The sequence below is a fragment of the Trinickia sp. genome, assembly GCF_036503415.1.
GTDB lineage: Bacteria > Pseudomonadota > Gammaproteobacteria > Burkholderiales > Burkholderiaceae > Trinickia.
Window position 1 is genome coordinate 1 of the sequence record NZ_DASXWY010000145.1, and the last position, 55,168, is coordinate 55,168.

Below are 55,168 nucleotides of genomic sequence, written 5' to 3' on the forward strand. Positions count from 1 at the left end.
AAATCGAGCGCCTTTGCAGGGAATGGAGAAATATACATGGCTAACATCACTGCTGCCGAAATTGCCGCCGCACGCAAGCGCGGTGCAGATGAACCGACTATCGTATCGGTCCGCTTCATACGCTCCACGCGCACGCTGGAGGTCATATTCGTACATGGTGTGAAACTCGGGGTTCCGATCACGCTGATTCAAGACTTCGGCACCCTGGGGCGGGAGCCGACATTGGCCGAACTCGCTGAGGTAGAGGTATCGGGCGCGGGTACCTCGCTGTACTGGCCGCGCCTTGATCTCGGTCTGTGGGGCCCGGGCCTGTTGCATGGCATTTTTGGAACCAAGGCGTGGATGCGCGAACTCGCGCGCGGGATGGGCGCGATCAAGTCCCCAGCCAAGGCTGCGGCATCCCGCCAGAACGGACGCAAGGGTGGCCGCCCGCGCAAACATCCGGCCCCGCCCGCACACGCGTAACGAAATGGACTCGGACTACGGCAGCGGCTTCTAAACATGCCTCTCCCCCGAAGCGGTGGCTCGCCGATCATCCTAGCGGTGCCAGCGCTTCACGATCGAGCCATGCCAGTTTTGCCATCACTGGCCAATCTCCTGTGCTTGCCGTCCCCACGGTAACCCCTGTGCAATCACCGGCTCCGCGGGCGTCGTATAATGGTTATTACCCTAGCTTCCCAAGCCCCTGCGCGTTTATCAAAACCACTATTCACGCGCGTTCTCACGTCACTTTTTCTCTCAACTCCTCGTAGAACCGCTATTCATGCGGGTTTCGCGGCGATGTCAGTTTTCGCCCCGCTCCAAAGCATGGAAAGCTGCCGCAGTACCGGGAAATAGCATCGCCTTTTAGCTCTGCTCAAGCAGATCCTCGACGGATGCACCTTGAATAGCTAATGCCCGTAACCTCACCGCCTGCTTCACGGTGTAGGAAATATGATGGTTTTGATCAACCAAGACCCAGGTGCCCGGGTTGCCAGTTCCGGCATGACCTGCGGCACAGTCGTACACGTATCGATCACCGTAACTGAACGTACGATCTTGGTAGTAGCTGCTACCAACCACCGCAGCCGCGAGACGCCGGTACTGCTCGTACTTCTCCCCGTGGCGAAGGCTATATCCGCGATGGATGTGTAGCTTGTTTCCGTGTGTATAGCGGACTTTCCCGTTGATGTGAGTGCTCGGCGTCAGGTCACTGAAGTCAGGGTGGATCACCCCATAATCCCCGAAGACGAGGTTCGCGGGCAGCCGCTGCGTCGCTACGTTAGCCCACAACGTTAGCTCCTGCCGAGTTACTTCGCCGTGAGAATTCCGTTCTATCTCGGCAACGGTCTTCGGAGAACTTGATCCGGAAACTATGATGGTCCGTGTTCGAACAAAACGCGAAAGCGCATCGACGAAGTCACAAGTGCTCGCGGCGCCAGACAGAGCATCCGCATCCGTACTGATATAGCGATGATCTATCAGCAAGTCGAGCAACCGAAGATCGAGCCCCATGGCGTTCAAGTCGAAAATTCGCTCGACGGTTTCATCGGGAAAATCCAAGTCGTCGCGATCTAGCCGGAGCAGCAGGCCACCTTGAAGCTGCGCCCATTGAACAACGGTGGAAAGCTCCGCCTCGTCCCGGTCGAACCCGTACACCGGCTCGAAATTAACCCCAGCATGCTTTAGCAGACAGAAGCCAGCCACGAGCGCGGACTCCCCTGTTTCAACCCTTGCCCCCGGTTTCAACATAGGGAAATCCACGTAGCAAGGCCGAGGGCCGGACATCTTCGCTAACCGCTGAGCAAATCGAGCTAACTCATCTTCCGGTTTTTTGGCGGGCAGAAACGGGGGCAACTCATAGAGCGCCTTAGTCTGGCCTGCCAAGCTGTGCTCGACGTACGCCATAGCCCTGATGTCGTTAAGTTTTCCCTTGATGATCGGGCTATACACGAATCCTTGATTCATTCTCAACTCCAATCAACGACACCAGGCTTGGACGTTTACCGGTTGCAGAACAGCGGCTTAACAGCCCCGTGGCCAATCATATCCTTGAAAATTGCGTAGTTCTCAGTTTCTCGCTGCAAACGGCCCGCAACGATGGCTGGATGAATCCCTTGCTCTCTTGCGAAGCTCACAATTCCAGCCTTCGTTGGCATCTGACGAACAGACGCACTGCGCCAGTGCGCGCGCGGAATAAGGATATCTCTCGCAATACGATTTGCCTCTTTCTCAATGGCTTCCGTGCTTTCGGCATCTACCAAACGATCTAGAATCACGTCTCCCGGCCGACTGAGGTGCTTCCACACGTGGGCACACTCGTGCATAAGGGTGAACCAGAAATTGTCCAACCGATCGAAGCGGAGTGTTAGACCGATGACTGGAACGCCAGATGCCGACAGCATGGCAGCACCATCCAGCTTCGTCTTAGCCAAATGCTCTTCCACCACCACGGCAATTCCTACGTCACGTAGGGAATCAACCGCACGCAAAGGCCCGTCTTCTAGGGGGCTGAATGCAGCCAGCTCCTTAAAAAAAGACTCGCTGAGCTTGTCGATGCGGAACGGCCCACGTGGGCAATAGGAAGGCTCCGTAGCTTTTTGCAGCACTCGAGCCTGCCATGCCGTCAAAGCGCAAATTGCCTCTGGGGCGAACGCATCCCCCTTCACAGTGCGTCGCGCCAATACCCCCATACGCGCGCCTCCCATGGCCTTTTCGACGAACGCCCGAGCAAGTTCAGCAGCCTTAGCAGAATCAATACGACGCTTGTCCACGTGGATCCAGCCACGCTTGATCATTTCCTTCACAGGGAATAAAGACCAATCAATATCATCACCTTTCCCCTCCTCGTTCGACACAACGGCGGGTGACTCTTGCACCAGCACCTCAGCGGAGATGCCCAGCCCAGCGGAGAGCAGTCGAATCATGCCGACAGTGAGAGGCCGTTGCCTTGACAGGAACTCCGAAACCCGACTACGCGAGCCAAAGTAGGGCACCAAATCAGCCTGCCGAAGTCCCTGCTCGGCCATACGGAACTTCACAGCCTCCACAGGATCAGGCTTGTCAAAGTGATAATTCTTGCGCTCGTAGTCCTCGACGAGAAGAGACAACAATTCCAACTCAGCCCCTTCCGGCGAATCAGGAGCTGGATCAAGTGTTACGAGACCTTCAATACGAGTCATGTATTCCCGGTATTGGGCCTCAGACTTAACGATTGCTAGCTTCATTTTGCCTGACTTCCCAATTGATCTTGCTGTATTCAGCGTGCGTTCCAATCCACGTTACAACCACGATTCCCATTCGATACGCAACATTACTTACCATCCGATAGTCTTTTCCTTTCACATTGAAAATGACTCGGTTCCCGCCCAAGAAGCTGGCAGCCGGATACCTGAACTTAATGTCGTGCGAGGACAGCCACGTCGCATCGCGAGCGTCCGCCAACCACGCGCTGATCCACGCCCGAGCCGGAGGGTGCTTAGATGCGAATTCATCCAGCTTGTCTAGTCCATGTACCTTCATCGTCAGCCGAGACCTTATGCACTGCATGCACTGTAGCACACCTTGTTCCCAATTTGGGAACAAGGTGTGCTAAACTCAAGTCACATGTTCGGCGCGCTTTTAGGGACGTATCAAGGCCGCGACCACCGTAGTGACATGGCGACACGCACAATCTCATACGCGGACGAGAAGATGACGACGACGATCAAATGCATTGGACGGCAGATGGCGGGCGGGCAAGGACACGAGCACATTGCATCCCTTTGGTGGGTCCAAGTCGATGCGGATGGGAGAGAAACTGGCCAAAACGGATGTTCGTCTCGGGCAGAAATGGTGGCGTTCATTGAAGCTAACGGGCACAACAGCGTCTGGTGCCCGGACCGAAACCCCACCCTCCCTGGCGCTTGGGTGCATGTCCAAAGTAACGGTTATACGAAATACGTCCAGACGGTCGCGGACGGCCGCAAGACCGACAACCTCTTGGCCCTGCCTGAACGACAATCGTAGCTGATCTCTTCGCGGCAACGTGAATTCGGATCAACAATGAAAGAAACGACACCTCTTTCACACCTGGAGACCAACTGAATGGCTGGAAAAAAAAGCTTCCCGAACCCGGCAGACTTTGCGCCCAACGCGGGCCCTACGATTTGCGATCGAGACAGAGTGCTGAGCCTATACAATCAAGCTCATCCTGATGCGCCGATGGAAAGGGTCACGCCGAAAGTGGAAAAGTGGTTTATTCCTGAGGCACATAATCGCGGATGGATGTATGCCGCGTTCGTCACCCAAACCACAAAGCATAGCGGGGGATGCATCCTGATCAGCAAACACGGATTTGAGTACCAGCAGGAACAACGAGACGGAAGCTTCCCGACTTCCGCGAGCCCCGCTCGCCGCCTAGAGCGTAGCCGCCCTGCAAACGACGTAACAGACGTCGATGTAGTCGAAGAAGAGTGATCGGCAAAGAAGGCCCGCGGTAAGGGCCTTCTGCCAATCATGCCGACTCACCTTTTGCTCATCGGCTCGTGCTTGTCCTTGATCAACTGGTAGTACGTGCTCGCGCCCGCCTTCGTCAGCTTCACCTCGGCAATGAACTTTTCGATGATGTCTTTCCGGGTCACGTCCTTGACAGCCTTGAGGTAACGGGGTTTTCCGAGCCAGGTCATCAGCTTATCTAGATTCTGCCGTAGGGCCAGCGCGCAGGTCGCCGCCGCCTACCTCCGCGGCAATCCCCCGTTGTGGGGACGAGTTTTTCTTCACATCCAACAGAAGGGAATGGCTCTTTAAACGATTAAACAATTTCCCTTGTTTTAGAAAAGTTTTTTATAGAGGATGAGAGAGTGAAAGGATTTTCCAAAAATTGGTGAAATCGTTGAATTGTTTAATGATGCGGTGGCATTGACTACGTCAGCATGGGCCGAGTACACCGATCGTGACCCGTGAGTCACCTAACTAGGACAAACCGTGATTGGGACAAGAGCGCGGCTCGTCCGACTCGTTCACCAGCAACAGGGAGAATTGTGCGTCTCAATCCAAGCATCATGACCGGCTTTGGAATAACCGACGAGGACATCAAGTCGTTCACTACATCGAACGCAGGGCTCTGCGGCATCGACACGTCGCGACTGAGCAGATTCTTGCTTGCCCAGTTGACCAGCGCGTGGAAGCATCGAACCATCAACACATTTGCTGTCACGGACGTAATCCAGCAGCTTGAAGGTCGCAGCCCGCTTCCTTCTATGACAGCGAAGCCTCGTCAGTTCAAAGGCGACGCCTTGCGCGGGCTGTGGAAGGTCCATTTTTTTGATGCACGATTCCTGGGCCGCAATATCCTCAATGAATGGAGCATGTTCAGTTCGAAGAGCAATAAATTCGAAAAATTGTGTGCCCGTATTGCAGCTGAAGAAGAGGAAGCTCCCTCGCGCGTTGGCTGGCAAGGTCGGCTGGCTCACGCGTTCGTGATGGAGGGCTACAGGCAGCGCGCAGCAAAGCAAAAACTTACCGGGGAGTGGCTGATCTTCGGCGTGCATGAACAAATAAACATCTACCTTTCGATCTGCACCCACTCCAACGGCCCAGAGCAAGATCGCGAAATCTATGACGCACTTTTTGCGCTATGTGGCGATGAATTCCCGGACGTTTTTGCCCAGCAGACCGGATAGACTGCTGGCTCGGTAGCCCCAGCAGCTTTTCGCAAACTCACTTCGGATCGCACATTATTTCGCTCTGGAAAACGCCCGCTCGAGGCGGGCGGTAGGACACAACAGGTTCGGTTACGCAGCAAGTTCGGCAGTCAATTCAGGATGCCTGGTAATCAAGCGCAGCAGGCACAGGACAGCTCCCGAGGGAGCAAAGCGACCTTGCTCCCAATCGCGCAGCGTGGCCACGGGCGTACCAATCCGCTCGGCGAAAGCAGGTTGAGTCATCCCCGCCGCCTCGCGCGCCTGACGCACAAGCATCTGCTCGGGAGTGGTTACGCGACCGACGCGCGCCTTGGCTTCCTCAAGCGCGTGACGCAGATCCGGCAGCGACTCACCGGCGTCGGCCTCAATGGCCTTGGCGATTTTCTCGATGTCCATCACAGCACCTTTCGGATGTCCTTGGGGAGCATGTTCTCGCGCTCGGCCTTGGCATAAACCGCCACGAGCAACACAATCTCCTCATCGGTCAGATTGAAGTAGATTACGCGCGCACCGCCCGACTTGCCGGTACCTGCGCGCTTCCAGCGAACCTTACGAGCGCCATCGGCGCCAGGGACCACATCCCCTGCATCCGGATTGGCGGCGATCCAGCCGATGAAGTCCAAACGTTCGGCATCTGACCAAATGCGCTCGGCTTGCTTCTGGAAGGTCGGGGTTTCGATCACGGTCCGCATAGATGCGTATTATACGGGATTCCCGTACAACATCAAGCTCTGGGACCTCTCGCCGTTTACTAGGCCGCCGGATCGACACTCTCGGCTCGAACCGTACAGTGTTAGCTCACCGTAAGTGGTATGAGCAATCTCAAAATGTATCCATTATTCACAACAAACGAACCGGCCCGCCCTTCGGCGTCGATCCGATCCACCGAACGGACAATGCCAGCAAGAACTTCCCAAGTGGCGCCACTTTTCACGCCAGCTTCCAAACGACGCCCTCCCCCAACCCGCCAAAAACCCTGTAGAATCGCGGTCTCCGCGGGCGTCGTATAATGGTTATTACCCTAGCTTCCCAAGCTAGAGACGTGGGTTCGATTCCCATCGCCCGCTCCAGCATCTCCTCTTCCTGCAAAGACTTTCGCGCAATGTGATCTGCGCGCGGTTCCCGGATTACTCCCCCTTTCGTGCAAATCGATACGCGGTCGACCCTCGCCCGAATGGAAGCGGCGGCACCCTGCATCGCCCACCGCCCGGCACCGCCTAATGCAGCAACCCGAAAACAGCGACGCCATTCGTCGCACCCACGTACACCTTGCCCAGCGCAATCATCGGCGTGATGAATTTGTTGCCGCTACCCCATTGATCGCGCGTCCCGGCCTGATTGCTGTTGTAAAGCTCGTTGCCCAGATTGCCCGCGTCGTACGCATGCAGCACACCCGTGCTGCCGTTTTCCGCGGCCCATACGATGCCGTTCGTCGCGCCGTTGGCTGAGATCGCCGGCGTGGTGCCCGGATAGGGAAAGGTCGTGGGACTCCTCGAAGCTGCGGTCGATGCAAGCAGTGCGTTCGTGATCGGCAAGGCCTTGAGATTGTCGTTGAGCCCGCCGTAGTACACCACACCGTTGTAATACGCCGGCGAGCCCCAGATGCCACCGCCCAGTGTGCCCGTCAGCTCCTGCCAGATGTGGTCCCCCGCAGCGTCGAACTTGCCCATCGCATCGCGATCGACGACATAGATCTTGTTGTTCTTCCCCGCAGCGACAGCCAGATGCTTGACGGTGCCGTCCGCCGCCACCTCGTCGGGCAGCAGCAAGGGTCCGCCTGAACCGAAATCGTCGTCGGCATTCGATTCGGCTACGGTATTCGACATCGCGAAGTAATCGGTGACGGCGAGCGACGCACCCGATAGCTTCATGAAGGTATTGCCGAAATTGCCTCCGCTCGGCATGCCCTGCGCGTTGAGCGTCGGATCGAACGTGCCGTTGCCATCGACGACGAAAATCGACGTACCGTCGGAAGCCATCCCGGAGCCCGCCATCCAGACGGATCCGGCGCTTCCGTTCGGCGCGATGTTGAGCACGCCCGTTTGCTGCAGCGTACTCGCGCTGTAGGACATGATCCAGCCCGTATAAGGGCCGTTCATGCAGTGGGAAGTCCATCCGGTGTAAATCTTGTCGCCGACGAGCGTCAGGGCGGCACGTTCGGTATGCAGCGACGGATCGAACCGCATCACGCCGTTCGTGCCTTCGCTTCCATTGCCCGGAACGCTCGCGCCGATCTCGTTGGGGCCGCCCAGCACTTCGGTACCCGTCGACAAATCGAGTGCGTGCAGGCGATGATGGTAGCCGCCGCTTGCATCCCGCGTCATTGCGACGGCATAGAGCACGCCGTTCGCGCCGCGATTGCGATCGATTACCGGTGTGGCGGTGATGCCGATTTCCGGCGTGAAGTCCTGACACCCGTGATCGTCGCTCGGCGTCTCTCCGTTGCCCACAAGCGAGACATGCCATAGGAGTGCCGACGTGTCGGCGTCGTAGGCATAGACGCTATCGTGCTCGGTCGCGACATAGACGACGTTGTGCGCGGCCCCACCGATCGACTGATTCGTGACGAAGAGAGGTTGAGCATCCACTTTGCCATCGGCCGGCAGGAAACCCACCTTGCCGAACGTCGCAGCGCGCACGTTGGCCGGCGTCAGCGTCGTCTCGGCCAGCATCTCGCCCGTACGGGCGAGGTCATTGTGGTGCATCAGTACGTCGGTGGCGAAGGCCATGCCGCCCATGCCGCCGCCGCCCGTTCCGCCGCCCGCGCCGGTTCCGCCGCCCGAGCCGGTTCCACCGCCACCCGCGCCGCCTCCGAGCGCCGCCATCTGGCTGCTACCGGAGCCACCTCCACCGCACGATACGCAGATGCCCGCTGTCAAAAGCCATATTCCCAGACGTCTCGCGCGTTGGGCGAGCAGGCGCCGCCTGTCGTCGCGCTCGGGCTGCAGAGCTCGCATGCCAATCTCCGTTCCCGGCGAGCGCCAGACGATCGCAAAAACGTCGGCCGACGCATCGTCAGAGGCTTCGATGGTACGAAGCCGCACACAACGTAGCGCGACATTGCAGCGCATTGGTCCGCCATCGTTGCGGGTTTGCGTGCCCTTTTTTTTGCGCCATGCCTGAATTTTTTCATTGACCGGCTGTCGATGCATGGTCACGCATTTCGGGCGACAATCGATGCCCGACTCATTCCCCCTTTGAATGGCAGTCGATGGAACGGTATTTCATGTCTCGCACCAGCGCCGTCGCGTTGCTCGTCGATGCCCGGCGGGCCATCACGCAGCAGCGCGAAGATAAATTCGCGCACGATGCGTCGCATTACGAACGGTTGCTCGGCGAGGTCGAACGTTTGTTGCTCGACGTACGCGTTGGGCGCGTGCTCGAATTCGATCTCGAGTTTCCGTCACGGGTCCACGTCATCGTCGCAGACTGACGTCGGCGTCGCGCCGGCCAGCATTGCGCCCTCCCCGCTCTCGTCTACAATCTCGCGCACGTTGCGTCTGCCTCAGGTCGCAATCCGCCTTCCAATCGACCGTTTTAAAGATGACTCACCATTCCGATGATGACGCCGGCGCGCCTGGCGACGCCCCCCGCGCGCGCGCCGCGCACGATGCCGCGAGCGAAACATCCGACCCTGCGACGGCCAAGCCGCACTTGCGGCGCATTCGCAGCTTCGTCACACGCGCCGGCCGCGTCTCAACGGGCCAACGCCGCGCCCTCGACGAGCTCGGGCCCCGCTTCGTCGTGCCCTACACGGCCGAGGCCGCCGATTGGAACGCGATATTCGGCCGCGAGGCTCCGCGCGTGCTCGAAATCGGCTTCGGGATGGGCGCGACGACCGCGGAGATCGCGGCACGGCGCCCCGGCGACGATTTCATCGGTGTCGAAGTGCACGAGCCCGGCGTAGGTGCGCTACTCAAGCTGATCGACGAGCAAGCGCTCACTAACATCCGCATCGTTCAGCACGATGCGGTCGAGGTGATCGAGCATATGCTGACGCCCGCTTCGCTCGATGGCGTCCATATCTTCTTCCCCGATCCGTGGCACAAGGCACGCCACCATAAACGCCGCTTGATCCAGCCGCCGTTCGTGGCGCAGCTGGTCTCGCGGCTCAAGCCGGGTGCCTACCTGCATTGCGCGACGGACTGGCAGAACTACGCGGAACAAATGCTCGAAGTGCTGGGCGCCGAGCCGGCGCTCGACAATACCGCCCAGGACTATGCACCGCGGCCCGAATATCGCCCGGTGACGAAATTCGAGCGCCGCGGGCTGCGCCTCGGGCATGGGGTATGGGATCTCGTTTTCAAAAAGCGCGCCGGTTGACGCGCTGGCGCGTGCACGGCGCTGCGCGGATTCTCAAGCGCGCCAGTCGAGTTCGCCGCTGTAACCGATGACGAGCACGAGCATGCCGAACGCGATGCGGTACCAGGCGAACACGGTGAAATCGTGCGTGGCGAGATAGCGCAGCAGCCAACGAACGCACACGAATGCGCTGACGAACGCGGCCACGGTCCCCACCGTCAGCACGCTGCCCGTGCCCACGAGCGCGCCGTGGCCATGCTTGGCGAGCTCGTAGAGCGTTGCGCCGACGATGATGGGAATGGCGAGAAAAAACGAAAACTCCGTTGCCACGCGCCGTTCGACGCCGAGCAGCATGGCGCCGATGATCGTCGAGCCCGAGCGCGAGACGCCGGGAATCAATGCGCAGCACTGCGCGCAGCCGACTTTGAACGCATCGAGCGGCCGCAATTCATCGAGCGAGCCGATCGTGGCGCCCGTCTCGCCGCGCGAACGCTCGCGCGCCTGCGCCCAGAGAATGACGATTCCGCCCATCACGAGCGCGAACGCAACGGGCACCGGCGCAAACAGGGCCCGCTTGATCTGCGCCTCGAAGAGCACGCCGAGCAAGACGGCGGGTATCGTCGCGATGACGACATTGATGGCGAAGCGCCGCGCGCTGGCATCGGTAAAGAGGCCCGCGACGACGGCCGCAATACGCCGCCGATACTCCCAGCACACCGCCAGAATGGCGCCAAACTGGATGACGACGAGAAACGTCTTGGCGCCGCTGCCGTTGAAGTCGAGCAGCTTACCGGCCAGGATCAAATGGCCGGTGCTCGAGACCGGCAGGAACTCGGTGATGCCCTCGACGACGCCGAGAACCACCGCCTTCGCGATCAGTATCCAATCCATCGAGCCTCCGGATGGCACCGCGCGCCGAGCTATTTCTCGACGATCTGAACGCGTATGCCGTTTGTAAGGATCGTGATTGTACCGGGTTCGAAGGTGGCGCCGGCAAATTGAAGCTCTTCGGGTTTGAACGTGTAGATCGGATAGCCGTCCAGCCACTGTGCGGCGGCGAGCGCGCCGGCGGCTTCGATCTGCTGCCGGTAGGCCCGTGCCTCGCCGGCGACATCGACATGATCGACACTCGGCGAACGCAGCACGACAGCATGCTGCGCGCCGTCGTACTCGAGACGACTCGAGAGAGTCAGCGCGCCGTCCACCGGGTCTTGCAGGAACGGGCTGGCGACGTGCGCATCGACGGTGATCAGCACGCGGTTCGCGTCCGGCGCGAAGCCGACCACCGGATTCGTCAAAGCCAGATTGAACAACTGCGATACGTCGCGGCGGTAGGGAAACTTGCGTGCGACGGCGGCCTGCACCTGCCGCTGCGAGAACGTGTAGTGATCGGGGATGAAAGGAAACGTGCGGCTCGCGCAGGCGGAAAAAGGCGCGGCAAACGCGGCCGCGGCGCCGAGCGTCACAACCGTCCGCACGAATTTTCGTCGGTGCGAACGAACGACATCTGTCATGCAGCTTCTCCGTATCCAGATGATTGGGGGGCCGGCGCATCCGTGGCCGGCCGCGTCAGTTCCTCGAGCCGGGAAAGCCAGGCGAGCGCCTCGTTGCGCGAGGTGCCGCACATCTGCGCTTCCGGCTGCAGCCCCGAGCAGCATGCCGGACGCTCGGGGCGGCCGAAGATCGCGCAACGATTCTCGTCGTCGAGCTGGACACAGCGTACGCCCGCCGGCTTGCCGTGCGGCATGCCCGGAATCGGGCTCGTGATCGATGGGGCGATGCAGCAGGCGCCACAGCCAGGGCGGCACGCGTGCTGCTCACCGGTTGGCGGCGTCATCGATACATCGGCTGCCACAGCTTGGATCCTCGGTACATGAATGACGAAATCGGTTCGCCGCCATCGGCGTCCCGGAGCAATATCTCAAGCGGCATTGTGCCTGCGTTCGCGCCCAGATGCCCAAAGCCGCCGCCGCGCGGCCGACCTTGGTACAGTGGATGTTTTGCGGCATTCAGCTCGACGAGAACCGAATCATGCGCGGCACGAAGGCAATCTACGCAGTCGAACGACTCAAGACACGCAGCGGCAATAGCGCCTACGCCGCCCTGAGCCTGCCTGGCGGCGTTTTCCGCCTCGTCGATCGAGCGGGCGGTGCCGAGCGCACCGTCGGCGAGCCGATGCCGCTCGACGCGTTCGTCGCGTTCGTCGATTCGCTCTCCCCCGCCCAGCCGAAAAGACAAAGCAAGCTCGACGCGGCCTTCGACGCCCAGATCAAGCGCAGCCGGCGCTGAGCATCCCGGCCGACGCGCCGCCACGGCCGGCGTGCCCCGCCCGGCGCGGATCGGCGGTTTGGTACAATCCCGCAGTTTCTCTCATTCAAGCTGTCGAACCGCTTTCGTCTCAAGCCCGTCAAGCCGCCATGAACATCGAGCAAGCCCGTTTCAACATGATCGAGCAGCAAATCCGCACCTGGGATGTATTGGACCAGGATGTGCTGAATCTGCTCTCGATCGTCAAACGCGAAAACTTCGTCCCCGCCGCCTATCGCGAGCTCGCCTTCGCGGACCTCGAACTGCCGCTGCCCGAGGGCCAGCACATGTTCGCGCCGCGCGTCGAAGCGCGCGTGCTGCAAGATCTGGCCGTCAAAAAGCACGAGAGCGTGCTCGAAATCGGCGCGGGCTCGGGCTATATGGCGGCATTGCTCGCGCATCGTGCCCGCCACGTCCTGACGATCGACATCAAGCCCGAACTCGTCGAACTGGCGAAGCAGAACCTCGCCGCGAACGGCGTGTTGAACGCCCAGGTCGAAACCGGTGACGGCGCTCGCGGCTGGATCGGCGCGGCGCCCTATGACATCATCTGTGTCTCCGGCGGTCTGCCGGTGCTGCCGCAGGAAATGCTCGAGCAGTTGAAGGTCGGCGGCCGCCTCGCCGCCTTCGTCGGTGTTGCGCCGGTCATGAAAGCCCAGATCATCACGCGCATCGACGAGAAACAATTTCGCGTGGCGGATGTCTTCGAAACGTATGTCGAGCCGCTCGTCAACGCCGTCGAGCCGCCGCGCTTCAAGTTCTGACCCAGACAAAGGCCGCAATCCTTGCGGGGGCGGCACTGCCGCCCCGCCTATCGCCTATCCGACCGAGTGCCCAGATGCAAAACGTGACCGCCCCCGACCTCGCCCTTTGGCTGGCTGACGATTCGCGCCCCTCGCCCGTGCTGCTCGACGTGCGCGAGCCGTGGGAACTCGCCACGGCCGCCATCGGCGGCACTGTCTCGATTCCGATGCGCGAGATTCCCGCCCGCAGCGAAGAGCTCGACGACGAGACGCCCATCGTCTGCATCTGCCATCACGGCGCTCGCAGCGCGAATGTGGCGATGTTCCTCGAATCGCGCGGCTTCAAGCAGGTGTTCAACCTGCAAGGCGGCATCGACGCCTGGTCGCGCCAGGTCGATCCGGCCGTGCCGACTTACTGAGTACACCGAAGCAACCCTTCCGAGCTCGATCGATAAACGCCGGCCGTCGCCGGCGTTTCGTCTTTCAGCGAGCGGCACCCTTCACCATCTTCACTCACGCCGCGCCTCATCTCTGCGCGCGAGGCACCGCAAAGAGGCGCGCGCACCCGCATCGCGCACCAATTTCGCGCTTTCCCGCCACTCACCTGCTTGCTCTCTCGCGCCAACGCTGTGCGTGCGCGCCGTTTTCGTCGCTGGCACATAGCTTGCGATGGTCGGCGGGCCCAAGAGGCAGCACCTCTTCGGCCGTTTATTTAGCAGTCCTATCCCTATAAATCGCATCTCACCCACGGCAAGGGGAAGCACATGAAACGTCGCAGCTTGTTGAAGCTCGGCACGGCATCGAGCGCGCTCGCACTGGCAGGACAGATTCCGTTTGCACGGGCCGAATCGAAAGGCCCCATCAAAGTCGGCGTTCTGCATTCGCTGTCGGGCACGATGGCGATCTCGGAAACGTCGCTCAAGGACACCGCGCTGATGACGATCGCCGACATCAACGCCAAAGGCGGCGTGATGGGCCGGCCCATCGAGCCCGTGGTCGTCGATCCGGCCTCGAACTGGCCGCTGTTCGCCGAGAAAGCCCGCCAGTTGCTGACGCAGGACAAGGTCGCATGCGTGTTCGGATGCTGGACCTCCGTGTCGCGTAAATCGGTGTTGCCGGTCTTCGAGGAACTGAACGGGCTGCTCTACTACCCCGTGCAATACGAAGGCGAGGAGATGTCGCGCAACGTCTTCTATACGGGCGCAGCGCCGAATCAGCAGGCGATTCCCGCCGTCGAGTATCTGATGAGCCCCGAAGGCGGCGGCGCCAAGCGCTTTTTCCTGCTCGGCACCGACTACGTCTATCCGCGCACGACGAACAAGATCCTGCGTGCGTTCCTCCATGCCAAGGGTGTGAAGGACGCCGATATCCAGGAGGTCTACACGCCGTTCGGCCACAGCGATTATCAAACGATCGTCGCCAACATCAAGAGCTTCGCGCAAGGCGGCAAGACGACGGTCGTCTCGACCATCAACGGCGATTCGAACGTGCCGTTCTACAAGGAACTCGGCAACCAGGGGCTCAAAGCCACGGACGTGCCCGTCGTCGCGTTTTCGGTGGGCGAAGAGGAGCTGCGCGGCATCGATACGAAACCGCTCGTCGGTCACCTCGCCGCATGGAACTACTTCATGTCCGTCAAAGCCGGCGAGAACACCAAGTTCAAGTCGCAGTGGGCGGAATGGGTGGCTTCGCAAAAGCTGGCGGGCGGCACGAAGCGCGTCACCAACGATCCGATGGAAGCGACCTTCGTCGGCATCCATATGTGGAAGCAGGCTGTCGAAAAAGCCAAGAGCACCGATGTCGACAAAGTACGCACGGCCATGATCGGCCAGACGTTCAATGCGCCTTCCGGCTTCGTCCTGTCGATGGACGGAAACCATCATTTGCACAAGCCCGTGATGATCGGCGAAATCCGCGGCGACGGCCAATTCAACGTGGTCTGGAAGACCAAGCAGGCCATCCGTGCGCAACCCTGGAGCCCGTATATCGCCGGGAACCAGGGCAAGCCCGATGTGGTTGCCTCGATTCCCGGTTTCCTGCGCCGGCGCGCCGTCGCATAACACGGCGTTCGTTGTCCACCTGATGCCGCTCTGAAAGAGCGGGCGCGCCGCACGCGTCGCCGCGCCGCGCCCGCTCTCTCGAATCGCATCACGCATTCCCGCTCAACTTCCCACGGCGCGTCATTCATGATCGCTCGCTTACGTTATTGCCTGTGCGCTGCGCCGCTCCTGTTCGCGCTCGTCGTCAGCGCCGCTCATGCGCTGACGCCCGCCGAGCTCGCACCGCTCGCAGGCGACGATTTCGAAGAAAAATCGGCGGCCATCGACAAGCTCGTCGCCATGCACGATCCCGCTTCGTTAGCAGTCCTCAACGCACTGGCCGACAATCGCGCGCTGGCCGGCACATCGGCTCAGGTGCTGATTCAGGACAGTGACGATGCCGACCACGCCCGCGATGCGATAACGGGCAAGACGGTCGCAATCGGCGATGCACAGCCGATCACGCTGAACAACTTGTTGCGCAGCAAGGTATCGGGCGCGCTGGCAGGGCTCCGGCTCGCCTCACCCGACCCGCAGGCGCGCCGCGCGGCGATCGAGGCATTGCTCGCCACCCCCGATCCGTCGATGAAGCCGCTCATCGACAGCGCCCGCGCGAAAGAAACCGATCCGGCGCTCAAGCGGCGCCTCGATACGCTCTGGGCCATGACGGCGCTTTCCGACCGCGATGCGGCCAAGCGCCTCGAAGCCGCTACGCTCGTCGCGGCCCGTCGCGACCCGGACACGTATCTCCTGCTGCGTCCGCTCGTCGCGAAACAGGCCGACGGCAGTTTTGCCGAACCGGACGCACGCGTGCGCGAAGCCGCGCAAAAAGGGATCGACGCGCTCGATTCGATGGCACGCGAAAGCCGCATAGCCGGAACGATCTTCGCGGGCATCTCGCTCGGCAGCGTGCTGCTGCTCGCGGCGCTGGGGCTCGCCATCACGTACGGCGTCATCGGCGTCATCAACATGGCGCACGGCGAATTCCTGATGATCGGGGCGTACGCCACCTACCTCGTGCAGAACCTCTTTCAACGCTACGCACCCGGCGCCTTCGACTGGTATCCGCTCGTGGCCGTCCCCGCGGCGTTCCTCGCCGCGGCGGCGGTCGGCATCGTCATCGAGCGGCTCGTCATCCGGCATCTGTATGGCAGACCGCTCGAAACGCTGTTGACGACGTTCGGCGTCAGCCTCGTGCTGATGCAGGCAACGCGTTCGATCTTCGGCGCGCAAAACGTGCAAGTTGCCAATCCGCATTGGATGACGGGCGGCGTCGCGTTGTTTCCCGATCTGATCCTGCCGTACAACCGCCTCACGATTCTCGCTTTCTCGCTGGCCGTCATCGCCATCGCGTGGGCCGTGCTGACGCGCACGCGGTTGGGACTCTTCGTGCGCGCGGTCACGCAAAACCGCAATATGGCCGCCTGCGTGGGCATCAAGACAGCGCTCATCGATTCATACGCGTTCGCATTCGGCGCCGGCATTGCCGGGCTCGGCGGCTGCGCGCTCTCGCAAATCGGCAACGTCGGCCCCGATCTCGGGCAAAGCTATATCGTCGACTCGTTCATGGCCGTCGTACTCGGCGGCGTAGGCCAGCTTGCGGGCACGGTGCTCGGCAGCTTCGGCCTTGGGCTGCTGGCCAAGGCGATCGAGCCGTTCTCGGGCCCCGTGCTCGCGAAAATTGCCGTGCTCGTGCTGATCGTGCTGTTCATCCAGAAGCGTCCGCAGGGGCTGTTCGCCCTGAAAGGACGCAGCGCATGAGGCAAGCCATGACTTCCACCACCACGCTTCATTCCAGCGCGGGCTCCGCGCCGGCACTGGCGGGCAACGACGCCAGCGCCGGCTTCGCGCTCGGCTTGCCGCCACGCCGCGCCTTGTTGCCGCGTCAGGCATGGGCCGCTCTTTTCGCACTCGTCCTTGCCATCGGCATCGGTGTGCCGTTCGCGTCGCTCGTGCTGCCGGCATCGAGCCCGTTCCATCTCTCGGCCTATGTGCTGACGCTCGGCGGCAAGTTCATGTGTTACGCGATCGCCGCACTTGCGCTCGACCTGGTCTGGGGCTACTGCGGCATCCTCAGCCTCGGTCACGGGCTCTTCTTCGCGCTCGGCGGCTACGGCATCGGCATGTACCTGATGCGCTCGATCGGACACGATGGCGTCTATGGCAGCGATCTGCCCGACTTCATGGTGTTTCTCAACTGGCATGCGCTGCCCTGGTACTGGCACGGCACCGAGCACCTCGCCTACGCACTCGCGCTCGTGGTGGTGGTCCCCGCGCTGCTCGCGTGGACGTTCGGCTTCTTTGCGTTTCGTTCACGCGTGCAAGGCGTGTATCTGTCGATCATCACGCAAGCGCTCACGTATGCGGCGATGCTGCTGTTCTATCGCAACGAAACCGGGTTCGGCGGCAACAACGGCTTCACGGATTTCAAGCGCATCGCCGGGTTTTCGATCACGCATCCGGGCACGCGTACGGTGCTTTTTTTGCTGACGTTCGCCACGCTCGTGCTGGCGTTCATCGCGGCGCGCGCCATCGTCGTGTCCAAGCTCGGGCGCGTCGTCACCGCGATGCGCGACAGCGAGACGCGCCTCATGTTTCTCGGCTACAGCCCGCTTGCTTACAAGCTCTTCGTCTGGACCTTGTCCGCGGTGCTCTGCGCGATCGCCGGCGCGCTTTATGTGCCGCAAGTCGGCATCGTCAATCCGAGCGAGATGTCTCCGGCCAACTCGATCGAAATGGCGATCTGGGTCGCCGTCGGCGGACGCGGCACGCTGCTCGGCCCCATCGCGGGCGCGATCGCCGTCAACGGCGCCAAGAGCTTGTTCACGGCCTACTTCGCCGAGTACTGGCTCTTTTTCCTCGGCGCGCTGTTCGTGATCGTGCCGCTCGTCATGCCACGCGGTCTCGCGGGTCTCGTCGAGACGCTGCTTGCGCGCATGCAAGGCGCGCGAGCCGGTGCTCGTGCGTCGACGCTTATCGAGGGGAGATCGAAGTCATGATGCCATCCACCGATACCCCGCTCGATTTGCACGCGCTCTCCGGCACGGCGGCCATGTCGCATGTGCTGACGCCCGGCGAAATCGACGTATCGCACGGCACGATTCTCTATGTCGAGGATGTCACCGTCAGCTTCGACGGTTTCCGCGCACTCGACAATCTTTCGCTATCGCTGGACGCCGGCGAGCTGCGCTGCGTGATCGGACCGAACGGCGCCGGCAAGACGACGATGATGGATGTCGTCACGGGCAGGACACGGCCCGATCACGGCAAGGTCTTCCTGGGCCAGACGCTCGATCTGACGCGCATGGACGAGCCCACGATCGCGCGCACGGGCATCGGCCGCAAGTTCCAGAAGCCCACCGTGTTCGAGCAGCACCCCGTCTGGGAAAACCTCGAACTGGCGATGAAAACCGATAAGGGCTGGTGGGCATCGCTGCGCGCGCAACTGACGCGCGAAGCGCAACAGCGCATCGAAGCCACGCTCGAGACCATCGGCCTCGCCGCGCAGGCGCGCCGGCTTGCCGGCGAGCTTTCGCACGGCCAGAAGCAACGGCTCGAGATCGGCATGCTGCTGATGCAGCAGCCCGCGCTGCTACTGCTCGATGAACCCGCTGCCGGGATGACCGACGACGAAACGATGGCGCTCGCCGCCCTGCTGGACCGCTTGCGCGGCACGTGCTCGATGCTCGTCGTCGAACACGACATGGAGTTCGTCGCGGCGCTTGCCGGCGAAGGCGGACGTGTCACCGTCATGGCGGAGGGGCGCGTGCTGGCCGACGGCACGCTCGACGAGGTCAAGCGCAACGATGCGGTGATCGAATCGTATCTCGGCCGTTGAGACGGACCAACGCTCGCACGCGAACAGAAAGACCGAAGAACCGATGAACCGAGGAAGACGTCGATGCTGAACATCACCGGGCTCAACCAATTCTATGGCGGCAGCCACATTCTGCGCGACGTGACGATGGAGGTGCCGAAAGGATCGCTGACTGTGCTGCTCGGGCGCAACGGCGTCGGCAAGACCACGCTTTTGCGCTGCCTGATGGGGCTCGTGCGTGCGAAAAGCGGCACGATCGCCTGGGCCGGCCAGCCGCTCGAAACATTGCCGCCGCATGCACGCGTCGCACAAGGCCTGGGCTATGTGCCGCAAGGGCGGGAAATCTTCGCGCGGCTCACCGTCGAAGAGAACCTGCTCGTGGGCGCCGCGAGCCGCAAGCCCGTATCCCAGGTGCCCGATCGGATCTATTCGCTCTTTCCCGTGCTCGAGGAAATGAGAAAGCGCCGCGGCGGCGATCTCTCGGGCGGGCAGCAACAACAGCTCGCGATCGGCCGCGCGCTGATGAGCGAGCCGCAACTGCTGATACTCGACGAGCCGACCGAAGGCATTCAGCCGTCGATCATCCAGGAGATCGGCCGCACGCTGAGGCAGCTCGTCGACGAAACGGGCATGACGGTGCTGCTCGTCGAGCAATACTACGACTTCGCGCGCTCGCTGGCCGACCGCTACTGGGTCATGCGGCGCGGCGAGATCGTCGCGAACGGCATGGGCACGGAGATGGAGGCGCAAGGCGTACGCGAGATGATCGCCGTTTGAGATTCCCTGCGATACGCGCCCCGCACTGCGGCGGCGCACGCTGCAAGTCCCCCTGCGGCTCGAATGTGCCATTGCCAATCACTTTCGTGTAGATTCGCGGCACCGTCTCTCAGTGTTCAGCAATGCTTTCGCCGCACCCTACCCCTCTCAACGCTTGCGCGCCATCCGACACCACCGCCAGCGCGCCGGCCACTCCGCATGGCACCGCGTCGAGCGGCTGGGATGCGACGCTCGAGCTCGGATTCACCTACCGCGCCGAACGGACGACGCTTTCGATGCGGCGCCACGTCGGGCCATTGCGGGTGCAGCGCCCGCTCTATCCGGAAGGGCACGCGATCTGCCATGCGGTCATCGTCCACCCGCCCGGCGGCATCGCCGGTGGCGACCAACTCGCCATCGATGTCCGTTTGGATGCCGGCGCGCACGCCGTACTGACGACGCCCGGCGCGACGAAATGGTATAAGGCCAACGGACGCAGTGCGGCGCAGCGTATCGCGCTTCATGTGGACTCGGGCGCGAAGCTCGACTGGCTGCCGCAAAACAACATCGTCTTCGACTCGGCACGGGCACAGCTCGCCTTCGAACTCCAGATCGCGCCCGACGCCACCGCGATCGGCTGGGACGCCACGCAGCTCGGGCGGCAGGCGGCCGGCGAGCGTTGGTCGGCGGGCGAATTCGCGAGTACCACCGCGATTCGCCTCGGCGAGCGCGGCCCGTTGCTCTGGCACGAGCGCGCCGCCTTACGCGCCGACGACGCACTGCGCGATGCAGCGCAAGGGCTGGCGGGTTTCGCCGCCTTCGGCACGCTCTGGGCCGTGGGCCCCGCCTGCACGCCCGAGCTCGCCGAGACGCTGGCCGCGCAACTGCCGTTCGACCCGACGTTGCGCGCGGGCGCGACGGCTTTGCCGGGCGGCGTCCTGCTCGTGCGCGCGTTGGGTGCATCGATGGAGGGCATCCAGTTGCTGATGCAGCGCTGCTGGACCGAACTTCGCCCTATCGTTCACGGCGTACCGGCCCGCGCACTGCGGCTCTGGTCGACTTAAGCACGCATCCGCACCAAAGCCACGCATAACGACGACAAACCGTGCATGAACGCACCGCTTCGGTGCGCATCCGACAACGCGAAACGACTGGACTGACCAGTTGGACCAGTCGGAGCAGCGGCCCGCCTCGCTTGGCATGCGGCTTGCTCAATCGGGCGCTCACCCGGCTATGAACGGTGCCGCTTTCCTTGCGGCGCGAATGGCCGCGTAGGAGACCCATTCATGAAGCCTCGCCTGATCGCGCGTACGTTCGCCACGCTCGCCACCGCCGCCATCCTGTCGATCACACTGAATCAGCGCGCGCAAGCCGATGCGCTCGACACCATCGCGAAAAGCGGCGTGCTGCGCGTTGCGGTACCGGAGGACTATCCCCCCTTCGGCTCGGTCGGCGCGGACATGAAGCCGCAGGGCTACGACGTCGACATGGCTGCGCTGCTCGCTCAGGCGCTCAACGCCAAGGTGCAGCTCGTGGCCGTCAACAGCGCCAACCGCATTCCGTATCTGACGACGAACAAGGTCGACCTCGTCATCTCGTCGCTCGGCAAGACGCCGGAACGCGAAAAGGTCATCGACTTCTCGCAGGCCTATGCGCCGTACTACCAAGGCGTGTTCGGCCCCGCCGACATCAAGGTTGCAGGCCCCGCCGATCTCACGGGCAAGACCGTGGGCGCCACGCGCGGCGCGCTCGAAGAAATCGCACTGACACAGATGGCACCGAACGCGACGATCAAACGGTTCGAGGACAACAACGCCACCATCGCGGCGTTCCTCTCGGGACAAGTGCAGTTGATCGCGGCCGGCAACGTCGTCGCCGCGGCCATCGTCGCCAGGCACCCGCCGCGCCAGCCCGAGCCGAAGTTCGTCATCAAGGATTCGCCCTGCTATGTCGGCCTGAACAAGAACGAAACGCGGCTGCTCGAAAAGGTCAACGCAGCCATCGCGCAGGCGCGCCATGACGGCCGGCTCGAAGCGATGTCGAAGAAGTGGTTCGGTCAGCCGCTGCCGGCGACGCTGTAATGAGCTACACGCTGGAGTTCGGGGAGCTCGCGCAGTACACGGGCATGTTCGCGCACGGCGCAGCCCTGACGGTCGGGCTGACCGCGGTGGCGACTGCGCTCGGCGTGACGCTCGGGGTCGGCGGCGCGGCCGCGCGCGAATCGCGCTCGCGCGCGCTGAGGACGATCGTCGCCGCCTATGTCGAGGCGATCCGCAATACGCCCTTCATCATTCAGCTCTTCTTCGTATTCTTCGGCCTGCCCGCGCTCGGCGTGCGGCTCGACGAGTACTCGGCGGCGATCATCGCGATGACGCTCAACCTCGGTGCCTATGCTACCGAGATCGTGCGGGCGGGCGTCGCCGCCGTGCCGCGCGGGCACGTCGAAGCCGCCGCGTCGCTGGCCATGACACCGGCGCAGATCTATCGGCACGTGGTCTTGCCGCAGGCGCTGGCCAAAGTCTTCCCCGCGCTCGTGAGCCAGATCGTCATCGTGATGCTCGGCTCGGCCGTCGTCTCGCAGATTTCGGTGCCGGACTTGACCTACGCCGCCAGCTACATCCAGTCACGCAATTTCCGTTCGTTCGAGACCTATCTCGTGATCACGGTGTCCTACCTCGGTCTTGCGATCGCACTGCGCGCGGTGCTCAAGGCGGCAGGCCGGCGGTTCTTCGCACGAGGCGCGCGATGATCGAATTCAGCTTTGCGCAAATCGTCTCGAACCTGCTGCTCGCCGCGCGCTGGACTATCGTGCTGTCGATCGTCTCGTTCGTCGTCGGCGGCCTCGCCGGCTTCGCGCTGCTCATTGCGCGTGTGTCGCCTTCGCGATTGCCGCGCACATTCGCCAAGCTCTACATCGAGGTGTTTCAGGGCACGCCGCTTCTCATGCAGCTCTTCGTCGTCTTTTTCGGGCTGCCGCTCCTCGGTCTCGACGTCGAACCCTGGGTGGCGGCAACGCTCGGCCTGACGTTCTTCACCAGTGCGTATCTCGCGGAGATCTGGCGCGGTTGCGTGGAGGCCATCCCGCGTGGGCAATGGGAAGCGTCGGCCAGTCTCGCGATGACCTACTTCGAGCAGTTGCGCCATGTCGTGCTGCCGCAGGCGCTGCGCATCGCCATCGCACCGACGGTCGGCTTCTCCGTTCAAGCGGTGAAGGACACGGCGCTCGTTTCGATCATCGGTTTTACCGAACTGACGAAAGCGGGCACCGTGATATCGAATGCCACGTTCCGGCCATTCGCCGTCTACGGTTGCGTCGCGCTCATTTATTTCATGCTGTGCTACCCGTTGTCGCGCACCGCGCGTGCGCTCGAAAGGAAACTCCATGTCGCTCGTTGAAGTCACGCAGCTGCACAAGCAATTCGGCGCGGCGCACGTCCTGAAGGGTATCGATTTGAATGTCGAAGCGGGCCAGGTCGTCACGATCATCGGCCGCAGCGGTTCCGGAAAGAGCACCCTGCTGCGCACGCTCAACGGATTGGAGAGCATCGATTCGGGAACGATCGGCATCGACGGCGAGCGCATCGACGCACGCCATGCCGACTTGCGCCGCCTCCGGCTGAAGGTCGGCATGGTGTTCCAGCAATACAACCTGTTTCCCCATCTGCGCGCCGGAGAAAACATCATGCTCGCGCAGAGCGTCGTCAAGAAAACGCCGCGCGCCAAGGCGCGCGAGGTCGCGCAGCAGATGCTCGAGCGCGTCGGTCTCGGCGACAAGTTCGACGCCTATCCCGATCAGCTCTCGGGCGGACAGCAGCAGCGCGTCGCTATCGCGCGCGCGCTCGCGATGGAGCCGACGCTGCTGTTGTGCGATGAAATCACGTCCGCGCTCGACCCCGAGCTCGTGGGCGAAGTGCTCGGCGTAGTCGAGCAACTGGCACGCGACGGCATGACGCTCATCATGGTCACCCATGAAATGCGCTTCGCGCGCCGCGTGAGCGATATCGTCGTTTTCATGCACGAGGGGCGCGTCTGGGAGAGCGGCCCGCCCGAACAGATCTTCGGCAGCCCGCAGAGCATAGAATTGCGGAAGTTCGTTCAATAACGCGCTTTCAAGGCGCTTACACCCGCACGACACCCAGCGATGAAGCTCACTCCACGCGAAAAAGACAAACTGCTCATCTTCACCGCTGCGCTGCTGGCCGAGCGCCGCAAGGCCCGCGGCCTCAAGCTCAATTATCCGGAAGCCGTCGCGTTCATCACCGCCGCGCTGATGGAAGGCGCGCGCGACGGGCAGACCGTGGCCGAGCTGATGCATTACGGCACGACACTGCTCACACGCGACGACGTCATGGAAGGCGTGCCCGAAATGATTCCCGACATCCAGATCGAGGCGACCTTTCCGGATGGCACGAAGCTCGTCACCGTCCATCATCCGATTCCATGACAGGCCGCGCCGCAAGCGTGGGCATGCGCGGCAGCGGGTCTTCTCCAACCGTTCGAGGTCTTGATCGATGATTCCTGGCGAAATCCTCACCGAACCCGGCGATATCGAGCTCAACGCGGGCCGCGAAACGCTGACGCTCACGGTCGCCAACACTGGCGATCGCCCCGTGCAGATCGGCTCGCACTTCCATTTTTATGAAGTGAACGCCGCGCTGTCGTTCGAGCGCGAGCGTGCGCGCGGCTTTCGGCTGAACATCGCCGCGGGCACCGCCGTGCGCTTCGAGCCGGGGCAGGAACGTACGGTCGAGCTCGTCGCGCTGGCCGGCGACCGCACTGTCTACGGCTTCAACGGCAAGGTGATGGGCCCGTTGTAAAGGCCTTGCGTTGCCGCCCTCTCCTACTCTTAGTACTGCGAACCGTCATGACACTGCGCATCGATCGCCGCGCCTACGCGGAAATGTTCGGCCCGACCACGGGCGACCGGATCCGGCTCGCCGACACCGAGCTCCTGATCGAAATCGAACGGGACTTCACCATCTACGGCGAAGAAGTGAAGTTCGGCGGCGGCAAGGTGATACGTGACGGCATGGGTCAGTCGCAACGGTGCGCGGCCGAAGTGGCCGATACCGTCGTCACGAACGCCGTCATTCTCGATCACTGGGGCATCGTCAAAGCCGATATCGCCATCAAGGACGGCCGCATCGCCGCCATCGGCAAAGCCGGCAATCCCGATATCCAGCCGGGCGTGACGATCGCCATCGGCGCGGCGACGGAAATCATCGCGGGCGAAGGTCTCATCGTGACGGCCGGCGGCATCGATACGCACATCCATTTCATCAGCCCGCAGCAGATCGACGAAGCACTCGCCTCGGGCGTCACGACGATGCTCGGCGGCGGCACCGGCCCCGCCACGGGCACGAATGCGACCACCTGCACGCCCGGTCCGTGGCACATGGAGCGCATGCTGCAGGCGGCCGACGGCTGGCCGATGAATCTCGGCTTTCTCGGCAAAGGCAATGCGAGCCTGCCCGCTCCGCTCGTCGAGCAGGTCGCCGCCGGGGCCATCGGGCTCAAGCTGCATGAAGACTGGGGCACGACGCCGGCCGCGATCGACAATTGCCTGTCCGTGGCGGACGATACCGACACGCAAGTCGCGATTCACACCGATACGCTGAACGAAGCGGGCTTCGTCGAAACGACGGTCGCCGCGTTCAAGGGCCGCACGATCCACACGTATCACACCGAAGGCGCGGGCGGCGGACATGCGCCCGACATCATCAAAGTCTGCGGCGAAGCGAACGTGCTGCCCTCGTCGACGAATCCGACGCGCCCCTACACCATCAATACGCTCGACGAGCACCTCGACATGTTGATGGTCTGCCACCATCTCGATCCGTCCATCGCCGAAGATCTCGCCTTTGCCGAATCGCGCATCCGGCGCGAAACGATCGCGGCGGAGGACATCCTGCATGACCTCGGTGCGCTTTCGATGCTCTCGTCCGATTCGCAGGCGATGGGGCGCGTGGGCGAAGTGATCATTCGCACCTGGCAGACCGCGCACAAGATGAAGGTCCAACGCGGTGCGCTCGCCGAAGACAATACGCGCAACGATAACTTCCGCGCCAAACGCTACGTCGCCAAATACACGATCAATCCCGCGCTGACGCATGGTATTGCGCACGAAGTGGGGTCGATCGAGCCCGGCAAGTGGGCCGATCTCGTGTTCTGGGAGCCGGCGTTTTTCGGCGTGAAACCGTCGCTTATCGTAAAGGGCGGCATGATCGCGCTTGCGCAGATGGGCGACCCGAATGCCTCGATTCCGACGCCGCAGCCCGTGCACTACCGCGAGATGTTCGCGACGCGCGGCGGCGCGCTTGCACGCACCTCGCTGACGTTCGTTTCGCAGATGGCCGCGCAGGCGGGTATTGCCGAGCGTTATGGGTTGTCCAAGCGGATCGTGCCGGTGCGCGGCTGCCGCACGGTCACGAAAGCCGACATGATCCATAATGCTTGGCAGCCGTCGATCAGCGTCGATCCCGAGACCTATCAAGTCGTCGCGGACGGCCAGTTGCTGACCTGCGAGCCCGCGACCGTGCTGCCGATGGCGCAGCGGTATTTTCTGTTTTGAGTGCTGACGATCCAGGTTCCGACATGCGCACTATCGACAAACGCATCGCGCCTCATGTGAAGCTCGCGGCATCGCTCGTTTCGCGTGCGCCGACGCTCACGCTGGCCTACGAGGCGCGCTGCAAGAGCCGGCTTTCGGCCACGCTCGATAACGGCGAGACCGTGGCGCTCGTGCTGCCGCGCGGCACGGTGTTGGCCGACGGCGACGTGCTCGTGGCCGACGATGGCGGCCTCGTGCGCGTGGTCGCCGCCGACGAAGCGGTTCTCGTCGTGCGTGCGAACGATGCGCTGACGCTTACGCGGGCCGCCTACCACCTCGGCAATCGTCATACGCCCGTCGAAGTGGGTGCCGATTATCTGAAGCTCGAAGCCGACACGGTGCTCGAATCGATGCTGACGCGGCTTGGCGTGCGCGTCGAGGCGGCGTCGCTGCCTTTTCAACCCGAGACGGGCGCGTACGGCGGCGGGCATCGGCACGGGCACGATGCAACGTTCGACGAAGATTACGCGCTCGCTCAACGTGTCTTCGACGAGCATCACGGCGAGCATGCTCATGGTCATGCTCACGGCCATGACGTGCATTGCGATGGCGAGCATGGCCACGATTGCGGGCACGATCACGAGCACGATCACGGACACAGTCACGGCAAAGGCCATGCGCATCGCTGAATTGACCGCGCTGCTGCATCTGGCATCGCCTGCGCTGCCGGTTGGCGCATTCAGTTATTCGCAAGGGCTCGAATCCGCGATCGACTCGCAATGGGTCCTCGATGAGCGCTCGACGTCCGCATGGATTGCGGGCGGTCTCGCACATGTCCTGGCGCGCTGCGAGCTGCCCTTTCTCTCGCATCAGATCGCGCGCTGGCACGCGCACGATGCGCAGTCGATCGCGGCGCTGGCCACGGCCGATGCCGAGTTTCTCGCCAGCCGCGAATCGGCCGAATTGCGACGCGAAACCGAGCAGATGGGCTGGTCGCTCAAGCAGCTATGCCTATCGCTCGAATGGGGCGATACGGCACGGCGCGAAACGCTCACCGCGCTCGTACCGGTGGCTCAGCCGACCGTATTCGCCTTCGCCGTGGCCGCCCACGGCATCGACCCGCCAGCCGCCCTCGCCGCTTACGCATTCAGCTGGGCCGAGAATCAGGTTGCCGCGGCGCTCAAGGCGGTACCGCTCGGGCAGATGGCCGGGCAGCGCGTCATCGTCTCGCTGCGCGAGGCGATCGAGGCGGCCGTCGAACTCGCGCTGGCGACACCGCCCACCGCCATCAACACGTTTGCACCGATGCTCGGCGTGCTCTCCGCGCGGCACGAACAGCAATATTCGCGGCTTTTCCGCTCCTAGATCGATACGAGAGATACCGTCATGCGAACCAAGAAATTGCCGGCGCTGCGAGTCGGCGTCGGCGGCCCTGTCGGCTCCGGCAAAACGACCCTGCTCGAAATGCTCTGCAAGGCGATGCGCGAGCGCTACGACCTCGTCGCCATCACCAACGATATCTATACGAAGGAAGATCAACGCCTTCTGACGATCTCGGGGGCGCTGCCGGCCGAGCGCATCATGGGCGTGGAAACGGGGGGATGCCCGCACACCGCGATCCGCGAGGATGCCTCGATCAATCTCGAAGCGGTCGACCGCATGCTCGCGCGATTTCCCGAGGCGGATATCGTCTTCATCGAATCGGGCGGCGACAATCTGGCGGCTACGTTCAGCCCGGAGCTGTCGGATCTGACGATCTACGTGATCGACGTGGCGGGCGGCGAGAAGATTCCGCGCAAGGGTGGGCCGGGTATCACGAAGTCGGACCTGCTCGTCATCAACAAGACCGATCTCGCGCCATTCGTCGGCGCCAACCTCGAAGTCATGGCAGCGGATGCAAAGAAGATGCGCGGCGAGCGGCCCTTCGTCATGTGCAATCTGAAAGCGCTCGAGGGGCTCGAAGCGGTCGTGTCGTTCATCGAGTCGAAGGGGTTGCTGCGAAGCTGAGCGGTTCGCCGCCAGGTTGCAAACGTCTGGCGGCCGTCACTGCGCCACCGGTCGGCTCACGCTTCCATCAACGCCCTCAAGACCTCGACAGTCCGCTCCGTCGTCCCGCGATGGCGCGCGGCAAACGCCGAAGCCGCCGCGCCCATCGTAATGCGGCGCCCCCTGTCCGAGAAAAGCTCGTCGAGCACACGGGCAAGATCGGCCGAATCGCTGACCTGCTGCGCCGCACCGGCCGCCACCGCATCGGCCGTCGCTTGCGCGAAATTGAACACGTGTGGCCCGATCAGCACCGGTACGCCCACCGCACAGGCTTCGATCAGGTTCTGCCCGCCAAGCGGCAGCAAACTGCCGCCGATGAACGCGACATCCGCCGCCGCATAATAGGCGCCGAGCTCGCCCATCGAATCGCCGAGCAGCACCGTCACGTCGGCCGGCAATGGCGCCATATCGGCAGGCCCCGGGGCAGCCGCGGGCTTCGCCTCGCCGCCCCATTGCGAGCGCCGCGCAAGACGCACGCCACGCCGTTCGACAAGCGCCGCGACCTCGTCGAAGCGCTGCGGGTGCCGGGGCACGAGTATCAACAGCGCGTCCTTCGTCGCCTGTGCGGCCAACGCATCGAGGATCAACCCCTCTTCCCCTTCGCGCGTACTCGCGGCCACCCATACCGGGCGCGTGCCGATCGCCGCGCGCCACGCACGACCGCGCGCCACCAGATCCGGCGGCGTCGCCATATCGAACTTCAGATTGCCGAGCACCGCGACATGGCGCGCACCGAGCGCCGTCAACCGTTGCGCATCGGCCGGGCTTTGCGCCAGCACCCGCGAGAAACCGCCGAACACCTCGCGTGTTGCCCCGCCGAAACGTGCCGCGCGCCGGTAGGAACGCGCCGACATGCGGGCGTTGGCCAGCACGAGCGGAACATCGGCTCGGCGGCATTCGTCGAGCAGCGTCGGCCAGACCTCCGTTTCCATCACGATGCCCAGCGTCGGCCGCCATGCGCGCAAGAAGCGCCGCACCGTATGCGGCATGTCATAGGGCAGATAGCAGCGTGCAACGCGGGAGCCGAACAGCCGTTCGCCCGTCGCACGGCCGCTTGGAGTCATATGCGTCACGAGCAACCGAGCGTCGGGCCTGGCGCGCAAGAGCGCTTCGACAAGCGGTTCCGCCGCGCGCGTTTCGCCGACCGATACGGCGTGGACCCAGATGAGCGGCGCAAGATCGTCTCGCGGCCGGCCGGCCGTATGGCCGAAGCGTTCGCCGATATGCTCGCGATAGCCGCGCTCGCGCCGCGAGCGAATAAAAAGCCGTAGCACCGCGAGCGGCGCGACGATCCACCAGAGCGCGCGATAGAGGGCCCTCAACATGCCGCACCCGGACGTGACGAGGCGGCACACAGCCGCGCGAAACCCACGACGGCGGCGCTCAAATCAGCGCCCGGCCGGTGAGCCGCTCGAGAATGCCGATGGGCGCGCACTCGCGCTGCACCATGGCATCGGCCGGCAGAAAGAACGTCTGCTCGAGCATGAACTGGCCCGACATCACCGCATGCGCGGTCTGGTCGGAAAAGCAGACCCATACGCTGCCCGGCGGAAACGGAAGCGTTTCCTGCGGACTCGTCTTCTGGTAATCGAGATCGGCCTTCATGCAATCGTGCAAGTGAAGCATCAGATGATCGTATTCGCTGCGTCGCGACTTCGTGATACGAAGCAACTCGAGCAGCCACGCCGAGCCGGGCAATTGCGGCTTGATCCGCGGCAGGAAGCGCCGGGCCATGTCCTCGAACGGCTCGCCGACGCGCCAGACACGCGGCGTGCCGTGCGGATTCACGTTCGTGAAAACGCGCAGAATCCGCTCGCCGCGATTCGGGCGCGAGGGAAACGCATCGACATGCAGGCGGCTGTCGTCCTTGCGCCACGACGTGTGACGCGTCTCCACGCGCATGAGACGAAGACTCGTCGGCGCCGCGCGCAACTTGCCGCGGTACTCGGGCAGGAGGCCATCGACGAGCGAATGCGCGTTTGCCTGATAGCGCGCGACGAGCGAGCGCACCGCCGATTGGGTGGCCGCATCGGCGAGCACGCCGCGCAGTGCGCCGCCGGCAGGCTCGAGGCTGATGTTCTTGCGCTTCGGATCGGCGAGCGCCGGATCGAGCAATGCGCTCTCGCGGTCTTCGATCGGAAAAGCGAGATTCGGGAAGTACAGCACCTTGCCGTGCTCGAGCGCGGCGCGCAAAGTCTCGCGCGGCACCGAAAGGCCCTGCCCTTGCCAATCCCCCGCGGCGACTTCGATGATTTGCGATTCGTTCATGGTTCGGTTGAGCGCTGGCGAATCAGAGGAGGCCGAAACCGGCCAGTGCGGATTTCACCTGCTGCAGCGACGGCGGCGCCCCGCCATCACCCAGATTGACGACCTTCGGCGACCAATAGCCGCCCGTGCGCCATGCGGTCGCGAAATTGTACAGCTCGACCGTCGGACGCTCGAGCGCGGCGGCAATGTGCACGAGCCCGGTGTCGACGCCGACGGTCACGGCGGCAGCATCGAGCAGGCCCACGACCTCCGGCAGCGAAAGCCTCGGCGGCACGATGGCGGCGGCATTGAACTCTTGCGCCAGCCGCTCGCTCGTCGCGCGCTCGGCGTCGTTTCCCCATGGCAGCACGAGCGACATACCGCGCGAAACGAGCGAGCGACCCAATTCGAGCCAATTCGCGTCCGGCCACTGCTTGTCGGCGCGCGAGGTGGCGTGAACGAACACGGCGTAAGGCACGGGAAGATTGAGCCCGAGCGCCGCAAGCGCCGATGCCGCGCGCGATGTGTCGAGGCCGAAATCGAGGTCGTCCGCCGGCGTCGGTGCCGGCAGACCGAGCGCTGCGGCGACGAGTTGGCGCGTGCGCTCGACGACGTGCGTACGCGGCGCGATCGGCACGAGCCGGTCGTAGAAAAAGCGAGCCGGCCATTCATAGCCCGCGCCGTCGGTGCGATTGCCGAGCCCGACGACCGGACGGCGTGCCCAGCTCGCCACCCAGGCCGTTTTGATGAGGCCCTGACAATCGATGACGACGTCGTAGCGCTCGGCGGCGAGCGAGCGGCGCAGCGCGCGGATTTCGCGCCAGGTCGCGGCGGCGAGCGGCTGCTTGCGCCAGCGCCGCAGCGAGAACGGGATGGCCTGCCGTACCCCTGCGACAAGCCGCACGAGATCCGCAAAGCTCTCTTCGACGAGCCAGTCGATTTCGGCGCCAGGATAACGGCGCCGGATATCGGCTACCGCCGGCATGTTGTGAACGACGTCGCCCAGCGACGACACTCGCACGATCAGGATCTTTTGCACACCGAAAGAAAAAGAAAAAAACGATGGCGGCAAGGCGGTCCGTGCGCGGGACGATATTGCGTGTGCCGTGCGCCGGCGCCGCCCAAACGCGCGATTTTACCGCGTCGGCGCGTTTTTTCCGCGATGAACTCGCCTGCGGCACGATGTTTCGCCATCGGGCGGCGCTTTTGAGCGTCTTATTCTTCGCGCGCCGATCGCACTACAATAGTCCGTTTGAGCGCCGCCCCGCGGACGCCCTTCTCCGTACCGTTTCCTACCATGCACCGTTCGTATCGTTTTTTTCGTTTTGGCATCGTGCTGCAGCTTGCCGGGCTCGCCGCGCTGGCGGCCTGTTCCAGCCCGCCGCAGCAACCCAAGTTTCAGCAGGAGATGTTCGATACGGGCGCGAGCCCGTTCTCGCGCCATTTCGCCGCAACCTCAGCCGACGCCTGCGAGGCCGCGCGGCGTGCGCTGCTGAGCCAGGGTTATCTGACTACGACGACCCGCTCGGACACGATCGACGCGAGCAAGGATTTCCAGCCGAGCGGCGACAAGCACATCACCGTCGAATTCCATGTCGTTTGTACGGCGGGCGATGATGCCGAGAATTCGAGCCTCGTCTACGCGAACGCCGTGCAAAGCGGCTTTGCGCTGAAAAAGAGCGACACCTCGGCAAGCGTGGGGTTGAGCATTTTCGGTTCGCTTTCGCTGCCGATTCGCTCCAACAGCGATGCGATGGTGAAGGTATCGAGCGAAACCATTCAGTCGCAGAAGTTTTACGAGCGCTTCTTCGATTACGTCGATCAATACCTGCGTACCGTGGTGAAGGCCGTGCCCGTGCCGCAGCCTTCGAAGATCAAAGCGAGCGAGTTGCCGGCCTCCCCGCCGGCGGCACCGGCGGCACCATTGGCACCACTGACACCTTCGACAGCTTCGGCCCCCTCGGCCGCATCGACATCCGCGCCCGCCGATACGGCAAAGAGCGGTCTCGCGTCGCAGCCGGCACCCACGGCGCCTTAGGCCGAGAGCGCACGGCATCGTCGACGGGTAAAAAACCGTTCTACCAATTCCAGATTCGCTAGAAATTCATACCAAAAACAAAGCGAAACGCAGTTTATATTGGAAGCACTTTTTAGGGCACTGCGCGTACGATCGCTTCGTTCATGAAGAGCGGAGAGAAGAAGATGAGCGACGCAGGCCATTTGCGCTATTTCGATTACGCCGCCACGACGCCGGCCGATCCGAAGGTCATCGAATCCATGTTCGGATGCCTCGGCATGTCGGGAGCGTTCGGCAACCCGGCGTCGAGTTCCCATGCGGCCGGTCAGCGCGCCCGCCAATTGGTCGAGCGTGGTCGCCAACAAGTCGCGGCGCTGATCGGCGCTTCCGCCGACGAAATCGTCTGGACTTCCGGCGCAACCGAGTCGAACAATCTCGCCCTGAAAGGCTATGCCGATACCGCCTCGGCGCGACGGCATCTGATCACGAGCCAGCTCGAACACAAAGCCGTGCTCGATACGATGGCGAGCCTCGAAAAGCGCGGCCTGCCGGTCAGTTATCTGCGCCCATCCGAAAACGGCGAGATCACGGTCCAGACGGTAGCCGCCGCGTTGCGCGAGGACACCGGCCTCGTGTCGCTGATGCTCGTCAACAACGAGCTCGGCACGTTGACCGACATCGCCGCAATCTCACAGGTGGTACATGAGGCCGGCGCGCTGCTGCATGTCGATGCGGCGCAAGCGCTCGGCAAAACGCCTATCGATGTGCGGGCGCTCGGCATCGATCTGATGTCGATGTCGGCGCACAAGGTCTACGGCCCCAAAGGAATCGGCGCGCTCTATGTCAGCCGCGAGGTATGCGAGCGCATCGCACCGCAAATGCATGGCGGGGGCCACGAGCGCGGCCTGCGTTCGGGCACGCTTCCCACGCACCAGATCGTTGGAATGGGAACCGCGTGCGAGATCGCGCAGGATCAGATGCAAGCCGACAGCGAGCGGATCGCGAGATTGAGCGCGCGGTTGCTCGAACGGGTACTTCGACTCGAAGGCGTCACGCACAATGCCGGCGCAGCGCGGCGCATTCCCCATACGCTGAGCCTCACCATCGATCTGCCAGGCTTTTTCACGTTCATGCTGCCCGGCGATCTGGCCGTCTCGTCGACTTCGGCCTGCAATTCCGCAGCCGGCACGCCGTCGCATGTACTGACCGCGATCGGACTCGGGCAGGATGCCGCCAGTCGAACGATTCGAATCAGCATCGGGCGGTACACGACCGAGGACGATGTCGACTATGCGGCGGGCTGCTTCGAGCAGGTCGTGAGCGAATGCGCTCAGGAATGCCGGCGCTGACGCGTCAGCTTTCCTGCGAGCGTATGCGCTGCACTACCGAGCTATCGAGCTACCGAACTATCGATCGGCCCGATTGAGTGCGGGCCACTGTGCGAACGCGAAGACCCACAGCATGACGATGTTGACGATCGGCACGAACATCGTCAGGAACCACCAGCCCGAGTACCCCGCCCGGCGGATGATTCTGATGTACGGATAGAGCATCGCGACCAGAACGACGATGACGAACAGCCAGTGCCCGGAATTCATTGGATGCATTTTTTTCTCCAGTAAGGCCCGTCCGCGCTGCCCCGGCACCGCTCCGGGGCAGCGCGATCGCTTAGAACGGCAGCTTTGCGTCCGGCTTCGCGGCCAGAATCACGCGACGGAAATCGTCCTGGATCCGCGCGAGCGCATCGGCACTGTCGGCCTCGAAGCGCAGGACCACGACAGGCGTCGTATTCGACGAACGCGCAAGCCCGAAACCATCGGGGTATTCGACGCGCAACCCATCGATCGTAATGACTTCGTCCGCGCCCTGAAAGCGCGCCTCTTTCTGCAAACGCCCGATCAGCGCGAAGTTCTCGCCCTCTTCGAGCTTCAATTGCAACTCGGGCGTCGACAGTGAATTCGGCAGATCGTTGAGTACCTTGCTCGGATCGCTCACGCGCGCCAGCAGCTCGAGCAAGCGAGCGCCCGTGTACAGACCATCGTCGAAACCGTACCAGCGATCCTTGAAGAACACGTGCCCGCTCATTTCACCGGCGATCGGCGCGCCCGTCTCGCGCAGCTTCGCCTTCACGAGCGAATGGCCCGTCTTCCACATGACCGGCTCGCCGCCATGCTGGCGCACCCAGGTAGCAAGATTGCGCGTGCACTTGACGTCGTAAATGACCTGCGCACCGGGATTGCGCGACAAGATTTCCTGCGCGAAGAGCATCAGTTGGCGGTCCGGATAGATGATCTGGCCATCCTTCGTGACCACACCGAGACGGTCGCCGTCGCCATCGAATGCGAAGCCGATTTCAGCATCCGTTTCCTTCAGTGCCCGGATCACATCCTGCAAGTTTTCCGGATGCGCGGGATCGGGATGATGGTTGGGGAAATTGCCGTCGATATCGGTGAAGAGTTCGACGAGTTCGCAGCCGAGCGCCTTGAACAGGCGCGGGGCAAGACCGCCCGCGACACCGTTGCCCGCATCGACGACGAGCTTCATCGGGCGCGCGAGCTTGATGTCGCCGACGATCCGCTCGATGTATTTATCGCTGACGTCGTATTCGACATAGCCGCCATCGCCGGCGCTGAATTGGCCGTCGACGATACGCCGATAAAGCGCCTGGATCTGCTCGCCGTAAATGGCCGCGCCGCGCAACACCATCTTGAAGCCGTTGTAGTCGGGCGGATTGTGACTGCCCGTGACGACGATGCACGAATCGACCGACCGTTCGCCGCCCGGCAACGCGAGCGGCACGCTCGCCGCGAAGTAGCCGACCGGCGTCGGCACCATGCCGACATCGACGACATCGACACCCGCCGCGCGCAACCCGTCGGCCAGCGCCGCGACGAGCGACGGACCCGACAAGCGGCCATCGCGTCCGACGACGACGGCGTCGCCGCCCTGCGCGCGAATTTCGCTGCCGAATGCACGGCCGATCAAGCGCGCCACATCGGCATCGAGCGTCTTGCCCACGACGCCGCGGATGTCATACGCCTTGAAGATGGATTGTGAAATCATGGATAGGCTCTCAGTCTGCAAAAAAGGATGCAAAACGGCGTTGCAGCGCCAGACGCAGCGCGCCGCACGCGGTGTCGCAGATTCCCCTTACACCGCCGCCGCACGAGGGGTGCGCGATCGTTCCCACTTATAATTGCCGTTTTTCAACGGACGCACGACGCGCTCATTTTAATGCCAAGACGTTTCATTGCCGGACATTCGTCAGCCGAAGCTTGTATCAAGGCGTTAGCGAAGCGCGTCCCACGACGAGCAAATTCCCTGCCGCGCAACGTATGCTGAAGCGTCTTGCCAACCAGGACGTCGCGAAAGCCGTCGCGAACATCATCTGGCTCGGGCTCGAACGACTGACCCAGATCGTCGTCGCCATCGCCATCGCGGGCCTGCTTGCGCGCTACCTGGGCCCCGACGCATTCGGCAAATGGCAATACGCGAACACGCTGCTGCTCGTGCTCGCGCCCATCACATGGGTGTGCGGCGCCGAAATTCTCGTCCCGACGATCGTGCATCGCCCCGCCTCCGAGCTGGGCACGGTGCTCGGCAGCGCCTTCGCGCTGCGCATGAGCGTTTCGGTGCTGGCACTGGCCGCAACATGGACAGCCATTGCGCTCGGCGTGACGGACCCGCTCGTCGGCGCCATGCTCGCCGGCCTGGCCGTGACCATGCTTTTTCGGGAGCCGTTCATCGGGGTCATCAACTCGTGGCTGCAAAGCTTGACCTACAGCAAGCCGCAGTTGTTGACGAGCATCGTCACCGCGCTCGCCAAAGCCGCGCTCGTCTATCTGTTCGTGCGCGTTGCCATGGCGCCCGCCGCGTTCGGCTGGCTCTGGGCAGCCGAATCGGCCGTCATCGGCGGTGCGCTCGTCGTCTACTACATGCGCCGCCATGGCGGTACGCTCGGCTGGCGCGTCGACGGGCCGCTGTTGCGTCACTTCGCAAGCGCGGGCACGGTGTTCTGGATCGGCCTCGTCTGCATGTATCTGTTCCTGAAGCTCGACCGGCTCATGCTCGAGCGCGCCATCTCGTTCGCCGATCTCGGCCGCTACTCGGCCGCGCAGCAGATCAACGAAAACTGGATCGCGCTCGGGCTCATGCTCGCGCAGACCATCGCACCGGCCTTCATCTACCGCGTGCAGGACCCCGCCAGACTGCTCGCCAACGTACGGCGGCTCATGCTGTTCGCCGCCGCGCTGATGGCGGCCGGCGCGCTCGTGCTCGGTTTGTTCGGACACCTGATCATCACGCGCGTGTTCGGGCCCGGCTATGAAGGCGCTGTCGCGATTTTTCGCTGGTGTGTCTGGCTTTCCGTGCCGGCCGGCATCGAGGCCATCGGCAATCTCGTCGTGCTCAAATATCAGGCGAAGTTCGTTTTGCTCGCGAAGTGGGTGCTCGCGCTCGCTGTCGCGTTCGTCGTCAACCTCGTTGCCATCGCGCGGATCGGTGCGTACGGCGCGCTCGTGGGACTCGCCGCAGGCTATGCCGCCGCCGCCGCGGTGAACCTCTACTACATTCGCTACAAGCTGTCATGACGACGCCCACGACGCCCACCACTGCGCCGCCATCCGCGCCGAGCGACGCGCTTGCCGATGTCACGGTATTGATGCCCGCCTACAACGGGCAAGCGGATGTCGAGCGCACGCTGGCGTCGTTTCGCGAACGCGCCGCTGTGCACGTCTTGCTCGTCGACGACGGCAGCGATCCGCCGATCGTCGCACCGGCCCTGCCGAACGTGACCGTCGAGATTCTGCGGATGCCACGAAACGGGGGAATCGAACGCGCGTTACAAGCCGGCATCGAAGCACTCGCTTCGCGCGGCTGCAAGTACGCAGCGCGGATCGATGCCGGCGATCTTGCCGCGCCCGAGCGGCTCGCCAGGCAACGCGCCTACCTCGAAGCGCATCCGAACGTTGCCGGTGTGGGCATGTGGACCCAAGTGGTGACACGCGAAGGCGAACCACTCTTCATGTTGCGCCCCGCCACCGAGCCGGCTGAAATTCGCCGCTTGCGTTTTTTCCGCTCGCAGTTGGTGCATCCGGCGATGATGCTGCGCGTCGATGCGGTGCGCGCGGTCGGCAATTACCGTGTTGCGTATCCGGCGGCCGAAGACCTCGACCTCTTCCTGCGTCTCATGGAACGCTACGACTGTGCGAACCTGCCCGAGCTGGGGCTTTATTACGAAGCCAATCCGGACGGCATCAGCGCTACGAAGCGCCGCAGGCAGATCGTCTCCACGATCCGGCTCGGCATGCGCTATTTCAACGCACGCAACGTCTACGATTGGTTAGGACTCGCGAAGAACCTGCTCCATCTCGTCACACCCTACGGATGGCTTCACCGCATGAAACGTGTCCTCTTTGCCGCCCGTACCGCATGAATTCACCTGCTCGATCCGCTGCCGTTGCCACTAGCGCCACCGCTGCGCGAACGCTCTCGATCTGCCTCGTCTGCAATACGTCGTTTGCGATCCATACGTATCGCCAAGGGCTGATCCGCACGCTGATCGCCAATGGCGCGACCGTGACGGTCATCGCGCCGCGCGATCGCACGACCGCCCTGCTCGAGCAAATGGGCTGCCGCTTCGTGGAACTGCATGTGGCGTCGAAAGGGACCAACCCGCGCGACGACCTGCGTACGTTCGCCGCACTGTATCGCCATTACCGCGCGATCAAACCCGACATCGTGTTTCACTACACGATCAAACCGAACATCTACGGCACGGTTGCCGCATGGCTTGCGCGTGTACCGTCGATTGCGGTCACGACGGGCCTCGGCTACGTCTTCATTCAGAAGAGCCGTGCGGCGATCGTGGCGAAGGCGCTCTACCGGTTCGCGTTCCGGTTTCCGCGCCAAGTATGGTTCCTCAACCGGGACGATCAAACCGCATTCGTCGAATCGCGGCTGCTCGCGCACCCGGAGCGGGCACGCCTGCTCCATGGCGAAGGGGTGGACTTGAACCATTTCGCGTACACCCCGCCGCGACAGAAACAGAACTTTACATTTGTCTTGATCGGGCGCTTGCTTTGGGACAAGGGCGTCGGCGAATATGTCGAGGCGGCACGTATCTTGCGCGAGCGGCATCCCACGGCGCGGTTCCAACTGCTCGGGCCGGCCGGCGTCGATAACCCGAGCGCGGTGACGCTGGACACGCTGCAAGCATGGCAACGCGAAGGCCTCGTCGAATATCTCGGTGAAGCGCACGACGTACGCGAGCACATTGCAAACGCGGACTGTGTGGTGCTGCCTTCGTACCGGGAAGGCGTGCCACGCACGCTGATGGAGGCTTCGGCGATGGGCCGGCCGATCGTGGCGACCGACGTTCCAGGCTGCCGCGAAGTGGTGGCCGACGGCATCACGGGATTTCTCTGCGAGGCGAAAAGCGCGGCGAGCCTCGCCGACAAGCTGCAAGCGATGATGGCACTCACGCCCGACGAACGGCGTGCAATGGGCGAGCGCGGCCGCGCGAAGGTCGCGGCGGAATTCGACGAAACGACTGTCATCGCGCGCTACCTCGAAACGCTGCGCGAACTCACTGGCGTTTCTCTTTATCTTTGACGGAGCACGACGATGGCGATGAAAGGCACGATTCTGGTGACGGGCGGCGCGGGGTTCATTGGCTCGCATACCGCGGTCGAACTGCTCGCAAGCGATTATGACGTGGTCATCGTCGATAACCTCGTCAACAGCAAGCGCGAGGCCGTGCGCCGCATCGAGGAAATTGCGGGGCGTGAAGTCGCTTTTTACGAAGCCGACGCATGCGATGCCGCGGCGCTGAGCGCGATTTTCGATAAACACCCGATCGATGCCGCGATTCATTTCGCCGCGTTGAAGGCGGTCGGCGAATCGGTTGCCAAACCGATCGACTACTACCGTAACAACATCGGTAGCCTGCTCACCGTGCTCGATACGATGCGTGAGCGCAATGTGAAGCGATTCGTTTTCAGCTCGTCGGCGACTGTTTATGGCGTGCCCGAGCGCTCGCCGATCGACGAATCGTTTCCGCTTTCGGCGACGAACCCCTACGGCCAATCGAAGCTGATCGCAGAGCAGATTCTGCGCGATGTCGAACGGTCCGATCCGGCGTGGCGCATTGCCACGCTGCGATATTTCAATCCGGTTGGGGCGCACGAGAGCGGACGTATCGGCGAGGACCCGGCGGGCATTCCGAACAACTTGATGCCTTATGTGGCGCAGGTCGCGGTAGGCAAGCTCGACAAATTGCGCGTGTTCGGCAGCGACTATGACACCCCCGACGGGACGGGCGTACGCGACTATATCCATGTCGTGGATCTGGCTCGCGGGCATATCGCCGCACTCGATGCTCTGAAGGCGCGCGACGCGAGCTTGACTGTCAATCTTGGTACCGGGCGCGGGTACTCGGTGTTGGAGGTGGTGAAAGCGTTCGAGGCCGCTTCGGGGCGGAAGGTGCCTTATGAGCTCGTGGATCGGCGGCCTGGCGATGTGGCTTCCTGCTTTGCGAGCACGAGTGCGGCCGAGCAGACACTTGGCTGGCGAGCCGAGCACGGCATCGAGCGCATGTGCGTCGACCATTGGCGGTGGCAGTCGATGAATCCGAATGGGTTTGCTTGATCGAGACGGGACGGTACCTGCGACTGCTCCCGTTCGGCTTCTTCGAGGGCCGTAAACGCGGACGAGGCGTCGAGGTACTGCCTCATAACATCATCCGCGAGCTCGAGCATGTCGGTGTTCGGTATAAAGGTTTATTTCGACAAAACGTACCGAAACCACATACATTTCAACGGGTTACAGCGACAGAGTGTTCGCTTTCCCTGGCGCCCCCCCAAAAGACCGCGTCTTGAAGCGGGCGCGACGCGCTCTGCTGATTTCGCCGGCTCCCAGCATCGCGCGTCGGGTTTCTGCGTTCGGCAGTTGAACTGGAGGATCGGCGGCCCGGCGATGTGGCTTCATGCTTTGCGAGCACGAGTGCGGCCGGGCAGACACTTGGCTGGCGAGCCGAGCACGGCATCGAGCGCATGTGCGTCGACCAGACGGAACCGCCGCTTTCACCTTGTAAGCCAACGTAACAAGTTCGTTATTTATAAAGATCACAAAATGACATAAAATTGACCAAAATATGATTAACAAATAGAAATGTCCGATTTACCTATCTATTATCTCCATATACCCAAAACCGCTGGCACTTCTCTGATCAGTTTCCTGGATAGCCAATTCGATTCCAGCGAAATCTGCCCTGCCCAGCTGCTTCCGAGCCTCTTCGCGCTTCCGAGGCAGGATCTTTCCAAGTACGCCTTCTTCCGAGGCCATCTATGGCACGGCTTGAATACCTATTTGAAAAGAGACCTCGCTTATATAACGATGCTGCGCGACCCCGTTCAGCGCACCATTTCCTGGTATTCGCATGTGCGCCGCGAGCCCGGCGCATATCGGCACGATCAGGTCGTCAACGAGAATTGGTCGCTCCTGGATTTCGTCTCCGACGAAGTAACGAACTGGGATCTGATCAATGCTCAGACGTTATTCCTCGCGGTCGATCTCGATTACGAGAAACTCGCGAAAGATCCCGTCGGCTACGGGCAGGCAGTCGTGCGCGAATATGCGAGCCGCAAGCACGATCGCGAACTGCTGATCCGCGCCAAGGCCCGCCTCGAGCAGTGCCTCTTCGTCGGTTTGGCGGAGCGCATGAGCGAGTCGCTGCAGCTTCTGAGCCATACGCTCGGCTTCTACCCTGTCATCGAGGAACGGAAGCTCAACGTTTCGTCCAATCGCGTCCCGGCCGAGGCCCTCTCCGTCGAAGCGCTCGAAGCCATTCATCGCGTCACCGAACTCGATCGCGAGCTGTACGACTGGGCCGCGAAAGTATTCGAGCAACGATACGCCGCAATGGTCGACTCGCTGCTCATGAGCCAGTGGAAAACGAATCCGCGCCATGCCCCAGCCGCATGGACAGCTCCGTTGGGCACCGAAGAACGAGGTCAAATCGCCATGACGGTCGTCAGCGCGCCGCGCCTCGCCCGACCCGGTTCCGAGTTCCGCGCCAACGTCGCCCTCGCAAACCGATCCCACTTCCGTCTGGCCAGCCAGACACCTTATCCGCTCAATCTTTCGTACCATTGGCTCGATGCGCAAACCGGCGGCATGGTCGTCTTCGACGGCGAACGTACCGCCCTCTCGGAAACGCTTAGCGCGGGCGATTGCAAGCATTACGCGGTTCGCGTCGTCGCCCCGGAGCATGCGGGCAAGTACACATTGCGGATAACGATAGTGCAAGAAGGCGTCGCGTGGTTCGACGACGAGCCGTCCCGCGTCTGCACCGATTACCCGATCGAAATCGCATAAGGCATTTCACGCTTCACCTCCTACGCGGCAGGCATGCGGACGGCTCTCGGTATAATTCGCCGTCCGCCACCCGGCTACCGCTCATGCTCAGTTTCGCACTCGCCTTTCTCGTCTCCCTGCTCGTTACGTTGCTGATCGTGCGCTATGCGCATCTGCACGAAAGGTTTTCGATCGATGCCGATCTGGCCGGCGTACAGAAGTTTCATGCCCGGCCCGTTCCGCGCGTCGGCGGCCTCGGGATCCTCGTCGGGCTGGTGGCGTCGACGCTGGAGCTCTACGGCCCCTATCCGGCTGTCTCGCTGGGCATCCTCGCATTGATCGCCTGCGGCATTCCGGCGTTCGCCTCGGGCTTGATCGAAGACATCACGAAGCGCGTTTCGCCCACCGCACGGCTGGTCGCCACCATGGGCTCAGCCGCCCTCGCCTATTTCGCGCTGCATATCGCCGTGGTGCGCATCAGCGTACCGCCGCTGGATTTTCTGCTTTCCTATGCGGTCATTTCAGCCGCGGTGACCGTGCTGGCGGTCGCGGCCCTGGCGAATGCGGTGAACATCATCGACGGCTTCAACGGGCTTGCCTCGATGGTCGCGATGATGATGTTTGCATCGCTTGCTTATGTGGCGTTCCGCCTGTCCGATCCGATCGTGCTGTCGGCATCGCTGATCATGATGGGCGCGGTGCTCGGCTTCTTCATCTGGAATTTCCCGGCCGGTCTGATTTTTCTGGGCGACGGCGGTGCCTATTTCATCGGCTTCATGCTTGCCGAGCTCGCGATCATGCTCGTCATGCGACACCGCGAGGTCTCCGCGTGGTATCCCGTGCTGCTCTTCGTTTATCCGATCTTCGAGACCTGCTTTTCGATCTACCGGAAAAAATTCGTGCGCGGCATGTCGCCCGGCATTCCCGACGGCGTGCATTTGCACATGCTCGTCTACAAGCGCCTCATGCGCTGGGCCGTCGGCGCCAAAACCGCGCATGAGTTGACGCGGCGCAATTCGTTCACATCGCCCTATCTGTGGCTGCTGTGCCTGATCGGTGTCATTCCCGCGACGCTCTTTTGGCAACACACGGTGCACCTGTTCGCCTTCGTCGTGCTGTTCGCACTGACGTATGTCTGGCTCTACGTGAGCATCGTCCGTTTCAGATCGCCGAAGTGGCTCGTCGTGCGGCGCAGCGGGCGGCGCTAAGCTCCGCGCTCCACCACCACGCTCACGCTACCGCGTATTCAGGCCGCTGTCTCGGCGCGCGAGCGCTCGAACGCGCGCCAGCGTTGATCGATGCCCATGCCTACGCCGGCGAGCACCAGATACCAGCATGCAACCGCCAGCCATTGCGCGATGGTCGGCACATGCAGCGCCACCAGCGCGAGCGTCGAACCGCACAGCATCAGGCCGTAATAAAGCAACGCGACGCGGACATGGGACGCGCCCAGTTGCACGAGGCGCTGATAGTAGTGCTGCCGATGCGCCTCCCAGACCTTCTCGCCGCGCGCGAGCCGGCGCAGCAATGTCACCGTTGCGTCCGCAATGAACGGAGCGAAGGCAAGCGCCGGAAACCAGACCGGCCACGCATCGTGCCGCCAGCCCCAAAACCCTAGCGCGCCCGCGAGGAAACCCAGCGGAATCGACCCCACGTCGCCCAGAAAGATACGGGCCGGATGAAAGTTGAGCGCGAGAAAGCCGAGCGCGGCGCCCGCAATCGCCACCGAGGCAATCGATAACTGCGGCTCGACAGCCATCGCCGCCACGGCATAAGTTGCGAAGCCGAAGACGGCCATGCCGCCCGCCAGGCCGTTCGAACCATCCATGAAGTTATAGAGATTGATGAGCCAAACGAGCGCGATGACGGCAGCCACGGCGAGCCACCAATCGATGCCGTTCGCGCTCAGCGCCACCGCCGCCCCGGCCACGATCAAATGCGCCGCGAAACGCGTCTTTGCGGACAAGCCACGGCGATCGTCGATCTGCGAAAGCGCACCCAGGACGAGTGCCCCGACGGCGAACCAACGCATCAGCGGAGCCTCGATCGCGACGATCGCAAGCGCCGCCGGCAACACGCCCCATCCTCCCACACGCGGCACCGGCTTCACGTGCAACGAACGATGATTGGGAATATCGAGCGCAATATCGAACGCCCATCCCGTGCGAAGCAGGATCCATAGGACTACGAAGCAGATCAGTGCAGCAGCGAACCCGGTGAGAAGAAGCGACGATATCGTCATCGATGGCGCCTCATTCAACGGTTGAAGCGGTCGATCGTGCCCGCACGGTTTGCTTGAGCCCATCCGCGACTTGCCACGGCGGCGTCCATCCGAGTTCGTTGGGCAGCCGCCTACACTCCACGCGCAAGGGGCCGGTCAGCCGATCGATGCGGTCGGACTGCCGCGTCAAAGTCCCGATCAGGCGCAACAAGGCGACAGGCACGGACACGAGTCGCGCCGGCTTGCCCAGCGCATCGGCAATCGCGCGAATCATCTGCGAGACGCTCAAATCCTCGCAATCCGTCACGTGATAGACACCCTCGAGCGCGGCGGGATAGGTGGCGAGCAAACGAATCGCATCCGCCAGATTGCCGACATAGACCATGCTGCGTTGCGCATCGACGGCCCCCAGCGGCAACGGAACGCCCTTCTCGACAGCCTTGATGAGACCGAGGAAATTCGCGCGCACGCCCGGACCGTAGACCAACGGCGGACGCACGACGACGATCTCCATTCCAACCGCCCGCCCGAACTCGCGCAACGCCAGTTCGGCTTCGCGCTTCGAGATGCCGTATGGATCGACAGGCGACGCCTCGTCGTTCTCGCGCCACGGCCGCCCCGGCTCGCCCTCACCGAGCGCTTTGATGCTGCTGACATAGACGAACCGCCGCGCGCCGGCCACCGATGCGGCGCGCGCGGCGTTGAGCGTGCCGTCGACATTCGTCGTTCTATGCGCGGCGATCGGGTCCACCGCGCGATCGCGCATGATGTGCACGCGGGCCGCAAGATGAACGAAGGTGTCGCATGGGCCGAAGGCGGGTCTGCCCAACGCGAGCGAGGCGAAGTTGTCATCCTCGATCAGGCACTCGCGCACCCTGGGCGTACAGACACCTTGCCGACGCACCAGCGCAACGACGTCATGGCCGCTGTCGCGCAGCAGCGCGCACAACGCCTTGCCGACGAAACCGTTAGCTCCCGTTATGGCAATTCGCACACCGCCTCCTTGTATGAACCCCGCCTCAACGATATCGCCTGGCGGGCATCACGCCAGCACCGACCGATAGACATCGCGGGTCTGCTCGACCGTTGCCGCCCAGGTGAGTTCGGCGGCGCGTTGCAAGCCCTTGGCGACGAGCGACTCGCGCAACGCAGCGTCTTCGAGCAATCGCGCCAGGCCGTCGGCGATCGCATCGACGGAATAAGGATCCACTTCCCAAGCCGCCCCTGCCGACACTTCCGGCAAAGATGTCACGTTGGCGGTCAACACAGGAACTGCGCTTGCCATCGCCTCCGCCACCGGCAGACCGAACCCTTCGTAAAGCGACGGATAGGCAAATACTGCCGCAGCCGATAGCAGCCGAGTGAGATCGGCCCGGGACACATAGCCCGGCGCGATGATTTGACCGGCGTTCGCCAAGGGGCCGATATCGCGCTGCAGATCGGAATTCATCCACCCGTTCGCGCCGATCAGAACGAGCGGGAACTCGCGCCTCAGCGCTTCGGGCAAATGGGCGTAGGCCGCGACGAGCCGGCGCAGGTTTTTCCTCGGCTGTAACGTACAGACCGACAGAACGAAGCCACGGTATTTCAGCCCCAACGCCGCGAGCACGGCAGAGCAGACCTCCTCCGATCGAGGCTGAAAGCACGTTTCCACGCCCAGATGGACAGTGACGACCTTCTCGTCGGGCAATCCATAGATGTCGTGAATTTCCTTCTTCGTGTAGTGGCTGTCCGCAATGACGACGCGCGCTTGAGCAAGCGTGCGCGGCAATCCATCGTCCAGATACTGGACGGCCACGCTCGGGTGGAATTCGGGGTGCCGCCGATGGGACAGATCGTGGACCGTGACAACGGAAGGTCCGCGGTAGCGCGACGCGATGAAATTCGTCTCGTGATAGAGGTAGCCACGCTTGGCGAAGTCCCGACGCAAACTCCCCGAAGCAAAGCTTCGGGCAAGCGTTCGAGCTTTATAGACGCCGGGGACATTGCGCGCGGCGCGCAAAGCCGATGCGGTGAACCCTTTGCTGAATTGGGCGGCCTTGGCCAGCGAGGTTTGATCGCACATCAGCGCACGCAGCGCATCGCCTTCGTAGACGGTCGAGCCCACCCATCCGGCAATTGCCTCGACATCCGGTTGCTCCAACAATCCTTCGAGCAAGTGCTGCGTGTAGTAGCCGACGCCGCTGCGCGGCGGCCGCAGCGAGTTGAGATCAAAAAGCAGTTTCATGCAATGGCAGCGAGCCGTGGTGGCGTTGAAAAAAGGGGCGAAAGACGCCTGACGATCAAAGCCGCCATGCTACGACAGGAAGCCGTCGATTTTCCAATAATTGGCGCACCCGGGAGGTGGGCGCGCAGTTCATTAGCGCGTCAGCACCCCGGCTGAGCGCGTAATGGGGACCGATTCGAGCCGCGGCGGCAACGCCGTCTCATATTCTGGGACCCAACGACGCAAATCGCGGCGCACTTCATCGTCCGTCAATACGCGATGCTGCATCAACCACGGCATCAACTCGTCGAGAAGATCGCTCGGGGCTTCCCGTGCGCGGGCGATGCGCAGTTTCGGATGCACCGTGCGGGTGGTGGTTTCGTCGTCGGCGAGCAGTTCCTCGTAGAGCTTTTCGCCGGGGCGCAGGCCCGTGAAAACGATCCGAATCTGCTCCTCGGTGAAGCCGTACAGACGGATCAGGTCACGAGCCAGATCGACGATCTTCACGGGCTCGCCCATGTCGAGCACGAAGATATCGCCGCCTTGCCCCATGCTCGACGCCTGCAAGACGAGCTGCGACGCCTCGGGGATCGTCATGAAAAACCGCGTGATCTCGGGATGCGTGACCGTGACCGGCCCGCCCTTGGCGATTTGCTTCTGGAATTTCGGAATCACGCTTCCGGCACTGCCGAGCACGTTGCCAAAGCGGACCGTTTCGAATCGCGTCCCGTTGCTCGTTTGCTGAAGCGCCTGACAGGTCATCTCCGCCAGCCGTTTGCTCGCGCCCATGACGTTGGTCGGGTTGACTGCCTTGTCCGTCGAGATCAGCACGAAGCGTTTCGCGCCATGGCGGATGGCCGCGCGTGCGACGCGATAAGTGCCGAGCACGTTGTTGCGCACAGCCTGCCAGGCGTTCACCTCCTCCATCAGCGGGACGTGCTTATAGGCCGCCGCATGAAAGACGATATGGGGCGCATAGCGGGAAAAAACCTGATCGAGCAAGAGCGAGTCTTTGGCATCGCCCACCACCGGTACCATCGAGAGGCCCGGATAGTGGTCCGTCAGCTCTTCGACCAGTCGATAGATTGCGTACTCCGAAACATCGAAGGCGATCAATTGAGCGGGCTCGAAGCGCAGAATCTGGCGGCACAACTCCGAGCCGATGGAACCGCCCGCGCCCGTGACCATGACCACGCGGCCGCGCAGCAGCGCTTCCACGTGAGGCGTATCGATCTTGACCGGCTCGCGCCCCAGCAAGTCTTCCAGATCGATGTGCCGCACACGAGCGAGGAACGGCTGACCCTTCGTCAATGCGGCCAGCGCCGGCAACACCATCGCGCGGACCCCGGCACGCACGCAGATCGCGGCGACGCGGCGCTGGGCGTCCACCGATGCCGATGGAATGGCGATGATCGCGTGCTCGGCCTTCAGCTGTTGAGCAACGCGCTGCAAGTCGGCGATCGGCCCCAAGACCTTGTAACCGTAGATCTCGCGGCCCTGCTTGGCTGGATCGTCGTCCAGCAGGCCGACCAGGCGCCAATCGCTCGAACGCGACAGCTCACGCGCGAGACTCGCGCCGGCCGAGCCGGCGCCCAGCACGATCACCGGCTTGCCTTGGGCAACCAGACCCCCATAAAGATAGAATTCCTTCGCAGTCCGATACAACGCGCGCGCGCCGCCCATGACGAGGAACAGCAGCAGCGGACAGACGATCAGCACCGAACGCGGAATGATGGGCGAGGGCTGCAGCATGACCGCGCCGATCATGATGAGCAACGCGCCGGCGCCAACGGCCTTCGAAATACGAACCAGATCCGGCAGGCTCGCGAACACCCACATGCCTCGGTATAGACCGAACACGCGGAACATCACCGAATAGACCAGTACGACCCAGATGAGCGCGTGCAGTGCGCCGTACAGGAAGGTAACGGGTACGTCCCCGTTGAAGCGAATCGCGTAAGCCGCAAGCCACGCAGCCGTCACCGCCAGCGCATCGAAAGCGAATGCACTCAACGAGAGCCACGATGATTTAAATCGAGACATTCCGCGACTTTTCCTCGGAGTAAAGTTGGAATACATAGCGCAGAGAGCCCGTTCAACGCTTTAGCGTTCTTCTTATTGATCGCGGCAGCCGGCCCGCATACAATTGCGCAGGCCAGCATTATGAGGCAGATCGGTAGCAATTTCCATGCGAAGTGGCGCCAACACCACGCCCGATCCCGCCACGGCCTTCTCAGAATAGGACAAAACGGCCCCGTTGAAGATACTTCATAAAAGACGCGGGAAGGAATAGTGTGATGTGCCGGATGGTGCAAAATCCGTAACCAGATGTTCTCGATTTCGGTCCGCCGGGGCCAATTTCCGCTAGAATCGCCCCCTGCACAATGGATCAGCGCCGATGAATATCATTCCTGTCATCATCTGCGGCGGTGCCGGAACGCGCCTTTGGCCCGTTTCCCGGGAAGCGTTTCCCAAGCCGCTGCTCAAGCTCGCTGACGGTCAAAGCCTTCTGCAAAAGACGTTCTTGCGCGCAGCTCGCGTTGCGTCGACGAACGAAGTCCTGATCGTTACCAATCGCGAGACCTATTTTCTGACCAAGGACGAGTGCGGTGAGTTGGACACGGACGTATCGCGTGTCGGCTTCGTGCTCGAGCCCGCCGCCCGCAATACCGCGGCGGCAATCGGCGCTGCGGCCGAGGTCGTTCGCGAGGCGCACGGCCCCGATGCGATCATGCTCGTCATGCCGGCCGATCAACTCGTCGAGAAAGAGCAAGCCTTCGCGCAAGCCGTGCAAGACGCGGCACGCGGTGCGGCCAACGGCCGGATCGTGACGTTCGGCATTCGTCCGACCGCGCCGGAAACGGGCTACGGCTATATCGAATTCGAAGCACGCCCGCTGCCAGGGGCCGAGGGCATCCACAAGGTCGAACGTTTCATTGAGAAACCCGAGCTGAATATCGCCAAGGAATTGGTCGGTACGGGCCGGCACCTGTGGAATGCCGGCATGTTCTGCTTCACTGCGCAGACGATGCTCGACGAATTGCAAAAGCACGCGCCGAACGTCATCGAACCGACGCTAGCGGCTGTGAAGGACGCACGACGGAGCACATCGGACGATGGCTTTTCCGTCGAGCTCGATGCAGCGCATTTCGGCAAGGCGCAAGACATCTCGATCGACTACGCGGTCATGGAACGGTCGAGCAACGTCAACGTCGTGCCGTGCGATCTTGGGTGGAACGACATCGGGTCGTGGGTTGCGATCAGCGAGTTGACTTCGCCCGACGAGAGCGGCAACCGCATTAATGCCAGGACCGCGCTGCACGATGTCGAGAACTGCTTCGTGCAGAGCGACGAACGCCTGATCGGCATGGTCGGCGTACGCGATCTCATCGTCGTGGATACGCCCGATGCGCTGTTGATCGCGGACAAAGACCGCGCGCAGGACGTGAAGCAGATCGTCGCCAAGCTCAAACGGACGAACGACGACGCATGCCGCCTGCACCGCACCGTGCATCGCCCCTGGGGCACCTATACCGTGCTCGAAGAAGGCGACCGCTTCAAGATGAAGCGCATCGTCGTCAAGCCCGGCGCGTCGCTTTCTCTGCAGATGCACCACCATCGCAGCGAGCACTGGATCGTCGTCAGCGGCTGCGCGGAAATCGTCAACGGTGAGCAGATCATCTCGCTGCAGCCGAACGAATCCACGTATATCCCGGCGGGGCACAAGCATCGGCTCGTCAATCCGGGCGTGCTCGATCTCGTGCTGATCGAAGTGCAATGCGGCGAGTATCTCGGCGAAGACGATATCGTTCGCTTCGAAGACATCTACGGGCGCGCACCCTGCTGAACTGCGGTTATGAGGGGGCTGCAAGCCCCCTTCCCCTGCTTCGATCGGGCGCGGGCGCGGCAGTCTTGCCGAAGAAGCGAACAACGAACGTCGTGCCCACGAACCCTGCCTGACTCATGCGCGTTCTCCATTTCTATAAAACATACAAGCCCGATTCGATGGGCGGCGTTGAAGAGCTGATTGGGCAGATATGCTCGGGGGCCGCGAAACAAGGCGTGACGAGCGAAGTGTTGACGGTCAGCAGAGATACCTCGACCGTCGATTTCGGGGATCACATTCATCACCGCGCAAAGCTCGATGTCGAGATTGCCTCGTCGGCATTTTCAATTCATGCGTTAAAGCGTTTCAAGGATCTGGCGCGACATGCGGACGTGATTCACTACCACTTCCCCTGGCCGTTTGCCGATATGGCACATTTTCTGACGCGCGTGCGCAAACCGTGCCTCCTCACGTATCACTCGGATATCGTGCGGCAGAAGGTGTTGCTGCAGTTTTATAAGCCGCTGCGCGACAGGTTTCTTGCCAGCGTCGACAAGATCGTGGCGACTTCGCCGAACTACGTCGAGACGAGCGACGTGCTGCGGCGCTTTCGGGACAAGGTAGAGGTCATTCCGATCGGGCTCGATCCCGCATCTTATGCGCCGCCCACCGAGGACAAGCTGCGATATTGGCGCGAGCGTGCCGGCGAGAAGTTCTTTTTGTTCGTGGGCAACCTGCGGTACTACAAGGGGCTGCATATCCTGCTCGATGCGCTCGCGGGAACCCAGTTCCGTGCGGTGATCGTTGGAGCCGGGCCGGTCGAGAGAGAGCTCAAGCAGCAGGCGGCGCGGTTGAAACTCGACAACGTCGATTTCGTAGGGCCTGTGGGCGACGACGATAAAATCGCGCTGCTCACGCTTTGTCATGCGCTGACGTTTCCTTCGCATCTGCGATCGGAGGCGTTCGGGATATCGCTGCTGGAAGGGGCGATGTTCGGGAAGGCGTTGATTTCGGCGGAGATCGGGACGGGGACGTCGTATGTGAATGTGGATGGAGAGACGGGGATCGTGGTGCCGCCCAGCGATCCGCAGGCGCTCAGGGGTGCCATGGCGAAGCTGTGGGGTGACTACGCGCTGACGAAACGGTTGGGCGCGGGCGCACGCGAACGCTTCGAAATGCACTTCACCGCCGCCCGGATGGCCGAATCGTACGTCGAGCTGTATCGCAGGTTGGCTGCGCGCGCGTAGGCTGTACCGGTACCAACCGGCGAGCGGAGAATGAACGAGGCAACGCTCAGCGGGAAAACGAAAGGCATCTGCCAACAACCATAGCAACCGGCGAGACACGGGGATGTTAGAAAAACGCAACCGGATAGCAATGTGGGCCGTGCTTATCGCGGCCGCACTGGCGTATACATTGAAGTACCTTCACCACTCGGCCATGCCGGGCAACAGCTTAACGTATCCGGAAGGATGGTGGGGTTGGTTCGACCAGGGGCAGTATCTGCGTGCGGCAACTGCGTTCCTTCACGGCGATCTCGCCCCGCAAAATTTCTACTACCCGCCGCTATACCCGCTCATCGGTGCGGCGTTTCTGCCCTTCCTCCCCAATCATCCGTTCTTCCTATTCGACGGGTTCGCGTTCGTCTTTTTTGTTTATACGTTCATCAAATTTGCCGAGACCTATATCTCGCGCATCGAAGCGGTAGGCATCGTTCTCGCGACGCTGATTTTCAATCATCGAATCCTCGAGCAATTCGCGATTCCCTGGACCACAGCGTGCACGGTTGCGATTTACTCGTTCGCGATCCTCAGGCTCGTGCAGTTGAACCGTGCAGTGCAGACTTCGCAGTACGTCAGCCGCCCCTACAGCGCTTTTCATGCGTTGCCGTTCGCTATCGTGTTCGGGTTGCTGGTGTTATCGCGCCCAGTTGACTCGGGATTGGCTGCCGTCTTTTTCCCAGGATATCTGTACTTCGATTGGAAGCGAACGAACAGCCCACCGCTTCGCCTGTATTGGGGCCGCCTGCTCGCTGTCGGCAGTTTGCTCACACTCGGCTTCGCCTGCGGCCTGGCGCTCTTCGCCGTCTACAACAAGGTGATCTTCGGAAGCCCGCTGGGCGGCTATGTGCAGTCGACTGCCTCGGCGAGTGGGTATTTCCCCTCCCAGCTGCCGCGAAAGCTATTTACGTTGCTCGTCGATACGTACACGGTGTTCCTCGAGCCGCGAGCGTCCCTCCTGACGCACTATCCTTGGATGCTACTGTCGATGTTCGGCATCGCGCTCGCTCTCCTTTCAGGCGACGCGCTCAAGCGCGTCGTCGCAATCGCGCTCATTGTGCATTTCTGCCTTTATGCGCCGTACGGCGACTTGTTGCCAAATGGGCTCTGGCGATTCAACAACATCCATTACTTCAAATGGATGTTGCCTTACCTTGGCTTTTACGCGTGGCTCACCGTCCGATGGACAGTGGCTAGTTGGCGTACCGATCGCGAAAGGCTCGCGAAACGACTCGCGATCGTCTTCGGTGCGGTTTTCCTAATGCTAACGCCGCGGTTCGCTGTCGACGAACGCATGGCCAGCGATCGCGTCGTGACCGGTCCAAGCGGCGAGGCGAGCATCGAGATCGACTTTCCCGACGCCCCGAGCCCGATCGACTTCGTGGACTTGCCTCGCCTTCACGGGGGATTCACTGAGATCTATTTTGGAGAGCATCGCGCCAGTCTCGACGGCCGAGATCTCACGAAGGTTCGCGACTTCAGGCTCGTCCCGAGCCCTACCGGCGCAAGACTGATCTTCATACGACCCGTGGCAGGCCATCGGCTGGTGTTTTCGGCCGGTCAAGGCGTCGATATTTCCGATGTGGGCGGCACCGTCCCCGTTGGACGGTATTATTTCTCGATCGGCTGGCCTCACTGGCGCCGCGACGTGCCGCGGTGATCCATCCCATGGTTGCGTGAGGCAGCGGAAGGAATTGCCGGATTCTATTTTCAGGACCAGAAAATGTCGAAAAACCAATCACTAGACGACAGCCAAGTCGCAGTCATCCTTCCCGCCTATAACGAAGAGGTGACGATCGCGGAAACGATAGAAGAGTTCCACCGCGAGTTGCCGAATGCCGCGATCTATGTGATCGACAACAACTCGAAGGATCGCACGCAAGCCATCGCCGATTCGACGCTCCGGACACTGGGCATTGAAGGCGGCGTCATCTTCGAAGGGCGCCAGGGCAAAGGAAACGCGTTGCGCCGGGCGTTCCTGGAGGTCGACGCGGATATCTACGTGCTCGCCGATGCCGATCTGACCTATCCCGCATCCCGAGTGCACGACCTCATCGATCCGATCGTTCGAAACCGCGCGGATATGGTTGTCGGCGACCGTCACTCAGGCGGACATTACGCGCAGGAAAACGACAGACCGCTTCACGGGTTCGGTAACGCCCTTGTGCAGCATATGGTCAACCGCTTCTTCCGCGCGAAGCTGGTCGACATCATGAGCGGCTACCGGGTTTTCAATCGCCGATTCGTCAAATCGTATCCGATCATGGTCGAAGGCTTCCAGATCGAGACCGATATGACGCTCCATGCGCTGCATCAACGGTTTCGCATCGTCGAAATCCCGGTGGAGTACAAGGATCGCCCGCAGGGCAGCGTTTCCAAGCTGCAGACGCTGCCGGACGGAGCGCGGGTGGTGTTCACGATCGCGCAGATCCTGCGCTACTACCGCCCTCTTATTTTCTTCGGAACGCTCGGCGTCTTGTTCGGCTTGGCGAGTCTCCTGTGCGCGCTGCCCGTCTTCGACGATTGGGCGCGGGAGCGCTACATCCACCATGTCCCGCTGGCAATACTTGCGTCGGCCCTGGGTATCGTGGCAATCATGACCCTCGGTGTGGGGCTCATTCTCGATACCGTCGTGCATATGGAGCGTATGGCTTCGGAGCTTCATCTTCTGAATGACGGCGAGGAGAGAAGGGCGAGCAGATACTGAACTGCTTGCCCACGCCGGTCGGCCACCTGCCGAGGCGACCCGCAATTTGAGGAACGACCCCTTGCTCTCGCCGCCTTTCTTTCGGGCGGCTTGCCCGGCAAGGCGCCGCCGCGGGTCGTCAACCGGCGACTCGTCCTTTATAATGACGCCGCTGTCATCTGGAAAATTACAGATTCTTTCCAGGTAGCCGACTGCCGGCAGATCCTCGCTATAGCCGAGGGCGCCCTACTTCAGCGTGTTGCGCCGCGACGTTTATCGTTGCGGCCGTCTGCTCGATTGCAGGCCACCTAAACCCACCGCGTCCCACAGGATTTCGATGAAAGCAGTCATTCTTGCTGGCGGGCTTGGAACTCGCATCTCCGAGGACACCGTCAACCGACCGAAGCCCATGATCGAGATCGGCGGCAAGCCGATTCTCTGGCACATCATGAAAATTTATTCCGCATATGGGATCAATGAGTTCGTGATCTGCTGCGGCTATAAGGGCTACGTCATCAAAGAATACTTCGCGAACTATTTTCTGCATATGTCCGACGTGACCTTCGACATGCGGACGAATGAGATGCAAGTGCATCAGCAGTATGCCGAGCCGTGGAAAGTCACGCTGGTGGATACGGGCGAGCTCACGATGACTGGTGGCCGCCTGCGCCGCGTGCGGGATTTCGTGAAAGACGAAGAGGCGTTCTGCTTCACGTATGGCGATGGATTGAGCGACATCAACATCACGTCGCTGATTGAATACCACAAGCAGCAGCGGACGTTGGCCACCCTCAGTGCGACGTATCCCCCGGGCCGCTTTGGCGCGTTGGATATTCGCGAAAACAAAGTAGGCTCTTTTAAAGAGAAGCCGAAAGGCGACGGCGGGATGATCAACGGCGGCTTCTTCGTGCTTTCGCCGCGGGTAATCGATCTTATCCCCGGGGACGAATCCGTTTGGGAACGTGAGCCGCTGGAAACGCTCGCGAGCCGCGGAGAGCTTGCCGCATACGAACACGACGGGTTCTGGCAGCCCATGGATACGCTGCGCGACAAGAATCACCTCGAGGAACTGTGGCAGAGCGGCAAGGCTCCATGGAAGGTGTGGTGA

56 protein-coding genes, 1 tRNA gene and 1 pseudogene are annotated in these 55,168 nt (G+C 62.3%); 39 read left to right on the forward strand and 19 right to left on the reverse strand.

Translation table 11 applies throughout. The features are described from left to right. On the forward strand, positions 1 to 465 hold a 465-nt coding region (locus tag VGL01_RS17695), incomplete at its 5' end, for a DUF2442 domain-containing protein (protein WP_331571576.1). Positions 466 to 846: 381 nt separating this feature from the next. Here VGL01_RS17695 and VGL01_RS17700 read toward each other — a convergent pair. The 3 genes from VGL01_RS17700 to VGL01_RS17710 are packed head-to-tail and all read right to left on the reverse strand — an operon-like array spanning position 847 to position 3,528. Next, the gene (locus VGL01_RS17700) at positions 847 to 1,947 is read right to left on the reverse strand and encodes a beta family protein (protein ID WP_331571578.1); all 1,101 of its coding nucleotides are present in this window, start codon (positions 1,945 to 1,947) and stop codon (positions 847 to 849) included. 35 nt (positions 1,948 to 1,982) lie between these two features. Beyond that, positions 1,983 to 3,206: an ImmA/IrrE family metallo-endopeptidase gene (locus VGL01_RS17705; RefSeq protein WP_331571580.1), complete on the reverse strand. Its 1,224-nt coding sequence runs from the start codon at positions 3,204 to 3,206 to the stop codon at positions 1,983 to 1,985. Next, positions 3,187 to 3,528, reverse strand: a complete 342-nt coding sequence (locus VGL01_RS17710; protein ID WP_331571666.1) for a type II toxin-antitoxin system HigB family toxin — start codon at positions 3,526 to 3,528, stop codon at positions 3,187 to 3,189. Before VGL01_RS17710 ends, VGL01_RS17705 begins: the two co-directional genes overlap by 20 nt. Positions 3,529 to 3,672: 144 nt before the next feature. Here VGL01_RS17710 and VGL01_RS17715 point away from each other — a divergent pair, with 144 nt between their 5' ends. Together VGL01_RS17715 and VGL01_RS17720 are read left to right on the forward strand one after the other, a co-directional pair. Further along, positions 3,673 to 3,987 carry a DUF3892 domain-containing protein gene (locus VGL01_RS17715; protein ID WP_414720289.1) on the forward strand — a complete coding sequence of 105 codons (315 nt, stop codon included), beginning with the start codon at positions 3,673 to 3,675 and terminating at the stop codon, positions 3,985 to 3,987. Positions 3,988 to 4,065: 78 nt separating this feature from the next. After that, positions 4,066 to 4,437 carry a hypothetical protein gene (locus VGL01_RS17720; protein WP_331571582.1) on the forward strand — a complete coding sequence of 124 codons (372 nt, stop codon included), beginning with the start codon at positions 4,066 to 4,068 and terminating at the stop codon, positions 4,435 to 4,437. A gap of 47 nt (positions 4,438 to 4,484) precedes the next feature. On the opposite strand, the gene VGL01_RS17725 is transcribed toward VGL01_RS17720, so the two are convergent. Then, positions 4,485 to 4,646 carry a hypothetical protein gene (locus tag VGL01_RS17725; RefSeq protein ID WP_331571682.1) on the reverse strand — a complete coding sequence of 54 codons (162 nt, stop codon included), beginning with the start codon at positions 4,644 to 4,646 and terminating at the stop codon, positions 4,485 to 4,487. Between the two features lie 375 nt (positions 4,647 to 5,021). Here VGL01_RS17725 and VGL01_RS17730 point away from each other — a divergent pair, with 375 nt between their 5' ends. After that, positions 5,022 to 5,642 (forward strand): hypothetical protein, encoded by a 621-nt coding sequence (locus tag VGL01_RS17730; protein ID WP_331571584.1) that lies wholly within the window; start codon positions 5,022 to 5,024, stop codon positions 5,640 to 5,642. Positions 5,643 to 5,753: 111 nt separating this feature from the next. Here VGL01_RS17730 and VGL01_RS17735 read toward each other — a convergent pair whose 3' ends face one another. Continuing rightward, positions 5,754 to 6,059, reverse strand: a complete 306-nt coding sequence (locus VGL01_RS17735) for a helix-turn-helix domain-containing protein (protein ID WP_331571586.1) — start codon at positions 6,057 to 6,059, stop codon at positions 5,754 to 5,756. Next, the gene (locus tag VGL01_RS17740) at positions 6,059 to 6,355 is read right to left on the reverse strand and encodes a DNA-binding protein (protein WP_331571588.1); all 297 of its coding nucleotides are present in this window, start codon (positions 6,353 to 6,355) and stop codon (positions 6,059 to 6,061) included. Before VGL01_RS17740 ends, VGL01_RS17735 begins: the two co-directional genes overlap by 1 nt. A gap of 303 nt (positions 6,356 to 6,658) precedes the next feature. Between VGL01_RS17740 and VGL01_RS17745 the strand changes: the two genes are divergently transcribed. Further along, a tRNA-Gly gene (locus tag VGL01_RS17745) sits at positions 6,659 to 6,733 on the forward strand. Positions 6,734 to 6,880: 147 nt separating this feature from the next. Here VGL01_RS17745 and VGL01_RS17750 read toward each other — a convergent pair. Continuing rightward, positions 6,881 to 8,620: a pyrrolo-quinoline quinone gene (locus tag VGL01_RS17750; RefSeq protein WP_331571590.1), complete on the reverse strand. Its 1,740-nt coding sequence runs from the start codon at positions 8,618 to 8,620 to the stop codon at positions 6,881 to 6,883. A gap of 269 nt (positions 8,621 to 8,889) precedes the next feature. Between VGL01_RS17750 and VGL01_RS17755 the strand changes: the two genes are divergently transcribed. Together VGL01_RS17755 and trmB are read left to right on the forward strand one after the other, a co-directional pair. Continuing rightward, on the forward strand, positions 8,890 to 9,096 hold the full coding sequence (locus VGL01_RS17755) for a hypothetical protein (protein WP_331571592.1): 207 nt from the start codon (positions 8,890 to 8,892) through the stop codon (positions 9,094 to 9,096). Positions 9,097 to 9,206: 110 nt separating this feature from the next. Further along, a complete protein-coding gene (gene trmB, locus VGL01_RS17760) occupies positions 9,207 to 9,986 on the forward strand; it encodes a tRNA (guanosine(46)-N7)-methyltransferase TrmB (protein ID WP_331571594.1) in 780 nt (259 codons plus the stop codon). Between the two features lie 33 nt (positions 9,987 to 10,019). Here trmB and VGL01_RS17765 read toward each other — a convergent pair whose 3' ends face one another. From VGL01_RS17765 to VGL01_RS17775, 3 genes are read right to left on the reverse strand one after another with little or no spacing between them, the layout of a single operon-like run. Beyond that, on the reverse strand, positions 10,020 to 10,856 hold the full coding sequence (locus VGL01_RS17765) for an undecaprenyl-diphosphate phosphatase (RefSeq protein ID WP_331571596.1): 837 nt from the start codon (positions 10,854 to 10,856) through the stop codon (positions 10,020 to 10,022). 29 nt (positions 10,857 to 10,885) lie between these two features. Next, positions 10,886 to 11,479, reverse strand: coding sequence for a DUF1439 domain-containing protein (locus tag VGL01_RS17770; protein ID WP_331571597.1), 594 nt, complete (start codon positions 11,477 to 11,479; stop codon positions 10,886 to 10,888). Further along, on the reverse strand, positions 11,476 to 11,802 hold the full coding sequence (locus VGL01_RS17775; RefSeq protein WP_331571670.1) for a YkgJ family cysteine cluster protein: 327 nt from the start codon (positions 11,800 to 11,802) through the stop codon (positions 11,476 to 11,478). The genes VGL01_RS17770 and VGL01_RS17775 overlap by 4 nt, the downstream gene beginning before the upstream one ends. A 194-nt stretch (positions 11,803 to 11,996) precedes the next feature. Here VGL01_RS17775 and VGL01_RS17780 point away from each other — a divergent pair, with 194 nt between their 5' ends. The 19 genes from VGL01_RS17780 to ureG all read left to right on the forward strand — a co-directional run bounded on the left by VGL01_RS17780 (position 11,997) and on the right by ureG (position 28,184). Beyond that, positions 11,997 to 12,254 carry a hypothetical protein gene (locus VGL01_RS17780; RefSeq protein ID WP_331571672.1) on the forward strand — a complete coding sequence of 86 codons (258 nt, stop codon included), beginning with the start codon at positions 11,997 to 11,999 and terminating at the stop codon, positions 12,252 to 12,254. A 128-nt stretch (positions 12,255 to 12,382) separates the two neighbouring features. Further along, positions 12,383 to 13,036 (forward strand): protein-L-isoaspartate O-methyltransferase, encoded by a 654-nt coding sequence (locus tag VGL01_RS17785; RefSeq protein ID WP_331571599.1) that lies wholly within the window; start codon positions 12,383 to 12,385, stop codon positions 13,034 to 13,036. A gap of 74 nt (positions 13,037 to 13,110) precedes the next feature. Then, positions 13,111 to 13,434 carry a rhodanese-like domain-containing protein gene (locus tag VGL01_RS17790; RefSeq protein ID WP_331571601.1) on the forward strand — a complete coding sequence of 108 codons (324 nt, stop codon included), beginning with the start codon at positions 13,111 to 13,113 and terminating at the stop codon, positions 13,432 to 13,434. 345 nt (positions 13,435 to 13,779) lie between these two features. Beyond that, positions 13,780 to 15,075, forward strand: coding sequence for an urea ABC transporter substrate-binding protein (urtA, locus tag VGL01_RS17795; RefSeq protein ID WP_331571603.1), 1,296 nt, complete (start codon positions 13,780 to 13,782; stop codon positions 15,073 to 15,075). Positions 15,076 to 15,201: 126 nt separating this feature from the next. Further along, the gene (urtB, locus tag VGL01_RS17800; protein ID WP_331571605.1) at positions 15,202 to 16,815 is read left to right on the forward strand and encodes an urea ABC transporter permease subunit UrtB; all 1,614 of its coding nucleotides are present in this window, start codon (positions 15,202 to 15,204) and stop codon (positions 16,813 to 16,815) included. Positions 16,816 to 16,823: 8 nt separating this feature from the next. Continuing rightward, positions 16,824 to 18,053: an urea ABC transporter permease subunit UrtC gene (gene urtC, locus VGL01_RS17805; protein ID WP_331571607.1), complete on the forward strand. Its 1,230-nt coding sequence runs from the start codon at positions 16,824 to 16,826 to the stop codon at positions 18,051 to 18,053. Then, the gene (gene urtD, locus VGL01_RS17810) at positions 18,053 to 18,892 is read left to right on the forward strand and encodes an urea ABC transporter ATP-binding protein UrtD (protein ID WP_331571674.1); all 840 of its coding nucleotides are present in this window, start codon (positions 18,053 to 18,055) and stop codon (positions 18,890 to 18,892) included. Before urtC ends, urtD begins: the two co-directional genes overlap by 1 nt. 63 nt (positions 18,893 to 18,955) lie before the next feature. After that, positions 18,956 to 19,648, forward strand: a complete 693-nt coding sequence (gene urtE, locus VGL01_RS17815; RefSeq protein ID WP_331571609.1) for an urea ABC transporter ATP-binding subunit UrtE — start codon at positions 18,956 to 18,958, stop codon at positions 19,646 to 19,648. A gap of 122 nt (positions 19,649 to 19,770) precedes the next feature. Continuing rightward, positions 19,771 to 20,691 (forward strand): urease accessory protein UreD, encoded by a 921-nt coding sequence (locus VGL01_RS17820; protein WP_331571611.1) that lies wholly within the window; start codon positions 19,771 to 19,773, stop codon positions 20,689 to 20,691. Between the two features lie 222 nt (positions 20,692 to 20,913). Next, on the forward strand, positions 20,914 to 21,708 hold the full coding sequence (locus tag VGL01_RS17825; protein WP_331571613.1) for a transporter substrate-binding domain-containing protein: 795 nt from the start codon (positions 20,914 to 20,916) through the stop codon (positions 21,706 to 21,708). Next, positions 21,708 to 22,376: an amino acid ABC transporter permease gene (locus VGL01_RS17830; RefSeq protein WP_331571615.1), complete on the forward strand. Its 669-nt coding sequence runs from the start codon at positions 21,708 to 21,710 to the stop codon at positions 22,374 to 22,376. The genes VGL01_RS17825 and VGL01_RS17830 overlap by 1 nt, the downstream gene beginning before the upstream one ends. Next, positions 22,373 to 23,023: an amino acid ABC transporter permease gene (locus tag VGL01_RS17835; protein WP_331571617.1), complete on the forward strand. Its 651-nt coding sequence runs from the start codon at positions 22,373 to 22,375 to the stop codon at positions 23,021 to 23,023. Before VGL01_RS17830 ends, VGL01_RS17835 begins: the two co-directional genes overlap by 4 nt. Continuing rightward, positions 23,010 to 23,729: an amino acid ABC transporter ATP-binding protein gene (locus tag VGL01_RS17840; protein WP_331571619.1), complete on the forward strand. Its 720-nt coding sequence runs from the start codon at positions 23,010 to 23,012 to the stop codon at positions 23,727 to 23,729. The genes VGL01_RS17835 and VGL01_RS17840 overlap by 14 nt, the downstream gene beginning before the upstream one ends. Before the next feature lie 39 nt (positions 23,730 to 23,768). Beyond that, a complete protein-coding gene (ureA, locus tag VGL01_RS17845) occupies positions 23,769 to 24,071 on the forward strand; it encodes an urease subunit gamma (protein ID WP_173259885.1) in 303 nt (100 codons plus the stop codon). A gap of 67 nt (positions 24,072 to 24,138) precedes the next feature. Beyond that, complete coding sequence (locus VGL01_RS17850) at positions 24,139 to 24,444, forward strand: urease subunit beta (protein WP_331571621.1); 306 nt, start codon at positions 24,139 to 24,141, stop codon at positions 24,442 to 24,444. A 47-nt stretch (positions 24,445 to 24,491) separates the two neighbouring features. Then, a complete protein-coding gene (ureC, locus tag VGL01_RS17855) occupies positions 24,492 to 26,198 on the forward strand; it encodes an urease subunit alpha (protein ID WP_331571623.1) in 1,707 nt (568 codons plus the stop codon). 23 nt (positions 26,199 to 26,221) lie between these two features. Beyond that, complete coding sequence (gene ureE / locus VGL01_RS17860; protein WP_331571625.1) at positions 26,222 to 26,866, forward strand: urease accessory protein UreE; 645 nt, start codon at positions 26,222 to 26,224, stop codon at positions 26,864 to 26,866. Next, a complete protein-coding gene (locus VGL01_RS17865) occupies positions 26,853 to 27,542 on the forward strand; it encodes an urease accessory protein UreF (protein ID WP_331571676.1) in 690 nt (229 codons plus the stop codon). The genes ureE and VGL01_RS17865 overlap by 14 nt, the downstream gene beginning before the upstream one ends. A 21-nt stretch (positions 27,543 to 27,563) precedes the next feature. Then, positions 27,564 to 28,184 carry an urease accessory protein UreG gene (gene ureG, locus VGL01_RS17870; protein WP_331571627.1) on the forward strand — a complete coding sequence of 207 codons (621 nt, stop codon included), beginning with the start codon at positions 27,564 to 27,566 and terminating at the stop codon, positions 28,182 to 28,184. Between the two features lie 56 nt (positions 28,185 to 28,240). Here the strand turns inward: ureG and waaA are convergent, their stop codons facing one another. Genes waaA through waaC form a run of 3 tightly spaced genes read right to left on the reverse strand, consistent with a single transcriptional unit; the run spans position 28,241 to position 31,566 of the window. Beyond that, the gene (waaA, locus tag VGL01_RS17875; RefSeq protein ID WP_331571629.1) at positions 28,241 to 29,548 is read right to left on the reverse strand and encodes a lipid IV(A) 3-deoxy-D-manno-octulosonic acid transferase; all 1,308 of its coding nucleotides are present in this window, start codon (positions 29,546 to 29,548) and stop codon (positions 28,241 to 28,243) included. A gap of 58 nt (positions 29,549 to 29,606) precedes the next feature. Then, on the reverse strand, positions 29,607 to 30,491 hold the full coding sequence (locus tag VGL01_RS17880) for a Kdo hydroxylase family protein (protein ID WP_331571631.1): 885 nt from the start codon (positions 30,489 to 30,491) through the stop codon (positions 29,607 to 29,609). A gap of 22 nt (positions 30,492 to 30,513) precedes the next feature. After that, positions 30,514 to 31,566, reverse strand: a complete 1,053-nt coding sequence (gene waaC / locus VGL01_RS17885; RefSeq protein ID WP_414720291.1) for a lipopolysaccharide heptosyltransferase I — start codon at positions 31,564 to 31,566, stop codon at positions 30,514 to 30,516. Positions 31,567 to 31,767: 201 nt separating this feature from the next. Here waaC and VGL01_RS17890 point away from each other — a divergent pair, with 201 nt between their 5' ends. Together VGL01_RS17890 and VGL01_RS17895 are read left to right on the forward strand one after the other, a co-directional pair. Next, positions 31,768 to 32,508, forward strand: coding sequence for a DUF2242 domain-containing protein (locus VGL01_RS17890; RefSeq protein WP_331571633.1), 741 nt, complete (start codon positions 31,768 to 31,770; stop codon positions 32,506 to 32,508). Between the two features lie 164 nt (positions 32,509 to 32,672). After that, positions 32,673 to 33,815: pseudogene (locus VGL01_RS17895) on the forward strand (cysteine desulfurase family protein); the annotation flags it as partial. A 78-nt stretch (positions 33,816 to 33,893) separates the two neighbouring features. Here the strand turns inward: VGL01_RS17895 and VGL01_RS17900 are convergent. Next, entirely contained in the window at positions 33,894 to 34,085 is a 192-nt protein-coding gene (locus VGL01_RS17900; RefSeq protein WP_331571680.1) for a hypothetical protein, read from the reverse strand. A gap of 70 nt (positions 34,086 to 34,155) precedes the next feature. Beyond that, entirely contained in the window at positions 34,156 to 35,550 is a 1,395-nt protein-coding gene (locus VGL01_RS17905; RefSeq protein ID WP_331571635.1) for a phosphomannomutase/phosphoglucomutase, read from the reverse strand. Between the two features lie 272 nt (positions 35,551 to 35,822). Between VGL01_RS17905 and VGL01_RS17910 the strand changes: the two genes are divergently transcribed. The 6 genes from VGL01_RS17910 (at position 35,823) to VGL01_RS17935 (ending at position 43,049) form a co-directional block, all read left to right on the forward strand. Next, positions 35,823 to 37,076 carry an oligosaccharide flippase family protein gene (locus VGL01_RS17910; RefSeq protein ID WP_331571637.1) on the forward strand — a complete coding sequence of 418 codons (1,254 nt, stop codon included), beginning with the start codon at positions 35,823 to 35,825 and terminating at the stop codon, positions 37,074 to 37,076. Then, entirely contained in the window at positions 37,073 to 37,921 is an 849-nt protein-coding gene (locus VGL01_RS17915; RefSeq protein ID WP_331571639.1) for a glycosyltransferase, read from the forward strand. The genes VGL01_RS17910 and VGL01_RS17915 overlap by 4 nt, the downstream gene beginning before the upstream one ends. Then, positions 37,918 to 39,099 (forward strand): glycosyltransferase family 4 protein, encoded by a 1,182-nt coding sequence (locus VGL01_RS17920; RefSeq protein ID WP_331571641.1) that lies wholly within the window; start codon positions 37,918 to 37,920, stop codon positions 39,097 to 39,099. Before VGL01_RS17915 ends, VGL01_RS17920 begins: the two co-directional genes overlap by 4 nt. 12 nt (positions 39,100 to 39,111) lie before the next feature. Next, positions 39,112 to 40,134 (forward strand): UDP-glucose 4-epimerase GalE, encoded by a 1,023-nt coding sequence (gene galE, locus VGL01_RS17925; protein WP_331571643.1) that lies wholly within the window; start codon positions 39,112 to 39,114, stop codon positions 40,132 to 40,134. A 522-nt stretch (positions 40,135 to 40,656) separates the two neighbouring features. Next, a complete protein-coding gene (locus VGL01_RS17930) occupies positions 40,657 to 41,862 on the forward strand; it encodes a sulfotransferase family 2 domain-containing protein (RefSeq protein ID WP_331571645.1) in 1,206 nt (401 codons plus the stop codon). Positions 41,863 to 41,945: 83 nt separating this feature from the next. Continuing rightward, positions 41,946 to 43,049 carry a glycosyltransferase gene (locus tag VGL01_RS17935; protein ID WP_331571647.1) on the forward strand — a complete coding sequence of 368 codons (1,104 nt, stop codon included), beginning with the start codon at positions 41,946 to 41,948 and terminating at the stop codon, positions 43,047 to 43,049. A gap of 38 nt (positions 43,050 to 43,087) precedes the next feature. Here the strand turns inward: VGL01_RS17935 and VGL01_RS17940 are convergent, their stop codons facing one another. The 4 genes from VGL01_RS17940 to VGL01_RS17955 all read right to left on the reverse strand — a co-directional run bounded on the left by VGL01_RS17940 (position 43,088) and on the right by VGL01_RS17955 (position 48,311). Further along, the gene (locus VGL01_RS17940; protein ID WP_331571649.1) at positions 43,088 to 44,083 is read right to left on the reverse strand and encodes a glycosyltransferase family 4 protein; all 996 of its coding nucleotides are present in this window, start codon (positions 44,081 to 44,083) and stop codon (positions 43,088 to 43,090) included. Between the two features lie 10 nt (positions 44,084 to 44,093). After that, the gene (locus VGL01_RS17945) at positions 44,094 to 45,056 is read right to left on the reverse strand and encodes an NAD-dependent epimerase/dehydratase family protein (protein WP_331571650.1); all 963 of its coding nucleotides are present in this window, start codon (positions 45,054 to 45,056) and stop codon (positions 44,094 to 44,096) included. A 48-nt stretch (positions 45,057 to 45,104) separates the two neighbouring features. Then, complete coding sequence (locus VGL01_RS17950; protein ID WP_331571652.1) at positions 45,105 to 46,289, reverse strand: glycosyltransferase family 1 protein; 1,185 nt, start codon at positions 46,287 to 46,289, stop codon at positions 45,105 to 45,107. 132 nt (positions 46,290 to 46,421) lie between these two features. Further along, entirely contained in the window at positions 46,422 to 48,311 is a 1,890-nt protein-coding gene (locus tag VGL01_RS17955; protein ID WP_331571654.1) for a nucleoside-diphosphate sugar epimerase/dehydratase, read from the reverse strand. A 355-nt stretch (positions 48,312 to 48,666) separates the two neighbouring features. On the opposite strand from VGL01_RS17955, the gene VGL01_RS17960 reads away from it, so the two are divergent. The 5 genes from VGL01_RS17960 (at position 48,667) to rfbF (ending at position 55,168) form a co-directional block, all read left to right on the forward strand. After that, the gene (locus VGL01_RS17960; protein WP_331571656.1) at positions 48,667 to 50,115 is read left to right on the forward strand and encodes a mannose-1-phosphate guanylyltransferase/mannose-6-phosphate isomerase; all 1,449 of its coding nucleotides are present in this window, start codon (positions 48,667 to 48,669) and stop codon (positions 50,113 to 50,115) included. A 116-nt stretch (positions 50,116 to 50,231) separates the two neighbouring features. Continuing rightward, the gene (locus VGL01_RS17965) at positions 50,232 to 51,341 is read left to right on the forward strand and encodes a glycosyltransferase family 4 protein (protein WP_331571658.1); all 1,110 of its coding nucleotides are present in this window, start codon (positions 50,232 to 50,234) and stop codon (positions 51,339 to 51,341) included. Positions 51,342 to 51,471: 130 nt separating this feature from the next. Next, entirely contained in the window at positions 51,472 to 53,034 is a 1,563-nt protein-coding gene (locus VGL01_RS17970) for a hypothetical protein (RefSeq protein WP_331571660.1), read from the forward strand. A gap of 63 nt (positions 53,035 to 53,097) precedes the next feature. Next, positions 53,098 to 54,081, forward strand: a complete 984-nt coding sequence (locus tag VGL01_RS17975; RefSeq protein ID WP_331571662.1) for a glycosyltransferase family 2 protein — start codon at positions 53,098 to 53,100, stop codon at positions 54,079 to 54,081. Positions 54,082 to 54,397: 316 nt separating this feature from the next. Then, positions 54,398 to 55,168 (forward strand): glucose-1-phosphate cytidylyltransferase, encoded by a 771-nt coding sequence (gene rfbF / locus VGL01_RS17980; RefSeq protein ID WP_331571664.1) that lies wholly within the window; start codon positions 54,398 to 54,400, stop codon positions 55,166 to 55,168.

Bases quoted from the DNA above. Each gene is read 5' to 3' on its own strand.
- VGL01_RS17700 (WP_331571578.1), bottom strand. From the start codon at position 1,947: ATGAATCAAGGATTCGTGTATAGCCCGATCATCAAGGGAAAACTTAAC.
- VGL01_RS17705 (WP_331571580.1), bottom strand. From the start codon at position 3,206: ATGAAGCTAGCAATCGTTAAGTCTGAGGCCCAATACCGGGAATACATG.
- VGL01_RS17710 (WP_331571666.1), bottom strand. From the start codon at position 3,528: ATGCAGTGCATAAGGTCTCGGCTGACGATGAAGGTACATGGACTAGAC.
- VGL01_RS17715 (WP_414720289.1), top strand. From the start codon at position 3,673: ATGACGACGACGATCAAATGCATTGGACGGCAGATGGCGGGCGGGCAA.
- VGL01_RS17720 (WP_331571582.1), top strand. From the start codon at position 4,066: ATGGCTGGAAAAAAAAGCTTCCCGAACCCGGCAGACTTTGCGCCCAAC.
- VGL01_RS17725 (WP_331571682.1), bottom strand. From the start codon at position 4,646: ATGACCTGGCTCGGAAAACCCCGTTACCTCAAGGCTGTCAAGGACGTG.
- VGL01_RS17730 (WP_331571584.1), top strand. From the start codon at position 5,022: ATGACCGGCTTTGGAATAACCGACGAGGACATCAAGTCGTTCACTACA.
- VGL01_RS17735 (WP_331571586.1), bottom strand. From the start codon at position 6,059: ATGGACATCGAGAAAATCGCCAAGGCCATTGAGGCCGACGCCGGTGAG.
- VGL01_RS17740 (WP_331571588.1), bottom strand. From the start codon at position 6,355: ATGCGGACCGTGATCGAAACCCCGACCTTCCAGAAGCAAGCCGAGCGC.
- VGL01_RS17750 (WP_331571590.1), bottom strand. From the start codon at position 8,620: ATGCGAGCTCTGCAGCCCGAGCGCGACGACAGGCGGCGCCTGCTCGCC.
- VGL01_RS17755 (WP_331571592.1), top strand. From the start codon at position 8,890: ATGTCTCGCACCAGCGCCGTCGCGTTGCTCGTCGATGCCCGGCGGGCC.
- trmB (WP_331571594.1), top strand. From the start codon at position 9,207: ATGACTCACCATTCCGATGATGACGCCGGCGCGCCTGGCGACGCCCCC.
- VGL01_RS17765 (WP_331571596.1), bottom strand. From the start codon at position 10,856: ATGGATTGGATACTGATCGCGAAGGCGGTGGTTCTCGGCGTCGTCGAG.
- VGL01_RS17770 (WP_331571597.1), bottom strand. From the start codon at position 11,479: ATGACAGATGTCGTTCGTTCGCACCGACGAAAATTCGTGCGGACGGTT.
- VGL01_RS17775 (WP_331571670.1), bottom strand. From the start codon at position 11,802: ATGACGCCGCCAACCGGTGAGCAGCACGCGTGCCGCCCTGGCTGTGGC.
- VGL01_RS17780 (WP_331571672.1), top strand. From the start codon at position 11,997: ATGCGCGGCACGAAGGCAATCTACGCAGTCGAACGACTCAAGACACGC.
- VGL01_RS17785 (WP_331571599.1), top strand. From the start codon at position 12,383: ATGAACATCGAGCAAGCCCGTTTCAACATGATCGAGCAGCAAATCCGC.
- VGL01_RS17790 (WP_331571601.1), top strand. From the start codon at position 13,111: ATGCAAAACGTGACCGCCCCCGACCTCGCCCTTTGGCTGGCTGACGAT.
- urtA (WP_331571603.1), top strand. From the start codon at position 13,780: ATGAAACGTCGCAGCTTGTTGAAGCTCGGCACGGCATCGAGCGCGCTC.
- urtB (WP_331571605.1), top strand. From the start codon at position 15,202: ATGATCGCTCGCTTACGTTATTGCCTGTGCGCTGCGCCGCTCCTGTTC.
- urtC (WP_331571607.1), top strand. From the start codon at position 16,824: ATGACTTCCACCACCACGCTTCATTCCAGCGCGGGCTCCGCGCCGGCA.
- urtD (WP_331571674.1), top strand. From the start codon at position 18,053: ATGCCATCCACCGATACCCCGCTCGATTTGCACGCGCTCTCCGGCACG.
- urtE (WP_331571609.1), top strand. From the start codon at position 18,956: ATGCTGAACATCACCGGGCTCAACCAATTCTATGGCGGCAGCCACATT.
- VGL01_RS17820 (WP_331571611.1), top strand. From the start codon at position 19,771: ATGCTTTCGCCGCACCCTACCCCTCTCAACGCTTGCGCGCCATCCGAC.
- VGL01_RS17825 (WP_331571613.1), top strand. From the start codon at position 20,914: ATGAAGCCTCGCCTGATCGCGCGTACGTTCGCCACGCTCGCCACCGCC.
- VGL01_RS17830 (WP_331571615.1), top strand. From the start codon at position 21,708: ATGAGCTACACGCTGGAGTTCGGGGAGCTCGCGCAGTACACGGGCATG.
- VGL01_RS17835 (WP_331571617.1), top strand. From the start codon at position 22,373: ATGATCGAATTCAGCTTTGCGCAAATCGTCTCGAACCTGCTGCTCGCC.
- VGL01_RS17840 (WP_331571619.1), top strand. From the start codon at position 23,010: ATGTCGCTCGTTGAAGTCACGCAGCTGCACAAGCAATTCGGCGCGGCG.
- ureA (WP_173259885.1), top strand. From the start codon at position 23,769: ATGAAGCTCACTCCACGCGAAAAAGACAAACTGCTCATCTTCACCGCT.
- VGL01_RS17850 (WP_331571621.1), top strand. From the start codon at position 24,139: ATGATTCCTGGCGAAATCCTCACCGAACCCGGCGATATCGAGCTCAAC.
- ureC (WP_331571623.1), top strand. From the start codon at position 24,492: ATGACACTGCGCATCGATCGCCGCGCCTACGCGGAAATGTTCGGCCCG.
- ureE (WP_331571625.1), top strand. From the start codon at position 26,222: ATGCGCACTATCGACAAACGCATCGCGCCTCATGTGAAGCTCGCGGCA.
- VGL01_RS17865 (WP_331571676.1), top strand. From the start codon at position 26,853: ATGCGCATCGCTGAATTGACCGCGCTGCTGCATCTGGCATCGCCTGCG.
- ureG (WP_331571627.1), top strand. From the start codon at position 27,564: ATGCGAACCAAGAAATTGCCGGCGCTGCGAGTCGGCGTCGGCGGCCCT.
- waaA (WP_331571629.1), bottom strand. From the start codon at position 29,548: ATGTTGAGGGCCCTCTATCGCGCGCTCTGGTGGATCGTCGCGCCGCTC.
- VGL01_RS17880 (WP_331571631.1), bottom strand. From the start codon at position 30,491: ATGAACGAATCGCAAATCATCGAAGTCGCCGCGGGGGATTGGCAAGGG.
- VGL01_RS17890 (WP_331571633.1), top strand. From the start codon at position 31,768: ATGCACCGTTCGTATCGTTTTTTTCGTTTTGGCATCGTGCTGCAGCTT.
- VGL01_RS17900 (WP_331571680.1), bottom strand. From the start codon at position 34,085: ATGAATTCCGGGCACTGGCTGTTCGTCATCGTCGTTCTGGTCGCGATG.
- VGL01_RS17905 (WP_331571635.1), bottom strand. From the start codon at position 35,550: ATGATTTCACAATCCATCTTCAAGGCGTATGACATCCGCGGCGTCGTG.
- VGL01_RS17910 (WP_331571637.1), top strand. From the start codon at position 35,823: ATGCTGAAGCGTCTTGCCAACCAGGACGTCGCGAAAGCCGTCGCGAAC.
- VGL01_RS17915 (WP_331571639.1), top strand. From the start codon at position 37,073: ATGACGACGCCCACGACGCCCACCACTGCGCCGCCATCCGCGCCGAGC.
- VGL01_RS17920 (WP_331571641.1), top strand. From the start codon at position 37,918: ATGAATTCACCTGCTCGATCCGCTGCCGTTGCCACTAGCGCCACCGCT.
- galE (WP_331571643.1), top strand. From the start codon at position 39,112: ATGGCGATGAAAGGCACGATTCTGGTGACGGGCGGCGCGGGGTTCATT.
- VGL01_RS17930 (WP_331571645.1), top strand. From the start codon at position 40,657: ATGTCCGATTTACCTATCTATTATCTCCATATACCCAAAACCGCTGGC.
- VGL01_RS17935 (WP_331571647.1), top strand. From the start codon at position 41,946: ATGCTCAGTTTCGCACTCGCCTTTCTCGTCTCCCTGCTCGTTACGTTG.
- VGL01_RS17940 (WP_331571649.1), bottom strand. From the start codon at position 44,083: ATGACGATATCGTCGCTTCTTCTCACCGGGTTCGCTGCTGCACTGATC.
- VGL01_RS17950 (WP_331571652.1), bottom strand. From the start codon at position 46,289: ATGAAACTGCTTTTTGATCTCAACTCGCTGCGGCCGCCGCGCAGCGGC.
- VGL01_RS17955 (WP_331571654.1), bottom strand. From the start codon at position 48,311: ATGTCTCGATTTAAATCATCGTGGCTCTCGTTGAGTGCATTCGCTTTC.
- VGL01_RS17960 (WP_331571656.1), top strand. From the start codon at position 48,667: ATGAATATCATTCCTGTCATCATCTGCGGCGGTGCCGGAACGCGCCTT.
- VGL01_RS17965 (WP_331571658.1), top strand. From the start codon at position 50,232: ATGCGCGTTCTCCATTTCTATAAAACATACAAGCCCGATTCGATGGGC.
- VGL01_RS17970 (WP_331571660.1), top strand. From the start codon at position 51,472: ATGTGGGCCGTGCTTATCGCGGCCGCACTGGCGTATACATTGAAGTAC.
- VGL01_RS17975 (WP_331571662.1), top strand. From the start codon at position 53,098: ATGTCGAAAAACCAATCACTAGACGACAGCCAAGTCGCAGTCATCCTT.
- rfbF (WP_331571664.1), top strand. From the start codon at position 54,398: ATGAAAGCAGTCATTCTTGCTGGCGGGCTTGGAACTCGCATCTCCGAG.